Here is a 57671-nt window from a genome sequence, read left to right as displayed (position 1 = left end):
TGGCCTAATTTAGGTAAATACGCAAGCTTAATATGCGGTGGCAAACCATCTTCGATTTCTTCAATTTCCTTGGCTAAAAAGGATTCACCAATATTAGCCGTCAGAATAGTTTTGTGTACAATTGACGGTAACTTAAACCGGGATTTAATTCTTGGTAATACTTCATCGTCCATTAAATACATCATTTCGTACGGAACTCCAGGCATTGACACAAAAATCTTATCGTGCTGCTCAAACCACATGCATGGAGCGGTTCCGTTTTTATTAACGATCACTTCGCAACCATCTGGTACATCAGCTTGCTGAATGTTAATATCCAACAAAGGGCGTTTGAATTTCTCGAAAATCTGACGAACCATTTCTAAGGCTCCGGCATCGTTTCTAAAACCCATATTGAAATATTTAGCCAAAGTTTTCTTGGTAATATCATCTTTCGTCGGACCTAAACCACCGGTTATTAAAATGATATCTGCTCTGGTTTCAGCATCAGCTAATGCAGATAAAATATGTTGTTCATCATCAGAAACTGATGTAATCTGTTTAACCGAAACGCCAATTAAATTTAATTGTTTAGCCATCCAGGCCGAATTGGTATCAACAATTTGACCGATGAGAATTTCATCGCCAATGGTTATAATTTCAGCTAGCATAATTTTACTGGTATGTATTGTAGAAACCTTGTCTTTTGCTCAATTTTAAATCTTGAAGAATTGAGGCCTTAACCTTTAAGGTTACGGAATAACTCTTATAAGCACCATAAGGAACCCAATTCACACTCATATCCCAACAATGTAAGTCACGGTAAATCCCTATGTTCATTGGTGTTAGACCATTATTTTGAAAATCGTAACCCGAATTGAAAGTAAATTTCCATTTAGGTGTCAGATTAAAATCTCCGTTGAAGTTTAGCGTATTACTTGTTGTGCTTACGCCAAAATCGTTACTGTATTGAAAACTGTAAGAGAATGAGAAATTCCATGGAATATTGAAATCCACAAAAGCATTTGGATCTCTGCTGATGGCAGCCAATTGTTCTGATTGCAATGGCGACAAGCCTTTTTCCTTTGCAGTTTCGCTCAATTTATCATTGGCTTCATTTTTCTTTTTCAAGGCATCCGGATTTAAGCTGTAATCGAATGAAAATCCGATGTTAGTTAGTCGGGCTAAGCGGCCACCTCTCCTCAGGGTGAAATTATTGCTTCGCGTAAAGGTTCTTTGTCCGGTAACAGGATCTACACTTTCATCCAAATCATAAGGATCGAACGTACCATTGTAGTTAATTCCTAATTTATCTGTAAACTGAGAACGACCATTAAAACTTAAGGTAGAAAGTTTATTTCTCGGAGCCAGAAAATTATAAGAACCAGAAATACTTAAACCTTGAATAATTGGAATTTTTCGCTCTCCGGTACCAGTGGTATCTTTGCTCGATTTAACTTTTAATTCCACCGTATTATCTACACCAAAACCGATAGCGGCAGCTTTGCCAGGAAAAGAACCTTGATAAGCCATCCCCTGAAAAACAGAATAGGTTAACGGCTGTTGATAAGTATCTCTTATTTCTTTACCATTTTGATCAATTGCAGCCAAAAACGGACCTCTACCTGCTTTAGTAAAATCTGGCGAATAATTAAATGAAACGTTAGGTGTAATTACGTGGCGCATAGCCATAATGTTCCCCAGGTTTTTAAACTTCTTTTGACCATAAATTTTGGTAGACATACTGGTAGAAAGACTATAACTTCCGGCCCGTTTGAAACCGCTAAGGGTATCTATCCTTTCTGTATAAGTTCCATCATCGAAACTGGTAAATCTTTTATTGATATGTTGAAAATTCCAAACCTCGTTATAGCTACCACCCAAAGAGAAGTTTAGATATTTTAGGGCTGTAAACGACATGTTGATAGGAATGCTGTGACTGAAACCAGATCTCAACCGCTTTAAACCATCGTTTTGAAACAATAAACTATCCTTTGTATCTATGGCATTCGTTCCTTGCAAAGCATATCCAATGGTAATTTTCTGATACCATTTTTGCTCCCCCACGCGAGTTTTTGAATCGAATGGACTAAAAGTTGGCACGTTAAAAGTTGCATCGGGCAATCTAATGGATACATCCCTTGTGCGCAAGGTTTGATTACTCGTCATCGATAACGAATAATTCATATTGTTGGAAAAAGTTTTAGAATAACTAATACTACTATTGGTGGTATTGTTTGCAATCGCATTTAAATCGTAGTTCAAATTAGCAGGACTATTGGTGTAATAGCTACTGGAAGTAACGTTAACACTGGCACTAAAAGTTGTTCCAGGGTTGGCGTTTGCGTTTTGTGAGTGCGACCATCTAATGCTAAAATCCTTGTTAGGATTTTCAAAAGCTTCAGTGCCCTCTAAACCATTTTTTACACTGTTGTAGCTAATACCTATGTTTCCGCTAAATTTATATCTTTTGATGTAGTTACTGGTCAAATTGGTCTCGTAAGAACCATTTGTGTAAATACTTCCCAGCAATTTAGCGTCCCAGTAATCATTTAAACCAAGGTAGTAACCTCCATTTTGTAAAAAGAAACCACGTGTTGCATCCTCTCCAGGGCTTGGTAAAATTATGCCTGAAGTTCTTTTATTTGGTTTAGGAAAAAATGCAAATGGTAAACCTATTGGCGTAGGTACACCTTCAAAAACCATGTACATTGGTCCACTTATAATCTGCTTTTCCGTGGCAATACCTTTTGTAATCAAAATCCCGAAGTGAGGATGAGGCAAGTTGCACGTGCTGTACATTACATTTTTAATGTGCAACTCATCATCAATTTGTTTTTTACTTTGTCCGCCAGAGAAAAAGCCACCCTCCTGCTCAGAGAATACACCGTAAACTTTTGCCTTAGTAGTTTCAGAATTATAATAAAGTGAATCGGCTATTGCAGAACCATCGGTACCGGATTTAAATATCGGTTTACCAACGTATCTATTGGTTTTAGGATCCGTTCTTCCACTGGCAAAAATCAGTTTATTTTGCGAATCGTAACGGATATAATCTGCATCGAGTTCGAAGTCGCCATAATTTACCCTGGCGTTTCCATACATGTATATGATACTCTTGTTCTTGCTGAAACGAACTGAATCGGCCCGGTACTCTACTTTTTGATCCAAACCACTATTATTTGGAGATGCTTTTTTCGATGTATCTCTTTTTGATGTGTCTTGCTGGATGATTTGTTGCAATGAAAAAGAAGAAAATGCGTTAGCTTTACCAACACCATGTGTTAATAAAATGACAGAAATTAGTAAAATAGAGCTAGTAAGAAGTTTCAAATTCGTATTTGAATGTTATTTTTGCACAAATGTTTAATCAAAAACGTTCAAAATTAGTGAAAAATATACCATTGATGTATCTTAAAACCATTTTAACATTTATTATTTGTTTTGCTTTATTCAATACAATTGATAATCAAGCCTTTGCGCAAGAATATAAAATTAAAACAATCGTAATCGACGCTGGTCATGGAGGAAAGGATGGCGCCACGCATGGTGTTTATTCTAAAGAGAAAGATGTTGCTTTAAAAACAGCACTTAACTTGGGTAAAGCACTTCAAGATAGTATTAAAGATATTAAAGTAATTTACACGAGGCAAACCGATGTTTTCATTCCATTGTACGAACGCATCAACATCGCTAATAATGCAAAGGCTGATTTATTTATATCTATTCACTTGAATGATATGCCGGTAAGGGTATCGAAAGTGGTTGATTATTATAAAAAAGTTAAAGGTAGAAAAGTTCCTGTTTACCGTTCTGTCGTTTCGAAAAGTACTTCTACACGGGGCACGGAAACCTTTGTATCTGGCACAGGCCGTTTAGGAGAGCAAGATGAAGTAATCAAAAGGGAAAATGCTTCGATGTTTTTAGAGGATAATTATCAGAAAAACTATGAAGGTTTTATTGCCAATACACCTGAGAATGACATTATGCTTTCTTTGATGAAACAAACCAATAGAGAAAGAAGTTTAAAATTTGCGTCGCTTTTACAGCAAGAATATATCAATGCTGGCAGAATTAACCGGGGCGTGCAGGAAAAAAGTTTGGCAGTATTAGCACGAGCATCAATGCCTGCAGTTTTAACTGAAATTGGTTTTGTAAGTAATCCCGATGAGGAAGATTATATGAACTCTGCAGAAGGTCAAACAGAAATTGTTAATGGAATAATTAAAGCGATTAAAAACTATAAACGTATTGCCGAAACATCTTTCTAATCTACCCCATCCCTATCAAAATGAAGATCAAACTTCTAGCCTTTCTATTTTTAATATTTCCGTTCGTCCCAAGCCACTCCATTGCTCAAGGATATAAAATTAAGACAATTGTTATCGACCCTGGTCATGGAGGTAAAAAGCCCGGTGCATCTGGAAGTTTTTCTACCGAAAAAGCTATTGCATTAAAAGTTGCCCTTAAATTAGGCGCAAAGTTAAAGGCAGAATTACCAGACGTTAAAGTAATCTATACCCGAACGAAGGATGTTGATGTGGACTTATATAAACGGGCTGAAATTGCCAATGATGCCAATGCTGATCTTTTTATCTCCATTCATTGCAATTCGATGCCTCCTGGAAATAAACACATAAAAGGTGCCGAAACACTTGTTGCAGGATCGCATAGATTAAAGGAACAAGATGCTGCGATTAGAGAAAATGCCGATATCAAACTAGAGAAAAACTATAAAAGCAAATACGATGGTTACGATCCAAATAATCCGGGGACGTTCATTCTTTTATCATTACTAAAAAATACGTTTCGAGATAAAAGCATTAAATTTGCGAAACTCATTCAAACAAGTTACATCAGCAGAGATAAAAGAGCAAGCCGGGGGGTTAAAGAACAGGGAGTTTTGGTGCTTCAAAGATGTGGAATGCCAGCCGTGTTAACTGAAGTTGGGTTTATATCGAATAAAGAAGAAGAGAAATACATCAACTCTGAAAAAGGTCAGAATGAAATTGCAGATTCGATATTGGCTGCAATTAAGAGCTACAAAAAATCTGTTGAGGTAAAATAATAGTAGAATTAGTTTTTAAATGGTATAAAACCACTTATTCACCAAACAAAAATAACTGTGTAAGCATTATGTAATAACAACATATATTTGCACGATAAATTAAAGAATTACGCCTCGGACAAGTAATAATTACTAATTTTACCGCTTGTATCCGTCAAAGATAAACACTCATGAAGATTAAAAACGAAACCAAAGTAGGTATTTTAGCAGCATTTGCCATCGCTTTACTCATAATAGGATACAATTTTTTAAAAGGTAATTCCATTTTTTCTAGCGAAACTACCTTGTTTGCAAGATATACGAGAGTAGACGGTTTAACCGTTTCTAAACCTGTTTTAATTAATGGATACCAAATCGGTCGGGTTGCTAAACTGCAGCTAGAACCTGGTGGAACTATTTTGGCTACTTTGAGTATCAATAGCAAATATGATATTCCAGAAAATAGTATTGCTCGATTAGAGGGAACTGACCTTTTAGGTAGCAAGGCGATTGTAATGTCGTTAGGTAACTCAAAAAAAATGGCTGAAGATGGCTACACATTAAATGCCAACGTAGAAAAAGGCTTGATGGAACAAGTTCAACCTGTACAGAAGAAAGCAGAATTAATTATTGGAAAAATGGACTCCATTTTAAGTAGCGTGAATTCTATCTTAAATCCGAATTTCCAGAAAAATGTTGACAAAAGCTTTAATAGTATTGCAGGAACACTTGCATCATTAGAAACAACTTCTAAAAAGGTTGATGGTTTAGTAGGATCAGAAAGTGCCCGCATAGAGGCTATTTTTAAAAATGTTGAAGGTATTACTGCCAACTTAAACAATAACAATCAAAAAATTAGTGACATACTAACCAATATAAATACCGTTACAGATAAGTTTGCTGCTGCTAATTTTAAACAAACATTAGATAATGCTAATAATGCTATTGCCGACTTACAAAGCGTTATCTCTGGTATTAAAGATGGAAAAGGAAGTTTGGGATTATTATTAAATGATGATAAAATGTATCAAAACTTAAATAATGCATCTAAAAATCTGGATGAGTTGATGATAGATCTAAAAGCAAATCCTAAGCGCTACGTTCATTTCTCTGTATTTGGTGGTGGAAACAAAAAGGACAAATAGTCTATTCTATAAGTGAGAAGCCTTGCAATTTTAAGTTGCAAGGCTTTTTTCGTTGAAAATATTTAGAAAAACAATTGAAGTACAAATATTTAAGCTCGTTCCTTCTTTCCGCTAAATCTTTTAACAGAAAAAGTTAAAAGGATACCGCTGCTATAAGGTTTAAAAAATTCTTTTGGTTTACAACTGGAAGGTTCTTCCCTCAATGGCTAGCTCAGTATTTTCGAAAACAGATTGGGTTTCTTCCAATAACATCTGAAGCGTTTTATATCGCGATGAAAAATGACCAATCAGTAATTTCTCCACGCCATTAATTTTAGCCACCTCTCCTGCTTGCAACGCAGTAGTGTGGTGAGTTTCATTTGCCCTATCTAAAAGCTCGTGCATAAAGGTAGCTTCATGATATAAGGTATCACAGCCTTTAATACTAGAAAAGTAGCGTTCGTCATACCTGGTATCAGAACAGTAAGCATAAGATCTAGGCGGATCTGCAGGCGTAGTATAGTCTTCACTTTTTAAAATCTGTCCATCAGGCAATTCAACATCAACTCCTTTTTTCAAGGCAGTGTAATAAGCCATCGGAATCTCATCTGTTTTCTCTTTAATCAGCTTACGTTGTCTTGGCTTTTGCTTAAAAATAAAACCTGTTGTCGGAATGCGATGATTGAGTACAATCGTCTCCACAATCAAATCTTGATTTTCAAATATTTGCTTTGATACGTCTGCTTCGATGGGAAAAAATTCTAACGGATATCTTAAAATCGTATCTGAGTACTTAAACTGAATCTCTAGAATTTCTAAAAGTGGTTTCGGTCCGAAAATTTGCATGGACTTTGTCCGGCCGTTTAAATGCAAACTAGAAAGTAAACCGATCAAACCAAAATAATGATCGCCATGCAAATGGCTAATGAAAATATGGTCGATTCTTGCCGCTTTTAAATTGTACTTAGTGAGCTGCTGTTGTGTACCTTCACCACAATCAATTAAATAAAATTTTTCATTACAATTTAAAAGCTGCGCTGATGGATTCCTATTAAAAACAGGAGTTGCCGAACTGCTTCCAAGAATTGTAATCTCAAATTTCATATTCTATTGATATAAAAAGCCTCGTAGGTTTTTGAAAACTACGAGGCCAGTGTTGTATTTATAAGTAAGTTATTTTGCGCCTCTGAACTCTTTTTCCAATTCATCCATAAAGATGAAATCAGTAGCTTCCTCTAATGTATTAACAAACGTTACAGATTGAAATATGTTTGATAATTCTATAATTGGTGCAATTTCATCATTGATACCAGTTACGATAAATAATCCACCAGCAGATTTGCAAAGTCTGTCACCCACTAATAAGCAACTTAAATCCTGCGCATCAGTGCATTCTTTTACATGGCTCAAATCAACAATGATATTCTTAAAACCCTCTGCATTAAGTAAATATAATTCAGATTTTAAACCTGGTGAATTATCATTTGTAAACTTAGGTTCTTTTAACTTTAAGGTTACGTATTTATCGTGTTTGTCAACTGAAAATTTCATCTCTTCTAATCTTTATTTTACTAATGTATAAAAATTTAAAGCGTTTCCAAAGCCTTCGTAACATTGCTTTCTATACGACTTGAAATAGAATCAGCATCAGCTTTCACAAACTTTTCTCCAACAATATGCTCATAAAGTTCTATGTATCGTTCTGAGATTGAATTAACAATCTCGGGAGTCATTTCTGGAATAACCTGACCATCTTTACCTTGAAAGCCATTTTCGATCAACCATTTCCGCACAAACTCTTTAGAAAGTTGTTTTTGAGGTTCGTCGGCTTTTTGACGATCTTCGTAACCATCGGCATAGAAATAACGTGACGAATCTGGAGTATGAATTTCATCAATTAAGTAGATTACGCCATCAGCTTTGCCGAATTCATATTTAGTATCGACTAAAATTAATCCGCTTTTCGCCGCGATTTCTGTTCCACGCTGATATAGAGCGTAAGTATATTCTTCCAACTTTTCATAGTCAGCCAATGATACAATTCCCTTTGCAAGGATATCTTCTCTTGAAATATCTTCATCGTGACCAACAGATGCTTTAGTTGTTGGGGTGATGATTGGCTGAGGCAGTTTATCATTTTCCTTTAGGCCGTCGGGCAAAGAAACGCCACAAACAGAACGTTTTCCTGCACTGTATTCACGCCAGGCATGACCTGCCAAATACCCTCTTATTACCATTTCTACTTTAAAAGGTTCGCAAATACGGCCGATGGTTACCATTGGATCTGGAACATCTAAAACCCAGTTTGGAACGATATCCTGTGTTGCAGATAAGAATTTGGCTGCAATTTGGTTTAGAACCTGACCTTTGAATGGAATGGCTTCGGGTAAAACTACATCAAATGCAGAGATCCGGTCTGAAACGACCAGCACCATTAATTTATCAGCTATGGTGTACACATCGCGTACTTTACCTTTATAAAAATTGCTCTGATTTGGAAATTTGAAGTTTGTTTCTTTTTGTGCTTTCATGAGGCGATAAAAATAGTAAAAAAGTCTTGAAAGTCTGGAGTACGAAGTCGGAAAGTCTGGAGTCGAGAGTTAAAAATATAGTAATTAAAAAACCTGATAGCTCGGTTGGCTATCAGGTTTAAATTATTTCAATCTGTTTAATATTCTGATAAAGTCGTCTTTTAAAACCGTTGCGACAAATTCGTTTTTAACTTTAATATTAACTTTATCTTCTGATTTGAATAGTTGCAGTCTTCCTTTGAAAAGATGCTCATCCTGAGTTTCTGCAAATTCAAAAAGCTTTTTAAGCTTTTCCTTTCGACATACCCATTCTTCGTCATCTTTTGAAATGATTAGTCTGATGGTGTAAGGCAATTTCTCAAACGAAAATTTTAAATCATTTTGAAGACTAATAGTTTCCATAAAATTAAATCTAACTGAAGTTTTATTGGAAGAGAACAGATAACATCAAGCTTTTCCTCATTGTCATGCCGAATTTATTTGAGCACCTTTCATGCTATCAAGCCCCTGAACTAAATTCAGGGTGAAGACCACCTTCGCAACCTCGATCTTACTGAATATCGCCGTAGGCTTTCAATATGTCTTTAACCAATTTATGACGGACAACATCTTCACCGCTTAGGTAAATGATATCGATTCCTTTAATATCTTCAAGAATCCTTAATCCATTAAACAAGCCAGACATTTGTTTTTTTGGCAAATCGACTTGCGTAACATCACCTGTGACAATAAACTTAGCCGTCGGCCCCATACGCGTTAAAAACATTTTCAACTGCATATCTGTCGCATTTTGCGCTTCATCTAAAATCACAAAGCAATTATCTAATGTTCGGCCACGCATAAAAGCTAATGGCGCAATTTCGATGGTTCTATTTTCAATATAAAACTTTAGCTTCTCTGCCGGAATCATATCATCCAAGGCATCGTAAAGCGGACGTAAATAAGGATCGATTTTTTCTTTCAAATCTCCAGGCAAAAAACCGAGGTTCTCTCCTGCCTCAACCGCAGGTCGAGTTAAAATGATCCGCTTAATTTCTTTGTTTTTTAGCGCTCTTACAGCTAGCGCAACTGCAGTGTAAGTTTTACCTGTTCCCGCCGGACCGATTGCAAAAAGAATATCGTTTTTAGCAATACTACTTACCATTCTACGCTGATTGGCCGTTCTTGCTTTCACCAACAAGCCGTTAGTGCCGAAAACAATCACCTCGCCGCCGCCGCCAGTTGGTTGCTCTACATCTTTTTTTGCAACGCCGGCAGCTTTTGCTCCTAGAATAGATTCAACATCATTATTGGTTAATGAGCTATATTTCTCAAGGTGAGCCACCAGTTGGTTAAACTTCTCTTCGAATGCCTTAAGTTCCTGTTCATCACCGAGAACCTTAACATCGCTCCCTCTCGCTACCAATTTTAATTTAGCGAAAGCACCTTTAATCATTTCGTAATTCTCGTTATTTGCCCCCCAAAAGTGAGCAGGATTTACGGTATCCAGAGTTAATTTTAATTCGTTCAAACTGTAGTATTTTAAAAAGTTATCGGGGTATATTAATTAAAATTTGAATATTTGCAGACGCTTACGCCTCTACACAAGAATAAGCAATAATAACGAATTTTTAATGGGTATAATTACTTTAACAACAGATTTAGGTTCAAAAGATTTTTACCAGAGCGCCCTTAAAGGTAGTCTGTTAAGTCTTATGCCTAACGTTAACTTAGTTGATATTACCCATGAAGTTCCATCTTTTAATATTTCTTACGCTGCATTCGTTTTAAAAAATGCTTATCCATATTTCCCGAAGAATACGGTACACTTGATTGGAATAGATTCGGTTTACAGTGAAAACACCAAATATATTGCCGTTAAACACCGCGACCATTATTTCGTTGGCGCTGATAATGGTATTTTTTCATTGCTTTTTGATGATGTTCCGGAAGATGTTGTAGAATTAAATATTATGCAGGATTTGAAATATCTTCACTTCCCATTGGTTGATATCTTTGTGAAAGCTGCAACCCATTTGGCAAAAGGCGGGAAACTGAAGGACATTGGTTTACCTGTAGCAGAAATTGAGCAAAAGATGCTTTTACATCCTGTTATTGAGCGTGATATCATTCGTGGGAGTGTAGTTTACATCGATACTTTTTGTAACGTAATTACTAACATCACCAAAGACCTTTTTACCAGAATTCAGAAGAATCGCGATTTTACATTGTATTTTAGAAAAAGCGAAACCATCACCCAATTAAGCTGGCATTATAACGAAGTTCAGGAAGGCGAAAAGCTATGCTTGTTTGGAATTAGCAACCACTTAGAGATTGCAATAAATAAAGGCAAAGCTAGCGGTTTACTCGGTTTGCATCTAGGCGATATCGTTAGGGTTGAATTCCATCCCTAAAGAGATGAAAAATTAAAGAACAAAGCTGAAGTTAGCACGCACGCCATACCTGAACGGCCGTCATTGCGAGGAACGAAGCAATCTAAATACGTTTTCTGTAACCATTGTTGTAAGATTGCTTCGTGCCTCGCAATGACGAAAGCAAAATACCACGTTGCAAACCAATGAACCAAAAACAAAGCGTTCAAACAACTTCTACTCTTTTCACGTTTATTACCACATGAAGAAATATTTTTATTTACTCTCCATCCTATTCATAAGTTTTCAAACTTTTGCTCAACAAGATACAGCATCCTATGCGGCCCAACGCGTTAAGGTTAATTCACTACTCGCAGAAAGAAGTGCGAAATTTGGTCAATATGACGAAAGCTTAAATCAACGCACAGGAATCTTCGGCTGGCAAACCAAAAAGGATATAAAAAACTCGAATGAAATTCTACGCCAGGTTGTATTGACGGACAATAATATTTTCAAAGAGCTGAAGGTTTTAATGGATTACAAGGATCTGGAGAACCAAAAGAAGGTTGCTGTAGCCGACAATTCACAAGAAAGAATTGAAAACTATATGTTAACCATTAAGAAACTTCAAGATCAAAACGAAAAACTAAACAGCGATCTGTCCAAAAAAAATAGTGGAGGTTTATCAACCTATTTTATCATATTCTTAATTCTGATAATGGCTGGCGGATTTTACTTCTTCAATAAGAAACTACAGCGATATAAAAAGTATGAGAAAGGCAGTATTTAAAGTTTTGGTAAAGATTAATAATGCAATTTTGCCAAGTTTAATAAAAAAGGATCCGAATAACTTGACCACTTTTCAAAAAGCGATATTGGGATACCGCTATTGGGTGTTAACGAAAGCTTTAGATTGAGAAAAAACCTCGTAGGTTTTGAAAAACCTACGAGGTTTGAGTCATATTTACTTCTTAAAGTGCTCAATAATCAAAGTTGCCAATTCCGTACCAATACGTTCTTGCGCTTCGTTAGTTGATGCACCGATATGCGGTGTTAATGAAATTTTTGGATGAGTTAAAATTTCTGCTAAAGGTGTCGGTTCATTATTAAAAACATCTAAACCAGCGAAAGAAACTTTACCTGAATTTAAGGCTTCGATTAAAGCTGGCTCATCGATAGTTCCGCCACGGGAGCAATTTACGATTCCAACACCATTTTTCATTTTAGCGAACTCTTCTGCACCTAAAATTGGTTTATCAGCAAATGGGGTGTGCAAGCTTAAGAAATCACTACCAGCAATTACTTCATCTAGTGAAACTGTTTTTATTGGAATACTTACCGATTTTCCGCCCTGAAACTCCAAAGTAATTTCAGATTCTGATGGAAACAAATCGTAAGCTAAAACATTCATTCCTAAACCTAAGGCCACTTTTGCAGTTGCCCGACCAATACGGCCAAAACCTATAATTCCGATTGTTTTTCCGCTTAACTCAGTTCCTTTAGCATATGCTTTTTTAAGGTTGTTGAACTGCGTAGAACCTTCAACAGGCATTTTACGGTTGGCATCTTGTAAAAATCTTATGCCTGTGAATAAGTGAGAAAAAACCAGTTCGGCAACTGATAATGAAGATGCGGCTGGCGTATTTACCACCGCGACACCTTGACTACGGGCATATTCAACATCAATATTATCCATACCAACGCCACCTCTACCAATCAATTTGATATTTGGAACAGCATCAATTAACTCTTTTCTAACTTTCGTTGCACTACGAACCGTAATGGCATCATAGTTTTTTAAAGCTTCAGCCAATTGATCTTGAGGAATGGTTTCGGTATCAACCTGAAAACCTGCTTTCTCCAGTAGTTCTTTTCCGATTGGGTCTATCCCATCGTTTGCTAATATTTTAATCATTGTTACTTTTATGATTACACAGATTTTTAGATTACACAGATCTTAATAACAGAAATGTAGTTACCCTAGCTTATCTGCGGTATAATTTAAATCTTAATTTGATTTTGCTTGTTTTTCTTCAAATGATTGCATTGCATCAATTAAAGCGTGAACGCTGGTAATAGGAAGTGCGTTATACATCGATGCTCGGAAACCACCAACGCTTCTGTGTCCTTTGATACCAATAATCCCTTGCTCTTCTGCAAATTTCAAGAACGGTTTTTCCAGTTCAGGGTTTTCCATAATGAAACAAATATTCATTTTAGAACGATCTTCTACAGCACAAGTACCTTTAAACAAGGGGTTTCTGTCGATTTCTCTGTAGAGTGCTTCGGCTTTTTGCTTGTTCTCTTTTTCGATTTCTGCAACGCCACCTTTCGATTTTAACCAACGAAGGTTTAATAATGAAACGTACACTGAAAAAACCGGAGGCGTATTGTACATCGAACCATTATCAATATGAGATTGATAGTTTAACATCGACGGAATTTTACGATCAATTTTACCTAAAATCTCATCTTTAACAATCACAATGGTTAAACCTGCAGGACCGACATTTTTTTGTGCACCCGCATAAATTAAATCGAACTTCGATACATCAATTACGCGGCTCATAATATCCGATGACATATCACAAACGATTGGAACACTCGTTTCAGGAACATTAAATAGCTCAGTTCCGTAAATGGTATTATTAGAAGTATAGTGAAAGTAAGCACTATCAGCAGGGATTTCGAAATCTTTTGGAATAAAAGTATAGTTCGAATCTTTGGATGATGCAACAACATTCACATTACCAACAAATTTAGCTTCTTTTAGCGCCTTGGTAGCCCAAACACCAGAATCTAAATAACTTGCTGTTTGTCCATCGCCCAATAAATTCATGGGTACCATTGCAAATTGCAAACTTGCACCGCCTTGCAAAAATAAAACGGAATAACCCGATGGCACATTTAATAACTCTTTAACCAACTTATCAGCTTCAGCAACAACTGCCTCAAATTCAGTTGTTCTGTGCGAAATTTCTAAAATTGATAATCCATCGTTAAAATCTAAAACTGCCTGTGCAGCTTGTTTAAACACTTCTTGAGGTAAAATACAAGGGCCTGCGCCGAAATTATGCTTCATCTTATTATATAAATGATTATGGCGGTAAATGTAAAATTTTTAAAGCAGTTATGCCTAAAAAATCTTATCCAAAAAAATCACATTTTGTTAAAAAATCGAGCCATATAAGCTGATTTATTGCTGTTTTGGCAATTTGTAAAACGATGTTTACCCTTAATCTCAAACGAGTAGAATTTTCTTAGACATTGCGACGAAACATCCTCCTGTTGTTTAAAGGATTGTTATTACAGGAAACGTTTGATGACAACAATCAAAGGTCTTAAGTTTTACCTACCCTACACCGTTTAACACATTTAATGTTTTTTTTACTATTTTCGCTAATAACATGTTGAATATACAATCGAAACTTCCTGGTGTAAGCACTACCATTTTCTCGGTAATGTCTAAACTTGCAGCAGAGCATAATGCCATTAATTTATCACAAGGTTTTCCTGATTATACTTGCGACCCAGTACTGACAGACTTGGTTAACAAAGCTATGAAAGATGGTTTCAACCAATATGCCCCAATGCCTGGCAATAATTTACTTAAAGAAACTATTGCTGAAAAAGTCGAGACCCTATACAATATTAAATATAACCCTGATACAGAAATAACCGTTACCGCTGGCGGTACGCAAGCTATATTTACTGCGCTTGCAGCAATAATCAATCCTGGTGATGAGGTAATTATTTTTGAGCCCGCTTATGACAGCTATGCTCCTACTATTAAACTCTTGGGAGGATTAGTAAAAACTTACGAACTGGATCCACCTAATTATACTATTGATTGGGAAATGGTGAAGAAGCTGTTCACTTCGAGTACTAGAATGATTATTTTAAATTCGCCTCATAATCCAACTGGCAGCATTTTATCAGCGGATGATATGAAATCGTTGATCAAATTAATTAACGGAACGGATATTCTGATTTTGAGTGACGAGGTTTATGAACATTTAATTTATGACGGGCAGAAACATCAAAGCGTAATGCTTTTTCCGGAATTGCGTGAGCGGAGCTTCGTTATCGCGTCTTTCGGTAAACTTTTACATGCTACCGGCTGGAAATTAGGTTACTGCTTGGCGCCCGAGGTGCTTACAAAAGAATTCAGGAAAGTACACCAATTTAATGTTTTCAGCGTTAATAGCCCTATGCAACAAGCTATCGCTAACTACCTTCAAAAACCCCAACATTATTTAGGTATTGGCAAATTTTTTCAGGAAAAGAGAGATTACTTTAGAAAGCTACTGGCTTCTAGTCGATTGCAGTTACTTCCTTGCAACGGTTCCTATTTTCAATGTGTAAGTTATAGTAATATCAGCGATGAAAAGGATGTAGATTTCAGCATGAGGCTAATTAAGGAGTTTGGCGTTGCCACCATCCCTGTTTCAGCATTCTATCAAAAATCAACCGATCACAAAATTATTAGATTTTGTTTTGCAAAAGAAAATGCTACGCTTGCTTCGGCTGCAGAAAAGTTAAAAAATGTTTAATCATCCCGTAAAATAAACATATATGGATACACCTGTTTACACTCAAATAGAAAACCTGAAAGTCACTATTTTCCAGGCTTATCTATTTTGGGAAAACATCGAAAAAAACCTTCAAAACCTTGCCCTTAGATTATCAATGGGTGTTCGGGAAAAAACAGATTTAATCATTTTGCCTGAAATGTTTAATAGTGGTTTTAGCATGAACTCGGAGGCCCTGGCCGAGGAAATGGGCGGTTTTACTATGCAATGGATGCAAAAAACAGCCTATCAATATAATTGTGTGATCACGGGAAGTCTTATCATTAAAGAGAATGGAAATTACTATAATCGGTTAATTTGGATGGAACAAAACGGCGATTATAAATATTATGATAAGCGGCATTTATTTGGTTTAGGCGAAGAGGATAAAAATTTTACTGCTGGCAAGGATAAACTTATTGTCGAACTTAAAGGCTGGAAAATTAGATTAGCGGTTTGCTACGATTTGCGGTTCCCTGTTTGGTTACGCAACGTTAATGAGGAATATGATATATTACTTATTGTGGCCAGCTGGCCAGATAAACGTTCGGCGCACTGGAGGGCATTAATTCCGGCTCGAGCCATTGAAAATCAAAGTTACGTTATAGGTGTTAATCGTGTTGGTCACGATGGAAATCAGATTTATCATGGCGGGCATTCCATGGTAATCGATCCTTATGGCAGCACCGTATATTACAAACCAGAAGATGAAGACATGTATACGGTAACCATTAATTATGAGGAATTGGTAAAAATTAGAAGGCAATTTCCTTTCCTAAAGGATGCTGATCAATTTTCTATCACTTAACTATTTTACAAAAAAATAACTCGTCAAAAAAAGTCAAACATTAGTAATTAACCTCAACATGTTCAACCGTCGCAAATTTATAAAAGCATCTACCCTTTCTGCAGGTTTACTCGTTCTCGATAAAACCAGCATGGCTGATGCCATTCCGTCTCATAAAGAAAAAGCTGCTAATCTCCCTATTGTGATTTCGACATGGGATTTTGGAATTGCAGCAAATGCTGATGCCTGGAAAGTATTATCAAAAGGTGGCAAAGCATTAGACGCAGTAGAACAGGGCGTTTGGGTACCAGAGGCTGATGAAAAAAATCAATCTGTAGGTTATGGTGGCTTGCCAGATAGAGACGGCAAAGTAACGCTTGACGCTTGTATTATGGATGAAAATGGCAACTGTGGAGCGGTTTTAGCACTGGAGCATATTAAACATCCAATTTCTGTTGCTAGAAAAGTTATGGAAAAAACGCCTCATGTAATGCTTGCCGGTGATGGTGCTTTACAATTTGCTTTGGAACAAGGTTTCAAAAAAGAAAATTTACTTACCCCATCGAGCGAAAAGGCCTGGAAAGAGTGGTTAAAGACAGCGAAGTACGAGCCGGTGATGAATATCGAGAATATGCTGTACGAAAAGGCAGCTCCACAGAAATTACCAGGCAACCAGTACAATCACGATACCATTGGAATGTTGGCCATTGACAGCAAAGGCAATATTTCTGGTGCCTGTACAACAAGTGGCATGGCGTATAAATTACATGGTAGAATTGGCGATAGCCCAATTATTGGAGCTGGACTCTATGTAGATAATGAGGTTGGTGGTGCCACTTCAACAGGTGTTGGAGAAGAAGTAGTAAGAAATGTTGGTTCGTTTTTAGTGGTTGAGTTAATGCGACAGGGTTATACACCCGAAGCCGCTTGTAAAGAGGCCGTGATGCGTATTATTAAAAAGAAACCAGAGACTGCAAAAAATATTCAGGTTGGTTTCCTGGCCATAAATAAAAAAGGTGAGTACGGCGCTTACGCTATTCAGCAAGGATTTAGTTACGCGGTTTGCAACGCCGAAAAGCAAGATTTGTTAATCAAAGGAAAAAGCTATTACTAACAATTTAAAATCATCCCAAAACAAATATTATAAATCTAAAGATATATTATGGGATTACTCTCTAAAATTTTCGGCAAGAAGAATGTCGAGGAACGTAAAGGCGAACCTGATTTGGTTTATGTTGCTAACGAAGATGAGCGCATGAACTGGGCAATTGAAAAGGCCAATTTAACACTTTGGTACTTCGAAGACAGCTTAGAAAATCCAAAATCTGAACAAGCGTATTTCTCCATTAAAGTGAAGATTGTGGATGGTGATAAGGGTGAACACATCTGGTTAATTGACCCACATTTTGATGGCGAAGGAAATTTGTATGGTACGGTTGGAAATGAACCTGTTGATATGAACACGGTAAAGCTAAATCAGAAAATTGGAATTGAGCGTGATTTGATTTCAGATTGGATGATTATTGAAGGTGGAAAGCTAATCGGAGGCTACACCATTCGGGTAATTCGAGACGGTATTCCAGCAAATGAACAGCCTGCATTTGATCATAGTATCGGTTTATATATTGATGAAGGCGTTGATTACTTTAAGATTAATAGAGACACACCTGAAGGCGCAATCTTATCGCTTGAAAAAGCTTACAGTAATAAAGATATAGACGCTGCCATTGATTGTAAAGATTTTTATGAAGAAGCAAGAACTATGCTTGGTGGAATAAATATTGAACTTGACGAAGAAATCATCGAAAAAACGGCTGAGGTTTTAAAGTTGTCCTTTATCAAAAGCATCGAAGAACACGGTTTTCCGGATTTTTCGCAAATTAAAAACGCTTTTCCAGAAAGACAGAAAGTAAGTGAAACGCATTGGATCATCACAGAAATATGCTGGTATCCCGATAACGGAAAATCTTTTCAACAACTGAGTACTTATAAGTCATCCAATGGATGGAAAGTATTAGGACCAGTAAGCACCGAACCCGCTGAGGGGGAACAACAAGAAGACTAGTAAAGCTTTTTGCTTATCTAAATAAACAAATCGATACTTATTATGAACGATATAAATTCAAGTTCCAATTCAGGGGTTGATGAGTTTAAAAATGAATTTTCAAATCACCCTGTAGACATCTGGGGTCTTGAAGTTTGTGCTAACGGATACGAATCGGCATTTAACGCACAACTTGGTGGTGCAATAAGAGTAGAATTGTGTGATAACCTTGCCGGAGGTGGCACAACACCCAGTTATGCTCAAATTGCTTTGGCCAAGAGAAATCTACAAATTGAAATCTGGCCAATCATCCGACCTCGAGGGGGCGATTTTTTATATTCTGACTTCGAGTTTGACTTAATGAAAGAAGATATAAAAAATTGTAAATCATTAGGTTGCGATGGTGTTGTTATGGGGATACTTCAGGCTGATGGAAGCATTGATAAGGAAAGATGCAGTGAACTAATCGCCCTGGCTAATCCCCTTCCCGTGGCTTTCCATAGGGCTTTTGATATGTGTAACGATATGCACCAAGCACTGGAGGATTTAATTGATCTGCAAATTGTCCGTGTGCTTTCGTCGGGTGGCGCTACATCAGCGAGAGCAGGTGCAGAAACTTTGGCAAATTTAGTTAAACAAGCAAATGGCAGAATTTCAATTATGCCCGGGGCAGGAATAAACATCACTAATATTCAAGAGTTAATCCAAAGTACCGGGGCCAAACAGTTCCACGCTTCCTGCAAGAATTATGTACCTAGCAAAATGCAATTTCGCAATACAGAAACAAAAATGGGAAGCATTGCAGACGAATATCAATACGAATTAACTTCAGTGAAGAAAGTGAAAGAGCTGGTTGACGAAATCAACAGAAATTAAATGGTAGCAAGTTTTAAACCACATAAAGTTTTATTGTTTGCAGCATTGCTTTATTTAATCTCGATTGTTTTTGTGCATGAAAAGATAGAAATCAATTTAGCCGACACTTATTTTTTTATTGATTACACATTAATTGTGGCATTCATTTGTGGGCTTCTGCTGATATTCGCTGCACTTTATAAGTATCTAAAGAAATATTTTTCCATTAAACTCTTAACATGGCTACATATCATTCTATCAATAGTATTACCATTTTTTGCAATGTGGATTAGCCATTCATTCCACAAGTCATTGGCATTAATAGAAATGACTGATGCTGGATCGATGGATTACATATTGAATCATCAAAGGACGCTCCACAAACTTATACTTACGTTCATCATCATTCAAATCCTTCCTCTTATTAATGTGTTGGTTAGTTTAATCAGAATGAAATATTCTACTGCAAAAGTGTAAAGCTGTTTTACAAAATTCAATTTCAATCATTCAGTCTTCAGATATTTAGTATATTTAAATACCTAAACTAAATTAATTTGTTATGAAAAAAATCTCATCTCTATTGCTAATGGCGTTATTTTTTGCAGCATGCCAAAATAAAGACGCAAAAACTACTGAAGCTGACTCAGCAGACACTACGAAATATCCTTATACCTTTAAAAAACAACAAGGCTGGGAAATGAATAAAGACAGTAAAAATGGTGTCATTGCCCTTAGTACGATTAAATCTTTTGAAAATATGGATACTACTGCGATGGGGAAACTGCTTGCAGATAGTGTTTGGTTTAATTTGGATGGCTACAAATTTAAAGGAACAAAGGCACAATTTCTAAATCAAATCCAAGGAGAATTTGCCAAGATGAGCAGCTTCAAAATTGAGATGGAGGATATGGCATCTGTAATCAATAGAGATAAGACAGAAGAATGGGTGAGCTTATGGTATAAACAAGTAACTGCCACAAAAGATGGAAAAATCGATACCATTCAATTGTATAACGATTTCAAAATCAAAGATGGGAAGGTACAAGGTTTATCAGAATATGTGCAGCACCCGATGAAAATGTAACAAAAAAGCTCCAAAAAATTGGAGCTTTTTTTATGACTATTTATTTCCACTTCCGGGAACATAATGCAAACCGGGTGTTAAATAATGGAGTAAAATTACCCTTGAATATCTATAGTTTATTGGAGAGCATAAAAATACGCCAAATAAAATTACCCCAACATAAAACCAAAGGTTTTCGTAGATAAGTTCTAGACCTAAAACATAGGCTGCCACTCCGATAGTAATAATCTCAGCTACATTCATAGCGTAGCTCACAAACATTGCTACATAAAAAAAACCAGGCTCACGCTCAAATTTTAAGTTACAAACCGGGCAGTTGATATTTGTTTTTTGCAACTTAAACGAGTAAGCGCTTCCGGTAAATATATCACCTTGTCGGCAACGAGGGCATTTACAATTTATAAATGCTTGAAATTTAGATAACTCTGCCATACTTAATATTATTAATGTACAAATTTACATTATTATAAATATGCAAATTATGATCTACATCATGTTTCGGAATGTGGTTGCAAATCTATTTTATATCAGGACGAATAATCTTTCCCCGCTTAACTTCAATTAATCCTTTACCAGACAAAATTTTGATTTCTCTAATAACCGTTTCTACCCTCAAACCGGTCATATCGGCTAAATCTTGTCTGGTTACTTTCAAACTATCACCAACTTCAATATCGTTTAGAAGGTAATTTATGATGGTTAATAACCGGTGTTCTGCTTTTTCATTGGCCAGTTCTTCCAGCATCATTGATTTGTAAAACAACCTGTTGCTTAGCGTTTGAATAAGATTGATGCTGAAACCTGGTATCGTTTCAATTAAGTCGAAAAATTGCTTTCTTCCAACCAGAATAATCTCCGATTCTTTATTTGCAATGGTATAAGCTAAATACTTCCTATTTATGATTAGAGCAGGTTCACCAAAGTATTGTCCCGTTTTAAAAATTCCCTGAATAAATTCTTTCCCATCTTCGCTTACCGTGACCATCCTAACTTCGCCAGATTTGATAAAATAGACATAGCGTGGTAACATTCCTGGTTCATAAATAGGCGCATCTTTCGGATAAACCTTTATTGCAAAACCGTGCTCAATAAGTTGTTGAATATCCATGAAGCACTAACCCAATGTTTCTTTCATTAAATTGGTGTAAAATTGCTTTAACGTTATGCCCATGGCAGCAACCTGTTGCGGAATAAAACTGGTAGCAGTTTGCCCTGGAATAGTGTTGATTTCAATAAAATAAAAATTTCCTGTTTCGTTTTCCAAAAAATAATCGATCCGCACTACTCCCCTACAATTTAATTTTGAATAAACGCTTTTTACGATTTGATGAACTCGATCATATTCTTCATCGTTCATATATCCTGGCGTGATTTCCTGAGTTGCGCCTGGCGTATATTTGGCTTCAAAATCAAAAAATTCGTTTGCTGGAATCACTTCTGTAGTAGGTAAAACCGTGATTTCGCCTTTAGCGCTATACACGCCGATAGAAAATTCTCTACCACTCACAAATTCTTCTATTAGCACTTGTGTATCTTCAGCAAATGCTTTTTCAAGCGCCATTTCCAGATCATCAGCATGTTTCACCTTGCTCATTCCGATACTACTTCCACCACTATTTGGTTTTACAAAATAGGGCAACCTTAAGTCTTCCTTAATTTGATTGATGTTATAATTTCCATTCTTAAAAATCTGAATAGATTTTGCAGTATATAAATGATCGATGCCCTCTACAATTGCTTTTGTATAACCTTTATTCATCGTTATTGATGAAGTTAAGGCATCACAAGTGGTGTAAGGTATTCCCAACATATCGAAATATCCTTGCAGTTTTCCGTCCTCTCCCGGCGATCCGTGTATGGCAATGAATACGCCGTCAAATTTAATTTTACGACCCTCTAACATTAGAGAGAAATCATTTTTATCAATATCTATTTTAACAGAATCTGCAGGTTCGTAAAACCATCCTTTATCGTTTAACATTATTTTATAAACATCATACAAATCGGTATCGATATTTTGAGCAATAGTTGCTGCACTTTTTACAGAAACAACCCATTCGCCTGTGGTACCGCCTGTTAACAACGCAATAGTTTTCTTCATCTTTAAAATCCTTATTTGTAAATAGAATTTGATCGTAATTATATCATCAAAAATATAAATATCTTTGCGCATTGTTTAATTTTGATCCAGAGAATTGATAATTGATGGTATTATATTTGCTCAAAGCAATGAACTCGATTGTTTGCAAAATGCTTTCAAAAATTAAATTAACTACATTTGAGTTTATACGCTTAACACCAGAATTAAAGATTCATGTCTAAATTTATAGATTATTTAAAAACCAAAAGCTTTAGAAACAATATTTTAGCTGCCGTTATCACAGTGGTTGTACTACTACTTATCGCTTTTTTCAGTTTAAGGTATTACACCAAACACGGTCAGGGATTAAATGTACCAATGGTTAAGGGTTTATCATTTGATCAAGCGGTAAAAAAACTGGAAGATGTAGGTTTGAAATACGAAGTAGATTCTGTTTTTATCCTGGATCAGCCTGCCGGGATTGTAATCGACCAAGATCCTGACCCTAACACTTTTGTGAAGGACAACAGAACTATTTATTTGACTATAAACGCAGGTAAAACGCCTAACACAAAATTTCCTGATATTGCTTTTAAAACACTAAGAGAAGCACAGGCTATTATTGAAAGTTCCAGATTAAAACTTGGTGATACTACGTACAAACCTGACGTGAGTAAAGATGTAGTTTTAGAAGCTTCGTTCGGTGGCTCTGCCATTGCAGCTGGCGACATTATCCCCGTAGGATCGAGAATCAATTTGGTATTGGGAGACGGTAGAGGAAGTCAGGAAGTTGATGTACCGCAATTGGTTGGCTTAACCGTTGATGAGGCTAAGTTCAGCTTAAAAGGATCGAACCTAAGTTTGGGAGATATTATGTACGAGGGCAACATTATCGACAGTGCAAATGCAGTAATCACCAAACAAGACCCCATGCCAGCCGATTCGGTAACAAAAGTAGCTATCGGAACAAGAATTAACATTACGCTTTCGAATAAAGAACAATAAGATACAATGATCGAAGTAGAAAAAAAGAAAACGAGTACCGGTAAAAAAGCTGTTATTGCCATAGCTGTAATCATTATTTTGATTGCAGGTTATTTTGCCTTAAATTTTTATAGGCTTTACTTTGCTCCCAATGTAACCGAAAACCAAAAATATCTATACATTAAAACCGGTGAAAGTTATGACGAGCTTCTATTCGAAATCAAGAAAAGAGATATCTTGAATAGCGCCTCTTCATTTGCTACTGCTGCTGGGAAGATGAATTTACCTGCCAACTTAAAACCTGGTCGTTACCGGTTGAAAAAAGGGATGACTAACAGAACGTTAATTAATTTAATCAAAGCTGGAAATCAAGAACCTGTTAAACTGAAATTTCAAAACATTCGTAAGAAAGAGAATTTTGCCGCCTATTTAGCCAGTAATTTAGAAGCCGATTCCCTCAGCTTTATAAACGTTTTGGATTCTGCCGCATTGATCAGCAAATACGGTTTCAATAAGGATAATATCTATACCATGTTCATCCCGAATACTTATGAGATGTACTGGAATATTAAGCCTACCGATTTTTTGGAACGCATGCATAATGAATACGATAAATTCTGGACCGCAGAGCGTAAACAAAAAGCTGCAAGTTTGAACCTAAGTCCTGCGCAAGTTTACACGTTGGCTTCGATTGTAGATGCAGAAGCACTTTATGATAAAGAAATGCCCATCATTGCTGGTTTATATCTCAACCGTTTAAATAAAGGGATTTTATTGCAGGCCGACCCTACTGTAATTTTTGCGAATGATGATTTCACGGTGAAACGCGTTACAGGAAAATTATTACAGGTGCAATCATTATATAATACTTATAAATATGCAGGTTTACCTCCGGGGCCAATTATGATGCCTAGTATTAATGCCATTGATGCCGTTTTAAATCGTAACGAGAACAATTACATTTATATGTGTGCAAAGGAAGATTTTTCTGGCTACCATAACTTTGCAGAAACTAAAGCAGAGCATCAAATTAATGCAAAAAAATATCGTGATGCCTTAAATAAAAGAAATATCTTCAGGTAATGTTTGTACATGAAACAAAAGTAAAAGTACGTTATGCCGAAACGGATCAAATGGGAGTTGTTCATCATGCCAACTATGCTTTGTATTATGAATTAGCAAGAACAGAGTGTTTTGAAGCGTGTTCTGGCATCACCTACGAATCAATGGAGGCGGAAGGTGTAATGCTTCCTTTGTTAGAGCTCCAATCTAAGTTTTTGAAACCTGCTTTATACAATCAGTTGCTTACCGTTAAATGTATTGTAAAAGATTTGCCAACAGTACGTTTAAACGTAGAGTACGAAATCTATAATGAAAAGGAAGAATTAATCAACATTGGAAAAACTGTACTTGTTTTTGTTGACAAACAAACCAGAAGACCTTGCCACCCACCCCAAAATTTTATGGATGGTGTGAAACAGTATTTTTAGAAAAGACAAATGGAATGGTTACATCGGCAATTGCTACATCTTAAAATCTATTCTAATTTTATCGAATGGACCAAAGGATGTGTATTGCCTGGGTTTAGCCCACTGCCACTCTACACCGTTGCAACATTTTTTTTTAGGGAAATTAGTAAAGATACGTTGGTGAACAAAGCTTCATCTTTGGCTTACAGTTTCATGCTAGCCATATTCCCTGGAATAATTTTCCTTTTTACGTTAATCCCTTTCATTCCAATTAATGGTTTCCAAGACCAATTGCTAAGTTTAATTGAGCTGGTTTTACCTCACAATGCTTACGATGCTTTTGAGTCAACACTAAAAGATATTGTCAAAAATCAAAATACAGGTTTGTTGTCTCTCGGATTTCTATCGGCTATATTTTTTGCTACCAATGGTGTTAAAAACTTAATGAAGGCCTTTAATAAATCCTCGCTCATTATAGAAACCCGAGGCTGGTTGAAGCAAAGATTAATAGCGTTTGTTTTAACCACAGTAATATGTTTGTCTATTATTATTTGTATCAGTGCAATGGCAATAGGCGAATTGGCATTAAAATACATTAAAGGAGAATTACACATCAAAGAAAGCCTGGCAGTTTTTGCCATTCAATTTACACGATGGGCATTATTGGCCGTTTTATATTTCATCACCATTTCAATTTTGTATAGATATGGACCTTCGCACACGAAAAAGTGGAAGTTATTTAGTGCCGGCTCGTGGCTGGCAACTATTTTAGCTTTTTTAACCATTTGGGGATTCTCCTACTACATTAATCATTTTGCATCGTACAACAAAGTTTACGGATCTATCGGAACCCTCATCGTGGTGATGATCTGGTTATATCTAAACTCTCTCATTTTATTAATCGGTTTTGAGTTAAATGCCAGCGTTGATGTAAGTAAACGCAGTGTTAAAATAATAAGACCTACTTTCAATTTGTTCAAAAAATCTGATCCAATCGAAGGAAATATCCAAAAAAAATAAATTTTTCTACCTCTGCGTTAAGCAATTATCAATTTAATATAAAAAAAATGCATTCTTAATTTGCAGATTTAACCGGAGTTTGTACTTTTGCCTCCGGAAAGCTGGCAGAGTGGTCGAATGCGGCAGTCTTGAAAACTGTTGACTGTAACAGGTCCGGGGGTTCGAATCCCTCGCTTTCCGCAGATTTAATATCAAAATTTCAAAAGCCCGCAAATCATAAGATAGCGGGCTTTTTTGTTTCTCAAAGTACTCGAGATATTTATAAAGTCGAATGTTAGGAAAAGGACTACTAAACAAATTAATTTCTTGTTAGAGGCTCTTCTACAGCAGTCTTTTTTGACAACAATCCATCAATTTCATCATTAAATGCTTTGACAAAATCAGTGTAGTATTTTCCCGTTGCTGGTCCACTATAACCTGTATGGATCTGAGCAACATTTCCATTTTTATCGATGATGATCATCGTTGGAAAAGAAAGGAAATTACTTAGTCCAGGAAGTGATTCTGCAACCTGTTTTTTATCCGGTTTGCCTGCGATCACCTGATCATATTCAATGCCGAACTTATCGCGAAATCTTCCCAATGCTTTTTTTACATAAGCCGAATCCAGTTGCCGCTCATAATGAATCCCAATAACTTCAACGCCACGACTGCGATTTTCCTTGTACCATGGAGCGATAAATGCTGCCTCATCTACACAATTAGGGCACCAGGTTCCGGTAATCGTCAGGATCACAACCTTATTTTTAAATTTCTCATCCTTCAACGAGATCTTCTTTCCATTAACATCCGGAAGAGAAAAGTCAAGCGTTTTATACCCATCTTTTAAAAAAGTTAATTTGGTCGCATCCGGGAGGGCCGCATTTTGATTTTGAGTTCCGGTGAAGGGCGTATTCCCCCTGGCACTCACTACTTCTCCCACAATTTTACCGTCTTTTGAAAATGTGCCTTTGTAGTAAGCAGGGCTCGAACCGATGAAACCGGAAAGATAAAAATGGTTTCCATCAACACTGCCTTCAAGATAGCGGGAATCGCCGGTAATGCGGAGAAATGTACCTGTAATTTTATTTCCGGCCTGCTTAAAAAGTCCTACCGCATTTTCACTTTTGCCATTCTGTAACTGAAAAACAATATCGTATTTTCCAGAAAAATCTGCATCTGGTGCCTGGCCGCTGGTTGCAAACCGATATTGCTTTGCTTTACTGGCATACACAGGCAGTGGTTTTCCAGATCCATCCTGTCTCTTCAATACGCCGACAAGTGAATCTTTCTGGATTTTAAAAGCAAGAACATTGTCGAACTGATCCAGGTTAATCAACAATGAATCTCCTTTCCTTTTTACAACTCCCCCGTCGAAGCGCTCATCGGCATTTAAAAAGCTGAGAAAGGGTTGATCACCGTTTCTATTTTTAATTTCAAAATTAAATGGTACTTCAACACCGGGTTTGAGATTAAAGACACCTCTCCAGATTCCATCTGCCCGAAAAGATTTCGGAGATTCGACACTATTGCTTTTGATTTCATTTTTTGATTGCGCTGATGAATTATGTAGGAAAAGTCCTGCTACAACTATTAAAATATATTTTATTTTCATGGGATGCTGATCAATTAATAGCGCAAATGTAGGCATGATTAGCCTTAAGAAAAAAATATTTCAATAAAATCTATAGAATTACTAGACAATATGATTTTTCTATTATCTTTGCGCCAGTTATTTTAAAATACTTATCAAGAAAGGTGGAGGGAATGGCCCTGCGAAACCTTAGCAACCACCCTTAGGTATGGTGCTAATTCCATCCCGGAAAGTCCGGGATAGTTAAGTCAGTTGAAGGCCAAATCATTGTTAATGAATATGAGAGCACTCCTGATTTATAGGAGTGCTTTTTTTTATAAGCGGATTGCTACAATTGATAAGTGTTGATCTATCAGAAAAATAAATTAAATGGAAAAAACTAACGAGCAAAAATCAATTTACGCATGCATTTCAAACCGAAGTAAAAGAGACCGAATGCGAACGGGTATTTGTATAGACTAAAGTTAGCAAATACCACAAAAACTTAATTTTCATTATCAGTGTGTTAAAAAATTCGTCAAAAGCGGAGTGGAAGAGCTTTGCCAAAATTTCGCGACATCATCCCTTAATTAATCATCAACAATATCTATTATGTTCAACAAGATTAAGCTTCCGGCAATATTATTTCTGCTATTGCTTTCCCCATTCGTACGTGCACAAAACATCTCCATATCAGGCACGGTTAAAAGTTCATCAGGAGAAACTCTGCCCGGCGTTTCCATTTTTGTAAAAGGTACCAAACAGGCAGTAACAAGTAATGCTGCCGGCAGTTTTACCATTACGGTAACTGGCAAAAGCACATTGGTATTTTCTTATATCGGCTTCGCTACTAAAGAAGTGGAAGTATCTGGTGATACACAGGTGCTCAACGTGGTTTTAAATGATGCGGATAACGCTTTAGATGAAGTTGTGGTTACCGCTCTGGGCATATCGAGACAAAAAAAATCGTTGGGTTATGCCGTACAGGAGCTCAAAGGTGAGAGCTTGACTGAAGCGAGGGAAAGCAACCTGGTAAATGCGCTGGCAGGTAAGGTTGCCGGCGTGAGGGTAACCAATAGCCAGGGCGATATGGGTTCTTCCCGCATAGTGATTAGAGGAGAAACTTCTATTTCTGGCAATAACCAGCCGCTTTTTGTTGTGGATGGTATACCCGTGGATAATTCGCAACTCAATTCCGCTGGCGCAAGAGATTACGCAAATACAATTTCCGATATCAATCCAAATGATATAGAATCGATCAGTGTGCTTAAAGGCCCGAACGCAGCAGCGTTGTACGGCTCAAGGGCAGCGGCCGGAGTAGTTATTATCAAAACAAAATCCGGAAAATCGAAAAAGGGTTTGGGGGTCAGTTTTAACTCCAATGGGGTTATTGAAAGTTTACTTACACTGCCAAAGTACCAGGATGTTTTTGGTCAGGGATCAGAAGGCAAGTTTAGCTACGTAGATGGCAAGGGTGCCGGAACGAATGACGGTGTGGATGAAAGCTGGGGCCCGAGAATGGATGGCAGGCTGATTCCCCAGTTTTTTTCAAAAGGAGTAGCCGTTCCATTTGTAGCCAATCCAGATAATGTTCGTGATTTTTTTGAAACTGGCTATTCTCTTTCCAATGGCATTGCCGTTGAAGATGCCGGAGAGAAATTTGATTACCGCTTATCCTACAACAATCTAAAACAGGTTGGTGTGGTGCCTAACTCCGGGCAGGACAAGAATTCGTTTGCCCTAAACACAACTTTGAGGATTACGCCAAAGCTAACTCTAACAGCGAATGCAAATTACAGTAAACTTGGTTCTGACAACTTACCAGGAACAGGCGGTTCCAGGTCGACCAGTACCATGCTTCAGTTTACCTGGTTTGGCAGACAGGTAGACATTAATCAATTGAAAAACTACCGGGATGAAAACGGAAACACTTTCAACTGGAACAACAGTTACTACAGTAATCCGTACTGGGTGGCCTATGAAAATACAGTATCCCAAAACCGGAACAGGATTATCGGAAACATTGGCCTAAATTATAAAATTACTGACGGTCTTAACTTTAACTTCCGTTCGGGAACAGACTATTATAATGATCGTCGTAAGATCAAGATTGCATATGGTACCAATGGAACTCCCTTTGGCTCCTATACCGAAAGTGCTTTTACCGTGAACGAAAGCAATACCGATGCAACCTTGAACTACACTAAACAGCTTAATGATGATTTCAGCGTGGAAGCTTTGTTGGGAACGAATATACGTTCGAGATATATCGAACAAAATGATCAGAGTGCACCGAGGCTTGCTGTCGCTGGCTTATACACTTTGAACAATTCCAGAGATCCACTTACCTCTTCTAATAATTATAGTAAATTGAAATCTTACAGTGGTTACGCATCGGCGCAGATTGGATTTAGGAATTACCTTTTTGCAAATGTGACGGCCCGTAACGACTGGTCATCGACATTGCCGGCCCAGAACAGATCTTATTTCTACCCTTCCTTTAACGGAAGCCTTGTGCTGACAGAAGCTTTTGATATCAAGAACGAGGTGCTCGATTATGCCAAAATCCGTGGAGGTTGGTCGAAAGTAGGTAAGGATGCCGATCCATATCGCCTGATTAACACTTATTCTTTCAGTGCCCCTTTTGGGAGCAATCCTCAACTCAGCCCTTCGGCCACAGATTTGAATCCTGATCTGAAACCTGAAACCACGACCTCATCTGAATTAGGAGCAGAAGCTGTGTTGTTCAACAAGCGCCTTCGTTTTGATGTAAGTTTATACAATACCAATAGCTACGACCAGATTTTAAGTGTGGATGTTAGTCAGAGTACCGGATTCAGGTCCAAATTGTTAAATGCAGGAAAAATCAACAATAAAGGCGTGGAAGTACAATTGGCGGTTACTCCTATCAGAAAGCAGCTGACCTGGGATATTGATGTAAATTATGCCGCGAACAGAAGTAAGGTTATCGAGCTGGATCAAGCGGGGCTGTTGCAAAACTATGTCGTGGCAACAAACTCTGCTCAAGTCATCGCAGCTGTCGGCCAACCTTATGGAACGCTGTTTGGTAACGCTTTTTTAAGAGATGGCAGTGGAAATATCATCGTCAATGCAACAGGAGCTCCACAGGCTGATCCTACCAAAAGGGTTCTGGGTAAATATACACCAGATTGGATAGGCGGCATATCCAATACCTTCACCTATAAGGGTATTAGTTTGGGCGTGTTGATTGATGCCAGCTTTGGCGGCTCAATTTACAACGGCACCTATGCAACAGGAACCTATACAGGCGTGCTGGCCTCTACCCTGCCAGGCAGAGCGGCAGAATTGGGCGGAATTTCCTATTATTATCCGGGAAATGTGAAAGCAAATGGAACAGTAAGACTGGCTGACGGTGCTACGGCGCCCGCCGGTGTAACGGTTTACGATGACGGGATGATTTTCGATGGGGTAACGGCTGATGGGAAACGCAATGAGAAAATACTTTCTGCACAAACCTATTACAAGTCGTTTCGCACCATTGATGAGGCCAATATATTTGATGCTTCCTACGTCAAACTCCGCGAAATTAAACTGAGCTATAACCTACCCTCGAAATGGATACGTCCTTTAAGTCTGCAAGGCGTCTCGGTATCACTTGTAGGAAGAAACCTGGCGATACTGCACCGTAATGTAGCCGATATCGATCCGGAGGTAGCCTTTAACACTGGTAATGGCCAGGGGCTTGAGAGCCTTTCTAACCCAACAACCCGCAGCTATGGCATTAACCTGAACATTAAATTTTAATCCTATCCACATGAAAAATAAATTTATATATATCACTGCTTTCGTTTCAATTTTAGCAGCCTCCTGCGGCAAGGAACTCGACGAAGTAAACATCAATCCGAACGCTACTGAAAATGCACAGCCTGATTATGTGCTTACTGCTGCGATAAAAAACACTACCGATGCCTATTGGGGAACAACTAACAACATGAATTCGAGTCTTCTTTTTGCGCAACACTGGGCAAAGGTCCAGTATACCGAAGAAGATCGCTTTATTTATTCGAACAGTAGTTTTATCTCTTTATGGTCTACCTTGTACTCGCAAAGTATCACCGGTTTTAACAAGATCATTGAAATCGGAAATACCACCGCCAATCCAAATTACCGGGGTGTGGCTTTAACTTTAAGGTCCTGGTCATTCCTGTTGCTTACAGATGCCTATGGGGATATTCCCTACAGCCAGGCAGGAAAATTAGACGAATTCATTACGCCAGCTTATGACAAACAAAAAGACGTATATTTTGGCCTCTTGGAAGATCTGAAAAATGCTAAAAATGCTCTTGATCCCGCAGGGAAAGCCATTACAGGTGACATTATCTATGGTGGAAATATTGGTAAATGGAAAAAGTTCGCTAACGCTTTACGGTTAAGAATCGCTTTGAGAATTGCAGACAGAGAACCTGCAAAGGCAAAGCAGGTATTGGATGAAATTAAGGCTGATGGCGATCAATATATCAGTGACAATACGGATATTGCCCAACTGATTTATCAGATCTCCCCACAACAGAACCCGGTGAGTGCACAATTTGATACCCGTGATGATTACCGGATTAGCAAAACAATAGTTGATAAGCTGTCTTCGCTAAATGACCCACGGCTGCCAGTTTATGCAAGCAGAACACAAACCGCTACCCCTGAAGAATATGTTGGTTTGCCCAATGGATTAACCAATTCAGAAGCCAGTAACCTGGGCTTTGCCAAAACATCCAAGCCAGGAACTTATTTTCTTGCGCCGCAATCCCCTGCCGTAATTTTCAGCTATGCAGAATTACTTTTCGATAGAGCCGAGGCTGCTGCAAGAGGCTTAACTACAGAAAATGCTGCAGATCTTTATAAGCAAGGCATCATAGCTTCGCTGAAACAATTTAGTGTATCGGATGCTGCAGCCAATGCTTATCTGGCGCAGGCATCAGTTCAATATGATGCTGCTAGTTATAAAAAATCAATCGGTGAGCAAAAATGGCTTGCGCTTTTTGGTCAGGGTTTGGAAGCCTGGGCCGAGCGTCGCCGATTGGATTACCCGCAACTTACCGCTTCGGTGAATACCGTACTAAATGGCCAGATTCCGGTACGTTTTATTTATCCGGGTACGGAGCAATCTCTAAACGGACAAAGCTATAAAAATGCGGTGGCCAGCCAGGGTGCTGACCTGCTGACAACCAAATTATGGTTTGATATCAATTAGTTCTGGCTTTTTCCCAGACTGAAAAAGTATCTTGCCCTGGAAACCCACATGTTTCCAGGGCATTTTTGTAACAAAATATTTGACCGAGCCTGAGGTTAGAGCGCCTGCTCATATTTCTCCTTTTGCTGTATCTTCAACTCTCGTTTATCAAAAGGATTCGGAGCAAAGCGCTGATCCTGCAAGCGGTCATATTCCTTCACATAATCCGGATGTTCGGTGCCCATTACCCTATCCCAGAACCTGAAATACAGTCCATAGTTCCCCTTAAATTTACTGTGGTGCAGGTTATGGTGAACTGAAGTATTCAAAACTTCAAACGCCAGGGTGAAGCGAAACCATTTAGGCATGATTTCGTAGCCGAGATGGCCGTACACATTAATGATGAAACCTGTCACAGTAAACAGCAATATTGTTAAGGGGTGCATCGGCAGCAGCATCACAATCAGCACCAGAACAAAGCCTTCGGTAAAGGCTTCCAGTATATGGAAACTATAGGAAGTCCATGGTGACGGATTGGTACTTTTATGATGGACCAGATGGGCAAGTTTGAACAGTTTTTTATGATGTAGCAGGCGGTGCATCCAATAAAAATAAGTATCGTGGATTATCAGGCTCAAAACCAGGGCAACACCGATATACCATACCGGGAAATCATCGATCTGACTATAAATTCTGGTGTACTGCTTAAGTGGGGTGAAAATTAACACCACTGCGATGATTGAAAACACAAACGTACTCTGCATGGAATGCCATACCTCACGGATGAAGTCTTTTTTTGTTGCCGACTTTTGCTGAATTTTAAACTTATTCAGTTTAGCAGGCATCAAGAGATAAAAGAGCATGAAAGGAACTCCGGCAAGTACAAAATACCGGATGGCTGAAATACTAAAAATACCAACGGCGGATTCTATTATCTTTTCCATATCTATATTATTTTTGTCTCTCAAAAGTATAGAACAGATAGATTTTGCGCCGTTAACAAAAGATAATTTAGCAGCTTAACAAAAGATAATTTATGTCATTGCTTGCCTTTTGTATACATTCTTTTTCGAATACGGCTTAGAGAAACCGGAGTAATACCGAGCATCGATGCAATGTATTTATCTGGTACTCTGTTTACCAAGTCAAAACGCTCAGCAAGAAGTTCCCGGTAGCGCTCTTCTGGCGATTGCGTAACAAACGATTCCAGCATTTTTAAGGATTCCGCCAGCATTTTCATCAGGAAAAAATTACGGAGCGGTTCGTACTCCGGGTGTGTCTTCAAAATTTCCTCTAAAACGTCATAGTCAATCTGTAATAACTTTACAGGTTCAAGAGCACGGTAGATAAATCTTGAAGGTTGGCGGTTAATAATGGTATCGTGTGAGGCAATAAACTTGCCTTCGCCACGCAGAAGAAGAGTAGCTTCATCACCATTTTCCTTAATGATGTATACTCGAATGATGCCTTGTTCTATAAAAGCCAGTCTGCGGCTATTTTCGCCTTCGCGGATATAGGCTTCATTTGTTTCCAGCGACACAGCAGTGGTCATGGCAAATAAAGGCCCGGTATCCGCAGGCATAATCCCGGCTAAATCAAACAATAATTCCTGTAAGGTATCAATTGATGTTCTCATATAAATAATAGTGGTAATGAGCAATGGCTAAAAATAAAAATATAATAACAGCCTAGCAAAAGCTATCGCACGCTCCCGTCTTATTTTTGCAATCACTCAGATATCCTCAATAAACCTGAACAGCATACAAACTTAAATCCAGGAAAACAAAAATCAGGATGGAAGACATAACATCAGACATTTTTAATCTCAGTTACCGGAGAAATACGTTGCTTTATACGCATTTGTCAATACCCTACTTCACCTGGTTGTTAGCAGAAAACATTCTGTACTTAGCCCCGTTTTTCTTACGATGAAAGATGCCGGAAAACGATACAGCTGTGTAATTATTGATGATGAATTTAGTTCGATAGAGATAATAAAAGAATATATCTCCCAGATACCAAAACTTGAGCTCCTTAAATTTTATCTTGACCCAGTTTCGGGTTTGAAAGCCCTACAAGACGGACTCAAAGCCGATATCTTATTCCTTGATATCAATATGGAGATATCAGGATTGGATATTGCAAAAATGGTTCGTAATCAGGTAAAATCGATTATTATTACCAGCGGTCATGTTGAAAATGCCCTCTCCGCATTTGAAGTAAATGCAGATGCTTTTTTAGTGAAACCTATTGGCTTTAAAAGATTCCTTAACACGGTAAATCAGCAGATCGTAAAGAATGTTTCTGATTTAATCAACAGATGATGGTCGGCTTTCGCCTGGCTTAAGAAATCTAACTATAAAACTCTTCTCGAAAGAAGTTATTGAAACAAATGTTAAACCTTATAAATCATTCAACGGTAATTTACCCTATTCAATTTATCAGTATATAATTACTCCTGATTTCGTTTTCTTCTAAAATAATTTATTTTCTGTTGGAATAAGTATATCTTGAAACATCGGTGTCTTTATTAAAAAGTGCCTAGTAAAACATACGACAACAAGAGATTGCCTGTTAATGTCAGAGAAAGAACTTAAGATTTTATCGCTATTTGAAAACATTGAGCAAGGTAGCAAAGCTGCTTTCGATGAGCTTTTCATGCTGTATCACCATAAGCTACTGTGTTTGGCAAAACAATATATTAAAAATAAGGAAGGCGCTGAAGAAATCACATCTGAACTCTTTGTGAAACTATGGCTCAAACGGCACAATCTCTCTCAGGTGATCAATCCAGAAGTATATTTGTTCATTTCAATAAAGAATGGCTGTCTCAATCTGATTAGATCCGAAAAAAAGAGAAATTCTATCTTCAGCCTCTCTTCTTCTGCAGAAGAACCCATAAATCAAGAAAATTCGGGTATGGCTGATCAGGAGTTATACAAACTCCTCGATGACGCAGTGGCTGGGCTCCCAGAACAGCGAAGAATTATTTTTATTCTTATCAAAGAAGATGGATTAAAGACCAAGGCTGTAGCAGAAATTATGGGCATTTCGGTGAGGACGGTTGAAAACCAGCTATACAAAGCTGTCAAATCTTTGGCGGATACGCTGAGTCTATATTTAGGTTATCACCCTCAAAACAGGAAAAAGCGTAGCGTGGCTTCTCAATGGCTTCTTTCCTTTTTTTTCTAACCGTAGTGAGTAGTTTTCAAATTGAAACTGTCTTTAATGTAAAAGCATGGAGTGATGAACAGACAAAAATTCATTAAATTATTTTCCCAAAAAATTTCGGGTGAAATTAATGCCGAGAACAAAGATCTTTTAAACGTCGCAATCAGCGAAAATGAACATTATAAAGTATTGGCAGATGATTTGGAAAACTATCTGCGTAATCAACCTACAACCGTCAGTCCGGATCGTCAGCAGCAGTTAAACCAAATCTGGGCCACTATTGGGGCAAATGAAAATGAACAGTTCATGGGTAAATACAGCTATTCCAAACCAAATAAAATTGTCCGCTCGGCAATATGGATTAGATCAGCTGCCGCCATAATTATCATATTCTTCGCAGGCATATTGCTTTACCGACTTCTAAACAGGCAACAACCTACTGAATTTGAGCAGCTAACCACTCAAGAAGTGAAGACTTTTAAAATGCTGGACGATGGCACCAAAGTTTGGTTAAACAAACATTCAACCTTACGTTACAATAAGGGCTTTGGTGCAGGTGCAAGAGAAATAATAATAGAAGGAGAAGCCTATTTTGATGTAGTCAAAAACAACCAGATTCCGCTATATGTTCATGCTGGAAATATTGATATCGAGGTAAAAGGCACCGCTTTCAATGTCAAAGCTGAAAAAAATAGTAAAGATATTGAGGTAGCACTACTAAGAGGACTCATTGAAATTAGTGACAGACTAAACAAAAACAACCGCTTATTATTACGCCCTAATCAAAAAATTATTTACAACACACAACTAAAGGATAAAGAGAATAAGCTGCGATTGAAATTGGTAAATCCAGCTCTGCTTTTGACTGAAACCAGATGGATTGCTGACACCCTTGTGTTCAGAAAAGAAAAGCTTAAGGATTTGGCTCTTAAAATTGAGAAAAAGTACGATGTAAAAATAGATATCCAAAGCGAAACATTAAAGGAAAAGAGGTTTAGCGGAATATTTATAAACGAAACGATCGAACAGGCAATAGCTTCCCTTAAATTGTCATACCCACTGAACTATACAATCAACAAAAGGTTGGTTGTAATTAAGGAGCAGGAATGAGAAAGGCGATAATGCTCCTTGCACTAATGTGGATAGTGGGTTCCGATATTTCGGCTCAGGAAAGAAAATTAACCTTGACGTTACGGCAACAACCGCTTAAAGAATTGTTTAAACAAATCGAAAAACATTGCGATTATGGTTTTATATACAGTGATGAAGTTGTCCAGGATACGATGCTGGTATCAATCAAGGTAAAAGACATGGCTGTTTCCAACGTGCTTGGAACGGCTCTTAAAGCCCATCGATTGGTCTTTAATTTAATCTCCAAAAAACTGATTGCAGTTGGTTATCAAAATTACCCGCTTAAAAACCGCGAGGTTTCCAGGTCGGCATTCTCCGGAACAATAACAGATAGAAATGGCGTAGGCATCCCCTTTGTATCCTTAACCCTACTGCGATCATCAGATATTATTGAAAAAACAGTAAGTGATGATAACGGTCGTTACCAGCTCAGCTCCCCTCTTTTACCCGAACATGGCTATCGGCTACTGGCAACCTTTGTCGGTTATAAGCCACTCGAAATTTCCTTTACCCTTGTAGATATTTCTCATTTACAGAAGCTGGTGATGTTTGAAGACGCACAAACCTTGCAAACCGTAACAGTGGTCAATACCAAACCACTCATCGAAAGAAAAACCGACCGTTACATCGTTAATGTGGAGAACGGTTCACTAGCACAAGGATTATCAGCTTTCGAGGTACTACAAAAATCTCCTGGAATTTGGGTAAATCAGGATGGCAGCATCAGGATTAAGGGAAATCAATCTGTGATGGTGATGATTAACGACGTTGTTCAGCGGATGTCGCAAGATGACTTAGCAGAATACCTAAAATCACTAAGGTCCGAAGATATCAGTAAAATTGAGGTAATATATAACCCGCCTGCAGAATTCGAAGCCGCAGGAACAGGTGGGATCGTTCATATTGTGCTCAAAAAATCCCGGAAAGATGGTCTTAACGGATCCATGAATGCGAGGTATCAAAAACAGGGAAAGCAGGGATTGATCACTAGTGGAAGCTCGTTGGCTTACAAGCTAAAAAGGCTTTATTTAGCCGGTAATGGCTCATACACCAATGATAAAAATTCTTCTTATGGTGAAGAAACCTTTTACTACCCTCATGCGAGCACCTTTAGCAATACAACGGTTCGCAGCAACAAAATTTCGAGATATCAATATCGTTTCAATGCGGTTTACGACATTGCGTCAAATCAATCACTAGCAATACAGAATACAGGTTCAAAGAACCAACCATCGCAACTATTTTTAACAGATATCATCTATCGAAATATCACCACCAGAACAGGTTATGCCCGTGCAGATTGGGATAGAAAAATTAAATTTAATAGCACCACGCTTAACTATACATGGAAGATCGACAGTCTTGGCTCCTCATTAAAGATGATTGGAGATTATTCTGAAAATGCTAAAAAGGAGCAAAATCAGCTTTTAACAACTTATAGCTCCCCGTTAAGCAACATGCAATCCAGAACCTTGACACCGAGCAGTACAGAAATTTATGCCGGCCAAATTGATTACACCAAAAACTGGAAAAATAAACTTGAATTGAAGAGTGGAATAAAGTATAGTGCTATCCACAGAGATAATGAAAGCATAAGCGAAAACCTAATTCAAGGCCTGTGGATAAATAATCCGCTAATCAGTAATCAGTTTCTGTATAAAGAACAGTTGGCCATGGTGTATACAACGCTTGAAAAAACTATCGGCCCAAACAGCCTTAAAATTGGATTAAGAGCTGAGCAAACCCATTCCAACGGACTTTCAGTTACATCGGCCGATGCTTTCAAAAGAACATATTTTAGCCTATTTCCATCGGTTTACTTAATGAGAACGCTCAATGAAGATAAAGGTTCATCGCTGTTCTTCAACTACTCAAAAAGGCTTCAACGACCATCTTTTAATGATCTTAATCCTTATCGGTTGCAAGTTCACGATTATATGATTTTAACGGGAAATCCTGACCTACTGCCACAATATTCGCATAATTTTCAGGCAGGTTATAATTTCCTGAGCCATTACAATTTCGATGTTTATTTCTCGTCAACCTCTAATCTGATTGCCTTGCTGGCTAATACAATCGCTAATAATGTTGTCGAGTACAAATCATTTAACTTTAGAAAAGGTACAGAATACGGCTTCAACTTAAATGCTTCACCGCAAATCTCGAAGGCCTGGAAGAGCAACTACAGCCTTTCCCTTTACCAGGCTTCAGCTTCTACAAATAACCTGGGCAATACAAAGACTACGCTGGCCGCAAAATCTATGCAGACCATAAGTTTCAAAAAATTACCGAGCCTGGATATCATTTCAGAATATAAATCCCCATCGCTTTCCGGTAACACGAGGCTGGGGCATCTGTTCTACGTTGATATGATGCTTTCACAAAAAATAATTAAAGAAAAAGGAGTGTTGCGAATTTATCTTTCCGACGCATTTAATACCGTCCGAGAAAAGGAATTTTCGTTTAATAACGGCACCATAATCGATTTTTATCAAAAGCGACAAACCCGGAATATTAGTCTATCCTTCAGCTATAATTTCAGCCTCGGTAATAAGTTCAATCAAAACAACATTGAGCAAAGCAATAAAGAGGAAAACAGAAGGATGGGTAATTAACTACTTTAAGAGTATTGGCTATGACTGCTAAAAAATATCGTTATTTCATTATCACGCTTGCGTTATTCATCGTTGCGAGTTTATCAGCGAATGCCCAACAGGTTACAGTAAAACTTGATAAAAAACCTATTATAGAGCTATTTAAGCAGATACAGATTCAAACCGGATACTCCATTATTTACAGTAACGAAATCGTTTCCGATTCTACGTTGATATCAATAGAGGCAAATAAACTAAACGTAAATCAATTACTGGATAGCGTCCTTGCCTTTAAAAACCTATTTTCTCAAACACTTTCAGCATCATTGATTGTGATTCGAAGCAGAGAGATGGAGCTTGAAAAATCGAGTCCTAATCAAGTGATCATTTCCGGAAAAGTGATGAATAGCGATGACCATGGAGTTCCATTTGTAACAGTTTCACTTTTAGAAAGCGGAGTGTTGGTAGGTGGAACCATTGCAGACGAGCATGGAAATTTTAAATTCTCCTATCCATTGAGAAAAAATAATGGTTTCACTTTGAAGCTGACTTCCCTTGGATACGACAACCTGATTCTAAAATTGCCAGTGGATAAATATCCTATCGGGCTACAAGATTTTGGAAAGATCACCCTCGAATCCCAATCTAAAAATCTACAATCGGTACAGGTTAATGGAAATCAAAGGGTAATTGAAATGAATGACGGAAATATTGTCTTCAACGTCTCCAAAAGCATCAGCGCACAGGGCACAAATGCACTTGAACTGTTAGCCCGGGCACCAGGTGTCAGCGTTGCCAGTGATAATTCCATCTCGTTGAATGGTAAATCGGGGGCATCGATTTTAATTGATGGAAAGATGACTTATTTATCTAACGGAGAAGTTGCAGAACTACTTAAGACGATGTCATCCTCCAATATCAGATCAATTGAAATCATCAACAGTCCCGGAGCCAAATACGATGCTGCAGGTACGGCTGGAATTATCAATGTAAAGACTTTGAAACCGACTGTAAATGGCTTGAACATGAGCATCACCTCAGGACTAAATTATGGCGTTTATTTGAGAAACAATCAGGATCTTTCCATCAACTATAGAAAAAACAGATTCAATTTTTATGGTTCCTACAGTCATTTTTTCGGCTATTATTCTTATCTCTACGGAGGAGACCGAATTCAGGAGGGTAGATTCTATAATAGCTTCACAGATGACGTTGACAAAAGAAATAAAATCGGATCGAGAATTGGTGCAGATTTTATGATTAATAAAAAAAGTACTGTAGGCATATTACTAAATGGTAATTTCCTTTTTGGTGGAGGAATAACAGATACCAAAACCGAAATTGGCCTGGAGTCGACGAAGATAGTGGAGCAAACGCTTACTGCAGTGAACGACTATTATGCGCAAGGTACCCAACGATATAATTTTAACGCGAATTATAAATTTGAAGATACGTTAGGTAGAATCCTGAATATTGACGTGGACTATGGGAATTTTACCAAACGAGCAGGAAATCTTCAATCTAACAAGTATACGTTGAATGATCAAACTGTACTCAATGATAACCTTTATCGCTCATTAAATGGTATTGATATTAGTTTAGGTGCGGTTAAAGTCGATTACACGACAAATCTTTGGAAAGGAAAACTGGAGACTGGGGTGAAATATTCAAGCGTATCCTCTTCAAACAACTCCCGGTTTCTGGAAATCCAGCCGGCAGGTGAAGTGCTGGATCCCTCAAGATCGAACAAATTCTCTTTCGAGGAGAACATTAGCAGTGGTTATGTTAACTATAAGAAACCATTTGGAAAATGGCAACTCCAGGGCGGTTTGAGGGTTGAAAATTCGCGTTCGACAGGTATGCTCGAAGCAGTTTCCGAAATTTCAGGCAATCAGCAAACTATCAACCGAAACTACACGAACTTCTTCCCTTTCTTTTCTGCCAGTTTAACGGCCTCCCCGTCACATAGCTTTTCTTTTAGTTATTCCAAAAGGATAGATCGGCCAGCTTACCAAAATCTAAATCCCTTTATTTATTTGTTGGATGAACTTTCTTTCTGGCAAGGAAATCCATTCCTGAAACCTCAGATCAGCCATCGAGGACTAATACAATATGTACACAAAAGCACCATCATCGGCTTAGGTTATACGTATACCAATGATTTTAGCATGGAGGTAACGGATACCATCGGTTCATCGAAAATTGTTATGATTCCCCGAAACCTGGGCAATCAACAGCATGTTGCATTAACACTGACCCAATCGCTAAAGCCTGTGGCTTGGTGGGATATCACCTTTAATGGAACGCTTTTCCGTCTTAATAACAACATTGATTTCGGGAATAGCCGAACCCTTGATCTTAAACAAACAGCTGCGAGATTAAGTCTCCAGCAGACATTCCGATTGCCCAAGGGTTTTGTTGGCGAACTGATGGGATTTTACAACTCTAAACGCCTTTTTGGGGCAAATCAGTTCTTTGAACCCAATAGTCAGGTAGACATAGGATTACAGCGAAGCTTTTGGCGAAAGAATGGAACTTTAAGAGTTGTTTATAGTGATATTTTCAAAGGAAGCAAGGCAAACTCCTTTCAAAGCATAGGGGATTTTACCATCCGAAACTATAGCTATTTTGAAACCAGACAACTAAAACTGAGCTTCAGTTACAAGTTTTCTACCGGAAACTCAAAAGGTCCAAGAACCCGAACTTCTGCTTTAGAGAATGAAAGTGGCCGAATCAAATAACATTTAGAAAGTATTTTCGGCTATTTACTCAGATGGATTTAGATCTCACTCTTGCTCAAACATCTTGAATAAACCCTAGATCTCTTCACAGAAAATAGCCGACTGAACGCAGATGAGAACAATTATTTCCTCATCAAAAAATCCAACACAATTTTGTTGAAAGCTGACGGATTTTCCTTGGGAGCGAAATGGGTTGCACCCTGTAGCAGCTGTACTTCTGCTCCGGGTATTCCCTCTGCAATAGATCGGGTATGCTCCTCTAAAATAATATCTTTCTCACCCGCAAGTACCAGTGTTTTGGCGGTTATCTTTTTAAGCGACTTTTGATCAATCTGCGGCTCCTTTAATAACATCTCAAGGAGCAGCATGGTATTCTTATCATCAGGATTGTTTTTCGCCTTTAGCTTATTCAGATCACTTTTAGTTTGCTTCAAAATTTTCGGACTAACAGCGGATTCTTCAGGATTAAGGTTAGCGCCCATCACTACCAATCTTTTAACGTAATCAGGATTTTTAATGGCAAGAGTAAGACCGGTATTTCCGCCATCACTCCAACCTAAAATACTCACATTTTTGAGATATAGACTATCTAAAAGCGTTTTCATATCTTCCGCAAATAGATCATACGAAAGGGATTCAGACCTATTTCCTGAACTTTTTCCCTGTGCCCTAGTATCTACTGCGATTACCTGAAAGTGCTTAGCAAACTCCCCTATCTGCAATTTGAAATCACTAATCGATCCACCGTTACCATGTAGCAACAGCAAAGGCTCGCCTGATCCATAAGTTTCATAGTAAATTTTTGAGCCCGCAACATCGATGTATTTACCTTTGAGCTTATCACGTCCATAAGGATAAATGATCTTTGCATTTCTGGAGTTTATATGCAGATGATGAAGAACATTTCGATCGCTATCCAGTGCCAGTTCTATTTTTACCCCTTGTTTTTCCTTTAAAGTTTCAGTGCCCCTAAAGCCTTTAAGTGGCAGTGACGATTCTTCGAAATCAGCATTAGGGATAACCACTTTTTTCCACGAACCAGCAACCGTTTCCACTTCGAAGCTAAAATTATCGTAATAAAAATCCCCATTTCCATGGGTATTCACATATAACCATACCTTTTGTGCACTTGACGCTACTGTTCCGGCGATCTCATAGTGATGCCAGGCAGAATCTTTATTAGTAGCAGGTTTCGATTGCCTTGTTCCGGGAACAAAATCATAATCTCCTTTTCCAACCTGAAGAAAAAAGAATCCCGCCAGGCCAATACTGTCGGATGGTATATTCTTGATATCCACTCCTGCCTTGAAGCGCTTTCCTATAAAAGATTTAATTGGAATTTCCCGTACAATCCCAAGATCATTACTGGTAGTAAGTTGTCCAAAGCAAGGCAAAGCGGAGGCAAAAAAGAAAATTATAGCGCAAAACCGAATGGTGTTATACCTCATATAGCAGAATAAAACAATGTTACTAAAGTCAATCTCGGCGCTAAATTAGAATTTCAAATTAATTTTATCTATCAAAAACACTAAGCATAAATTATTAAAATACCCAAATTCATTTTACGTCTCTATTATGACAGCCGCACCCCCACCATTTCTGCTCGATTTAATCGGGATGCTTGTGTATGATTTTACCGCTTAAACATTCTTTTTATAATCCATTGCCTGATGAATTCCGTTAGCTCCATTCCAAAAAAAATCTAGCTGATAAGTTTCTTTTTTGATAAAAAACTTTATTTAAGGAATCAATTTTTTATCACGCAAACTTTCGAACAGATTGAAAAATGTTTCCTCTGTATCCTGATATTCCATAAACCCGAAATTCCTGCTTTTTGACATGCTGGTCATCACCTCTATTGGCCTGCCCAGATCCAGATCAGTATGCCAGGCTGAGGCTAAACGATCCAGGTTCGTTTCTTTTAAATGATATTTACTGGCGATATCCGCCCATATTGAAGAAGCATTACTCATCTGATCTTCCAATGGATTTATATCCCCATTGAAGCCAACACTAGCAATTTCAAAGTAATCGGCAATTTTCTTCCAAAGCCGGTTCCAGCGAAACACATCTCCATTTACCACATTGTACGCCTGATTTTTTGCAGCATCTGTGGTCGAAGCCCAAATTAAATGAGCAGCTAGAATTCTTGCATCCGTTACGTCAGATATTCCTTCCCACTGCGCCCTGGAACCTGGCCAAACAAAAGCATTTCCAGTTTCCTTACAGATAGTGGCATAAGCTGCCAATGTGGTTCCCATATTCATGGCGTTACCAACAGCATGGCCAATTACCGTATGCGGCCGATGTATGCTCCAGGTATAACCATCTCTCGCTGCTCCGGCATAAACTTCATCTTCCTGAGCATAATAAAAATTTTCCAAATCCAGGCGGGGATGTTCCTCTCGCAGAGGTGTTTCAGGAAGAAAACCTTCTTTTGCGTAAGCCTCAAATGGTCCAAGGTAATGTTTCAACCCGGTTACCAGTGCTACATGTTCTACTGTTTTTTTTGGCGAAAGGACGCTCAGCAGGTTTCGCACCATTAATCCGTTTACCCGAACATTTTCCGCTTCTGTATCATTGCGCATCCATGTGGTAATAAAAACATGCGTTGGCGAAATATTGGTAAGTCCGGTTTCTAAACTTTTTAAATCAAGCAGGTCTGCCGCAACAGGTATAAGTTTTTCATTCTCCGTATTTGGGTTTCGGGAAAGACCGTATGTTTCCCACCCCTGTTCAATCAGTTTTTCCGCCAGATTTCCTCCCGTGATGCCACTTGCTCCAACCACTAATGCTATCCTTTTCATATTTTTCTTTTTATTTGTGCAAAGTTATAGTCGAGATATTGAAATACACTTGATATTTGTCAAGAGGGCAAATCCATATCTTCAAATAACAGTTAGTACTGATATTCCAAACCAATAAAGTTCATGAACAGTTTTGAAATCCTCTTCAGTCACATTGATCGAAAAATATCGCTTTCTCCTGAAGAAAAGCATATGGTTTTCGAGCATTTTATACCAAAACAATTAGCGAAGAAGCAATACCTGTTAAGTGAGGGTGAAGTGTGTAGGAATATGGCATTTGTGTGCAGCGGCTTGCTGAAAACTTTCAATGTTGATGAAAAAGGAATCGAACGTGTAAGTATTTTCGGTTGGGAAGGCTGGTGGCTATCTGATTTCAGTAGTTTTTTAACAGGAATAAAATCTGTATCCTTCATTGATGCCCTGGAAGATGCTGAGTTGCTTTTGATTTCCAAAGAAAACTATGAAGCGCTTACCCTTCAAGTGCCCAAAATGGACAGGTTTTTCAGAATTTTATATCAGAATAGTATTGTGACTAAAGAACGTAGACTTCGAAATTCCATAACCTACTCTGCCAGTGAACGGTATAGTGAATTTATTGAAACCAATCCGGAGGTAATCGACCGAATCCCACAACACTTAATCGCGTCCTATCTTGGAATAGCGCCTGAAACCTTAAGCAGGATAAAGCGTAAAATAGCAGCAGGATAATAAAGGTATAGAGGCTTAGCATAAATATCGTTAAGGTAGGTATTCCGTTTAGGGTTTCGTGATTTTCCCCGGGTTTAATTCAAATTTTTTCGAATTTTTTTGTGTCTACTGGAATACTATGTTCGCTAGGAAGTCCAAAATTAATAAATAGCTATTCGATGGGAACGTAGCGGATACGGACTAACCTGATCGCGTCCGGCCTGTTTAAAAGAGATAAGTTTTGAAGCAACTTTTGGCATATGGCAATCAATACAGTTAGCAGTTAACATCCCTTTCGATAGCGTATTTTTGCTGTGTGCTACTGACTGATGACAGCCCATGCATTTCTGCGAATAAGCACTGAGATTTCCTTTGAGATTTTCATGCGTTTGATGGCAGGATTGGCAGGTCATCGCCGATGATTTAACGTAACAGGCACTGCTCTGAAGCATGGTACTCTGGTTTCCATGCACATCCAATTCAGCACCACCAAAACCTCTAAAATCCTGAACATAGAAATCATCGAGATTATCTCCAGTTTTAAATGAAAAAACGGATTTTTGGCTCATTAAAGTATTTCCTGAATGACATACGCCACAAGCATCCATTTTCTGTTTTCTTGTTAGTGACTTAAAAACGGCAATAAACTTCGCTGATTTTTCATCTGGATTTTCGGTATGGAAAACCACATGTGCTTTTGCCGGACCATGGCAGCGTTCACAATCAACACCATAGATAATTGATCCTCTCTCCATTTCTTCCTCCTGGGAAAATGCGGAATTTTGAGTCAGTTTTTTTTCAACGTACGATCCATGACATTCAAAACAACGGCTGGTAATGCCGCGTTCATAGTAATAATTGTTGCCTGGAAAGCCGGGACTGATGGCCCAATTTTGGATTGCACTAAAATACGACAAGGGCAGCTCATACAACTTTTTCCCCTTCCAATAACCATAGGTATAAGCCTTTTCCCCAGAGCCGAACACAATATCAAACCGCTCTGAATGATCCTGTTTTCCATCCAGATAAGCGGTTTGAAAAATGCCGTTTTTCCTTTGTTCAATCATTACCTTTCGCTGCCCGTCGTAATGAAAAGTGTTGGAATCCTTATCAAATATCGCGAGTAACTCGGCATTTACTACAGGCCTTGAGGTTGAGCCATGAGCACTGTGCGCATAGCTCGTGGAAAGATCCTGATGGCATTTCATGCAGGCCTTAGCCCCCGCATAATCTTCGCCCCTTTGATCTTTTGGCAAAGCGTCATCTGTATTCATGCACCTGGAAAGCCCTATTACAATAAAAAATAGGGCAGATAAAATTAAGGAGATGCGAATAGAAGCTTTCAAAGGGATATTATAATTGGTTATTTGATGAACTGAATATAGCTAAAATTATAGCCACCTTCATCTGCTACGATCCTGATTTTGTGCGTTCCCTTTTTAAGCGGTACATCCTTAATCTCAAACGGAACAAATTTCTTGTCACTACCTGTTTCTGGTACAGCAACAGCTTTGACAATCACCTTCCCATCCACGATAATGGTCATCCTTCCATTCCCATGAGCGGCAGCAGTATTCATTTTAAGCTTAAAATTATCACTTTTCGGAACATTGACCGTATACTGCAACCATTCCCCTTTTTCAATGTTGTTTACATAATAACGTTCGTATTCCGTAGAATCTTTGGCAATATCTACACCATCATTCCGGTAAATTCTACCCCTGTTTCCTGCAGAGCGCTTTTTAGTCGAAACATGATAATCGGCCGTATCAAGATCAAAATAAGCAATATTGTTCCTGCCCAAATCATAATCAACGGCATATATGATCGAACCATTTTTGATCAGGTGATTTTTGAAAGGCTTAGTTTCATTACTGGAAGGTTGACGAAGCATGGCATCAATAACATCCCTATGGATAATGTTTTGTTCCAGTCGGCTATAAATTGCGAGTTCCATCAGGCCGCTATACACGTTACTCTCTTTGGGCTTATTCCCGCCTTTATTAAGGTATTTTACCAGGGCATCATAATTAGGATTAGATCGGATCTCCAAAGGATTATTCACGCCAATTTTTTTCAAAGGCCACCACGACCAGCCAATATTATTGCTTTCCAGAAGTGAGATGGCGTCCCTGAACCAAACATTTGAATTTTCTCCGGTTTCCCCTAGCCATATTGGCGCATTTTGTTCATCCCTGGCTTTAATCATATGTGCAATGGAAGCCTGATCGTTGTAATTCCAATATTTATGGAAACTGATTGCCATGTTTTTATCCCATAGGGGAAAAATTCCATTGTAATTATTGCCCCAACCATTGCCCTCCACAATAATCATATGTTGCTGATCCACATCACGAATAGCAGTGGTGATCTCCATCATTAATTTTCTTAAGGGCGCATTAAGCTTCTCCTGGGTGCCGTTTGGGTCGGCCGAAGGATTTTGAAATCCATAGTTTGGCTCGTTTAAAATATCATAAGCACCAACAAACGGTTCATCCTTATATCTTTCAGCAATTTTCCTCCACAAAGCAATCGTTTTCAATTGGTTAGCCTCGCCATCCCACAAGTTAGGTTTAGCAGGATCGCGATCTGCGATATTCAGATCATTACCCTGACCACCAGGAGCGGCATGTAAATCCAAAATGAGATACATATTATTAGCCTTGCACCACGAAAGCAGACTATCAGTCAACTGAAACCCTTTTTGCAGCCAGGTATTCTCGCCGGCCAAAGGTTCTTTGTCCGCTGGCAACGTATAAAGGTTATAATGCATAGGCAAGCGAACAGAATTGAAGCCCCAGCGTTTCATAGAATCTACATCAATTTTGCGAACGTGATTGGCCAGCCAGGCATCATAAAACTCCTGTGTTTGTACCGGACTCATAAGCGCTTCTATGCGTTCGCGTATTCTGTATTGCTGGCCTTCCTTTTCAATTTTGAGCATATAACCTTCCTGCAACATCCAGCCACCAAGTCCCATACCACGCAACAGCACGTTTTCGCCCTTAGCATTGACAATCTTTTTTCCGTCTGCCCTCAAAAAACCCTGACTAAAGCCATTTAAACTTAAGCCAGATATTAAAATAACGAAGAGAGCTGAATATAAACGAGACATATTTTTTAATTAATGAGTTACCAAATATAAGTTGCCACTGCACCCTTCTGCAAACTGGCACTAAGGTTTTTCTGGTGATGAGTGATATTAAATTTAATAAGTTCCTTGCCAGTATTGGCCACGATTAGAACCGTTTTACCATCGGCAGTCTTAAAGGCAACGTTTGGTAAATCTACTATTTCGTTAGAGGCGATTCTTACCGCCCCCGGCCGCACAAATTTTGAGGCATGGGCAATAGAATAGTAGGCCAGGTTTTTCGTAAAGCGATCGCCATTGATGGTAATTGCACCCTGACACATGGAGCAGCCGCCGCGGTCGGTAAAAGGTTTATTATCCGGATCGGCCGCAAGGTTCCATTCAATTACATTTTTACTCCAGTTTCTCATCGCACCGATAATCAGTCTCCTGACAGGATTTATAATATTGATTGTTTTGCTATCAGGCGGTTCAACCACCATCTGCTCGGAAAAATAGATGTTTTTATCAGGGTGGGCTTGGTGAACATCGCTCAATGCTTCTATCTTGCCACCATAAAGATGAAATGCCGAGCCGTCGATGTATTGACTGGCCCCCGGATCATCTAAAATACTGATAGGATAATCCGGACGATCTGCATTATGATCATAGATGATGATTTTCGTTTTTAAATTAGCGGCCTTAAATGCCGGTCCCAAATTGTTTTTAATGAAAATCGCCTGATCTGGAGCCGCCATCAACAAACTGGGATTATTTCCTGGATGCAGTGGCTCATTCTGTACTGTAATGGCGTCAATAGCGATGCCCTCTTTTTTCATTTCCTGGATATAACGAACAAAATAGCGGGCGTACACATCATAATATTCCGGCTTCAGCATTCCTCCACGTGCATCGTAACTGGTTTTCATCCAGAGCGGCGGCGACCAGGGCGATGCCATAATTTTTATTTTTGGATTGATGGCCAAAATCTCCCGCATCACCGGAATAATGTCCTTTTTATCTTCAGAAAGATCAAAGTGCTGAAGCGAAAGATCGGTCTGCCCCTCGGGCAAATCATTATATGAAAATACTTTCTCGTTCAGATCAGAAGCGCCAATACTCAGCCGGAGGTAACTTATACCGATGGAATTTCCCCCGGTGGCAAAAAGTTCCTGCAATAGTGCTGCCCTCGCAGGTGGCGACATCTTGATGATGTGCTGTGCACTTCCGCCAGTCAAAGCGAAGCCAAAACCATCTACAGACTGGAATTTCTGCCGATCGTCAATGGTGATCGTTGGTGCGTTATTTTTTGAAGCAATAGAAGGCTGAAGATCAGCCTGCCGGGTAAACAGCACTGATCGATCAGCCACCGTCAGCCATTGTTGCACAACCTGGGCATTCACAAAGCCGTTCAGAAGCAAAAAAAATACTAAAAAAATTAAAGGTTTTCGTCTCGTCATATCGGATCATAGATTAAAAAACAGGAAAGAGGATCGCCCCCTCTCCTGCTAACAATTAAACAATAGTACTAACCAACTTATTTTGTACCCCCGTACTCTTTATTCTGCTCCAGTTTGGTATTGGCCAATTCTGCCTGCGGAATTGGAAAGATCTCATTTCTTCCAGACTTGAAGCCTTTATAAGCCAACAAACTTGCCGCCTTACCCCAACGCACCAGATCGAGAAAACGATGGCCTTCGCCTGCCAGTTCAGCTCTTCTTTCTCTGATGATGTTATCAAGCGTTACGGCAACAGGGTTTAATCCTACCCTGGCACGAACCGCATTAAGCAGTTGGTACGCCCTGCTCCCGGTTCCTACTGCTGCGTTACTGGCTAGCAATGCCTCGGCTTCGAGAAGATAGGTATCTGCAAGACGAATTTCATAAGCATTCTGTGGGAAATTAAGCTCAGTTTGTCCGGTAGGCGCTTTATCGGCTACTCTTCCAATTGTTTTTTCGAGAAAATAACCGGTGTTTTGATAGCCAGCTTCGTAGGTGGCGATTCCATTTCTCTGCAAACTGTCTAAATTGGCTACAGTAGCTTTATTTCTCGGATCAAAATGAATAAAATCAAAAAATTCTTTGGTGAAAAGCAGAAAACTGTATCCCGAATAATAATCCGGAGCGCCAGTACCTGGTTTATAACCACGTGGTCCGGTGATGATGTTGAGCAAATTCCCTTCAGAAGCACCCGCATCATTCCAACCTCCATTAGAGGAATTAGAGTGAACAATTTCCAGGATGGATTCGGCATTGAATTTATTGGCCACCTTAAACAGGTCACCATAATTGCTTAACAACCTATATCCATAAACCGAATTGGCCTGTCCAGGTGTAGTTCCGTTCACAAGGGCAAGTTGCTCGGCCGCCTGTGCATTTTTTCCCTGCCATAAATAAACTTTACCCAAAATAGCTTGTGCTGCACCTTTTGTAATGCGGCCTCCATCTGTTCTAGCCACCACGGTATTAGGAAGTCCCGGAATTGCCTCCGTGAGATCTTTTTCAATAAGTGCATAAACCTCAGCCGGGGCAGCCTGTGTTACATTATAAATTTCCTTTGGATCAACCGCCGCGGTGAGTAAAGGAATGTTCTTGAAAAAACGAACCAGATCAAAATAAAAGATGGCCCTTAAAGTTTTAGCTTCGGAGATATAATTGGCCTTAGTGGTTGCATCCATGCTGATATCTCCCACTTTTGATAGAAAAACATTTGCCCGAAATATGCCGGCGTAGCCTTTATTCCAAAGATATCCCTGAGGGCCTACGGTGGCACTAAGGGTAAAATTATTTACTACTTGCAGATCATTGATGTCTGAAGGACCTCCACCACCGGCGATCTGATCATCAGAAGCAGCATCCATAATCGCAATTTTATCATATAAACCACCTGCCTGAAAACCAAAACGGTCATAAATGGCAATAAGTGCGGCTTTTGCCTCTTGCGGGGTTTTATAATAGTTATCCAGCAGAATACGTTCCTGCGGATTGATTTCGAGATATTTTTTACAGCCAGCCACTGTCGCTAAACCTGCGGCAATGATGATGGCATAAGTCAATTTATTTTTCATTTTCATTTCCTTAAAAATTAGCGTTGATACCAAATACAAAAGAGCGGGCCTGAGGATATAGACCTCTGTCGATACTAAAAGCATTTCCACTGTTATTCGAGCCTAGTTCCGGATCGTAGCCCGTATATTTTGTGGCGGTAAAAAGGTTTTCAGATAAAACATAGACTCTGAATTTTTGCAAGCCTACTTTACTGACTATGGATTTAGGCAAAGTATATCCGATCTGAAAAGTCCTCAGCCTGAAATAATCTCCTTTTTCGAGATACAGGGAAGAAAATTTGGTCAGGTTTTTATTTGGATCTGCATCTGTTAACCTTGGTTGGGTTGCTGACGGATTAGTTGGTGTCCAACGATCCAGCCTTGAAGTCTGATAATTCGCGTTTGGTATATCCAGGCGTCTAAGTCCCTGAAAGATCATGTTGCCAGCCACGCCGCTACCGAAAGCGATCAGGTCCCAGTTTCTGAATCCCAGGTTCAGCGTGATTCCATAGGTGAATTTTGGGAGACCATTTCCGATAAAGTCTCTATCGTTCACATCAATCGCTTCATCATTATTTAAATTTGCAAATTTTACGTCACCCGGTTTTGCCAAAGGTTGTAACACTGTTCCATTTGGACCACGGTAAGCATTAATTTCTGCCTGGCTCTGGAAAATTCCCTGATTTACATAGCCAAAAAACTCATTGTACGAATGACCGATCTGTGTACGGGTAATGTTTCCCAGTGTTTGGAAAGTGGCCTGAGAATCATCAATAAAGTTGATACCAGGACTCAATTTATCAATTCGATTTTTTAAGAACGATCCGTTGCCACTGATGCCGAAGTTGATCTCGCCGAACTTCTTGCGATAGCCAAGCTCGAACTCAAATCCAGAATTGGACATATCTGCAATGTTGGCTGCCGGACTTCCGCTTCCGATGTAGCCCGGTACAGGTGGATTCTGAAGAATACCTACTGTTTTCTTTTTATACCAATCCAAAACCAGATTAACATTTTCGAACAATGTAGCATCGATACCTATGTTGGTCTGGCGGGTTTCCTCCCACTTTAAATCTGGATTCGCGGAAGCCGCAGGACTGTAACCGATATTCACGATGTTCTCATTACCGAAAGTATAGTTTCTGCCACTTCCCACTAAAGGCACATAAGCGAAATCTCCAATTCCATCATTACCGGTTACTCCGTAACTGGCACGAAGTTTTAAAAGTTAACCACCTTGTTTTGAGGAAAAAAGTCTTCCTTGGTTGGCACCCAACCAATCTGTCCTGAAGGGAAATAACCGTATTTATTATTGGCACCGAAGCGTGATGAACCATCTCTTCTGATCAATGCCGAAAACAGATATTTTTCCTTATAATCATAAGTCAACCGGGAGAAAAGCGAGAATACTTTATGATCAGTGCCCTCACTGCCGTCTGAAGTTCTGTTTGTAGCAACAGGTTTGAATCTCATTGAGGCAGAATAAAAATCCTGGGCGGGAACATCGAAAAAGGTCGTACTTACACTTCTGCTGAACCCGTCGCTATAGGAACCCTGACCAACTAGTAAGCTTAGATTTTGATTGCCAAAAGAGCGGGTGTAAGACAACGTATTTTCCAGGTTATAGGTAATTACGTAATTGATGTTACGTGAAAACTGCGTTCTGGTATTAGTTGTAGAAGAGTTTAAGTAATAAATGGGATTGAATCCATCGCTGCCATAAAAAGCCAGTTTTGAACCCAAAGTGGAACGAAAACGAAGTCCTTTAATCGGTTCCGCTTCCAGGAAAGCATTTCCCACAATGTTATGGTCCCACGAGTAATTACCGATTCTTCTTCGAATATCTCCAAGTGGATTGGTAATCTCCTGCGCCACTCTTGTGGAAATACCATAAGGATTTCCAAACTGATCGCGAAATACCGGTTGGGTACTGTAGGGAGCAGCTCCGGCAACAGCCGGATCAGTGATGATGGCTGGAGTGATCGGATCTAAATTGATTGCAGAACTCAATGGGCCACCGAACTCACTATTGGTATTCCCCACAGAATTAGTAATGGCATGACTGTAACCAAGATTTTCTCCAATAGTCAACCATTTATAGGGTTTATGTGTAGAATTGATCCTGATATTTGCCCTGTTGAATTTTGAGACATCCTTTGCTACAATCCCATCAATCTTGAAATAACCTGCTGAAAGATAAAAGGTAGATTTCTCACCGCCCCCACTGATGGAGAATTCGTGGTTTTGTCTGCCTGCATTATCATTAAATACCGTGGATTGCCAATCGGTACCTTCGCCAAATGCCGCTGGATTGGCGAAAGGCAAAGTAAATGTTCCTGAAACATAATCATTGGTATATGCTTCATTTCTTAGAGTCGCATATTCCGTGGCGTTTAGGAGGTCGAGTTTCTTTGCCGCCTTGGCCTGTCCGTAATAGCCATTGTAGCTCATTTCAATCTTACCCTGTTTTCCTTTTTTGGTAGTCACGATGATCACACCTGAAGCAGCTCTGGCGCCATAGATAGCTGCAGAAGCCGCATCTTTAAGCACCTCAATCGACTCGATATCAGCTTGGTTAAGATAACCAATACCACCGTTGTCCACCACAACCCCGTCAATTACCCACAATGGATCATTTTTACCTCCAAAGGAAGTAAATCCACGGAGCCGAACAGTTGATGCCGAGCCAGGCTGGCCAGATTGTGCAGCAATAGTCAAACCGGAAGTACGACCCTGAAGTGCCTGCTCAATCCTGGTGGTTGTTGGTTGATTCTCCAAATCCGCAGCACGAACACTTGAGATCGCACCAGTTACCACACTTTTCTTTTGCACGCCGTAACCGATCACGACAACGTCAGTCAGATCCTGGGAATTGGTTGTTAATGATACATTAACCTTCCCTCCCGAAGGTATAGTAACCGTTTGAGTGTTCATCCCGATTAGGCTGATCGTAAGCGTTCCACCAACAGGCGCCTGAATAGTGAACACACCATTAGGATCGGTAGATGCTGCCCTGGAAGATCCATTAAGCTTAATTGTTACGCCCGGTAATGGGCTACCGTCCTTTTGGTCGGTGATCTTTCCTGTAACGGCAATATCCTGAGCATAAAGTACAAAGGGAAATGCCAAGAGACAGTAAATGAAGAATACGAATGTAAATCTTCTTCTCATAGAAAATCAATTTTAAATTAATATTTGGTTAGTTATATACAACCGGATTTGGTTGCCGGATGATGGAATCAAATCTAAAGCGGTAAATGAAAATCGCACAATTCAGCACTACTACAGCAACCATACAAAGACTTACTTTATTGACAAAAAAATATAAACCGCCCCTACATTGACCCTACACGCACAATACAAAAAACTGATAAACAGACACTTGAAAAAACATACTCTGAGTTCTATGTTATACAAGTAAAGTCCTGCTTTAAGATGTTCAGCGGATGGATAAATAGGTATAAAAGAATAAATACCGGGCAGGAAAATCCATGCCCAGAACTGTTGCAGTTACGCTTACGATGAGGTAAAGCTTCATGCTGTGAGGCGCCAGTTTACTGAATTTTATTTACCACCAGGTCATCGAAATAGATGTAACTGGTTTGACTGCTTCCCCATACGGCAACATCCTTTCCACCACGGAAATTATGGAAGGAAAGGCGCTTGATCAGTCTTTGCGCATCATTGGTCGTCCACCGAATGGCCTGATCGAGGACAGCGGTTCCGTTGATTCGCACCTGTACCCAACCGTTTGTACTAGATCCTGTATTGGCCTTCACGTAGAGGTGTACATTATAACTCTGACCTTTTACCAGGCTTCCGCTCGAGGGATAACTTTTTCCAAAGGTATCTCCACAAGGGCCCGCCATATCCCTATGGTACACATACGGTTGAAAATAAACCCTGCTCCCGTTATTGTACCACATCAGTCGCAGACTTCCTCCATTGCCATCGGTAGCAATATCACAACCAGTGTTGCCCTCGCCGATCAGAAACCCAAAGCCCACTTTACCTCCACGGCTCCAGTCGAACTGAGAATGAAAACGGACTTTAAAATCAGCGTCATATGCTGATCCATCGGATATATCTGCACCGGCAATCAAGCCATTGGAGACTGCATTAGGGGCCAGCGTAGCCCTGGCCCAGCCACTTGAAATGTAGGCACGATCCTGATTCCAGCCAGAAAGTGTTGCCCCACCAAAATCCGCACTTGCGGCACTGGAACTATACGGACCATCGGCTCGACTGAACTGTGTATTAATATTACTGGGATAGGCCTGGGCGGCAGCTGTGGCCATGGTTTTCTCCAAACTAACTTTCTCTTCAGTAGCGGTAGAGAACTGATTTTGACTTTGTTCCTCCTTAGAACAGCCAGAGAAAATGCTTAAAAATAATGGCATGGCAATGCCCGCCAATAATAAATTGATTTTTGAATTCATAAGAATTTGGTTAGAAATGAACTGATTTGTTAAGCTGCTCAGACAATCTCCTTGAGGCTGTACTGAGGGAAATAATAGGACTGTCTGTTTTCTAAATGATGGATAGTTGCTTTTCTTAAATTTACCAACCAGACAGATAAAGAATACAACAGCATAACTAAAATACTACAAAAAGCTATTTTTCTTAACGTTTCAATCGTTTGAAATAATAGCATTAACAACCTGTTAATAAAGCCATTTCTAATGAATATCCTATTCATTAGAAGCTTATCCTTCAGTATAGAAATTAATTTGACGAACCAATCGGCCAGCAGCGCAAAATGAAAGGGATAGCATCAAATCAGGCGTAATTCTAACTTGGATGATACAAACTAAAGTTGATTTTAAAGAGGCGATTTAGATCATTTTGTTTTGGAAATTTCATTTAAAAACTCGTAGAGATTAGTTTCAGGCTTAAGCTGCAACTTTTTTCTAAGTCTGTACCGGCCCACTTCCACCGCTTTGATGGTAACATTCATCAGCTGGGCCATTTCTTTTGTAGAAAGGTTCATCGATAAATAAGCACAGAATTTTAAGTCATTTTGACTAAGTTCAGGATATCTGGATTTTAGCTTATTGAAAAAGTCGGTATTCACATGGCTGAAATGCACACTTAAATGATCGAGTTCCTGATCCTTTCGCTCTACGTCTTTGATCAACCGGATGAGATGCCGAAAGCTGGTGCTACTATCAGTAATATCATGGTTTTTAACTACTGCAGAGATAACTTCCTTGATTTTGGCCAAAACTTTTCCACGTTGCAGCAAGTGCATGGTCATGGTAGAAAGCTCCTTATTCTTGTAATTCACTTCGGCTTCCAATTTCTCATTCTGCAGTCTGATAATTTCTTTCTCATTTCGATCAAGCTCAAGCTGATGCAGATAACTCATGCGATGCTGGGCCTTCTGATGTTTTGCTTTCTGCCATTTGATCAACACTTTAATCGCAAGCGCAGTTAACAAGATGTATATTATTTTCATCCACCAGGTATCGTACCAGACATGCTTAACCTCAAAAACATAACTCAAAACCTTCGATTCGTTATTGATATGAGACCTTGCCTTGACATTGAAAGTATAGCACCCGGCCGGGAGGTTGGTATAGTCTTTTTCGCTCTTATCGCTCCAGACTGACCAATGATCATCGAAACCAACCAACTGATAGCTGAAAGTTAAATTCTTATCCTGTTCAAAAAGTGTAGATGAAAACTCAAAATGGATTGAGTTTAACTCATTGTTAAAGCTTGGAATATGAGAGAC

48 protein-coding genes, 1 tRNA gene, 1 pseudogene and 1 riboswitch (2 of these 51 cut by a window edge) are annotated in these 57671 nt (G+C 38.8%); of the genes and pseudogenes, 25 read left to right on the top strand and 25 right to left on the bottom strand.

Annotated elements, in window-relative coordinates:
- Both ACZZZK_RS00495 and ACZZZK_RS00490 read right to left on the bottom strand, forming a co-directional pair.
- Positions 1-650: the 5' portion of a competence/damage-inducible protein A gene (locus tag ACZZZK_RS00495; RefSeq protein WP_463482343.1), read on the bottom strand. Its footprint begins 604 nt before the window's first position; 650 of the gene's 1254 nt are visible here — the first part of the coding sequence; its start codon is at positions 648-650; its stop codon lies beyond the left edge, outside the window.
- A gap of 4 nt (positions 651-654) precedes the next feature.
- Positions 655-3312: a putative LPS assembly protein LptD gene (locus ACZZZK_RS00490; protein ID WP_463482342.1), complete on the bottom strand. Its 2658-nt coding sequence runs from the start codon at positions 3310-3312 to the stop codon at positions 655-657.
- 74 nt (positions 3313-3386) lie between these two features.
- Between ACZZZK_RS00490 and ACZZZK_RS00485 the strand changes: the two genes are divergently transcribed.
- From ACZZZK_RS00485 to ACZZZK_RS00475, 3 genes are all read left to right on the top strand, one after another.
- Positions 3387-4250, top strand: a complete 864-nt coding sequence (locus ACZZZK_RS00485; protein WP_463486268.1) for an N-acetylmuramoyl-L-alanine amidase family protein — start codon at positions 3387-3389, stop codon at positions 4248-4250.
- A gap of 20 nt (positions 4251-4270) precedes the next feature.
- Positions 4271-5047, top strand: coding sequence for an N-acetylmuramoyl-L-alanine amidase family protein (locus tag ACZZZK_RS00480; RefSeq protein WP_463482341.1), 777 nt, complete (start codon positions 4271-4273; stop codon positions 5045-5047).
- A gap of 170 nt (positions 5048-5217) precedes the next feature.
- On the top strand, positions 5218-6171 hold the full coding sequence (locus ACZZZK_RS00475) for an MlaD family protein (protein WP_056848898.1): 954 nt from the start codon (positions 5218-5220) through the stop codon (positions 6169-6171).
- Positions 6172-6348: 177 nt separating this feature from the next.
- Here ACZZZK_RS00475 and ACZZZK_RS00470 read toward each other — a convergent pair whose 3' ends face one another.
- From ACZZZK_RS00470 to ACZZZK_RS00450, 5 genes are all read right to left on the bottom strand, one after another.
- On the bottom strand, positions 6349-7254 hold the full coding sequence (locus tag ACZZZK_RS00470; RefSeq protein WP_463482340.1) for a ribonuclease Z: 906 nt from the start codon (positions 7252-7254) through the stop codon (positions 6349-6351).
- Positions 7255-7323: 69 nt separating this feature from the next.
- Positions 7324-7701, bottom strand: a complete 378-nt coding sequence (locus ACZZZK_RS00465) for an STAS domain-containing protein (RefSeq protein ID WP_056848896.1) — start codon at positions 7699-7701, stop codon at positions 7324-7326.
- Between the two features lie 35 nt (positions 7702-7736).
- On the bottom strand, positions 7737-8681 hold the full coding sequence (locus tag ACZZZK_RS00460) for a phosphoribosylaminoimidazolesuccinocarboxamide synthase (RefSeq protein WP_463482339.1): 945 nt from the start codon (positions 8679-8681) through the stop codon (positions 7737-7739).
- A gap of 123 nt (positions 8682-8804) precedes the next feature.
- Positions 8805-9083, bottom strand: coding sequence for a hypothetical protein (locus tag ACZZZK_RS00455; protein WP_463482338.1), 279 nt, complete (start codon positions 9081-9083; stop codon positions 8805-8807).
- Positions 9084-9231: 148 nt separating this feature from the next.
- Positions 9232-10191 carry a PhoH family protein gene (locus ACZZZK_RS00450; protein ID WP_265798733.1) on the bottom strand — a complete coding sequence of 320 codons (960 nt, stop codon included), beginning with the start codon at positions 10189-10191 and terminating at the stop codon, positions 9232-9234.
- A gap of 103 nt (positions 10192-10294) precedes the next feature.
- On the opposite strand from ACZZZK_RS00450, the gene ACZZZK_RS00445 reads away from it, so the two are divergent.
- Together ACZZZK_RS00445 and ACZZZK_RS00440 are read left to right on the top strand one after the other, a co-directional pair.
- Entirely contained in the window at positions 10295-11074 is a 780-nt protein-coding gene (locus ACZZZK_RS00445; protein ID WP_056848893.1) for an SAM hydrolase/SAM-dependent halogenase family protein, read from the top strand.
- A gap of 220 nt (positions 11075-11294) precedes the next feature.
- Positions 11295-11822 carry a hypothetical protein gene (locus tag ACZZZK_RS00440; protein ID WP_463482337.1) on the top strand — a complete coding sequence of 176 codons (528 nt, stop codon included), beginning with the start codon at positions 11295-11297 and terminating at the stop codon, positions 11820-11822.
- A 174-nt stretch (positions 11823-11996) separates the two neighbouring features.
- Here ACZZZK_RS00440 and ACZZZK_RS00435 read toward each other — a convergent pair whose 3' ends face one another.
- Complete coding sequence (locus ACZZZK_RS00435; protein WP_463482336.1) at positions 11997-12947, bottom strand: D-2-hydroxyacid dehydrogenase; 951 nt, start codon at positions 12945-12947, stop codon at positions 11997-11999.
- 93 nt (positions 12948-13040) lie between these two features.
- Complete coding sequence (gene serC / locus ACZZZK_RS00430) at positions 13041-14114, bottom strand: 3-phosphoserine/phosphohydroxythreonine transaminase (RefSeq protein WP_463482335.1); 1074 nt, start codon at positions 14112-14114, stop codon at positions 13041-13043.
- A 325-nt stretch (positions 14115-14439) separates the two neighbouring features.
- Here serC and ACZZZK_RS00425 point away from each other — a divergent pair, with 325 nt between their 5' ends.
- The 7 genes from ACZZZK_RS00425 (at position 14440) to ACZZZK_RS00395 (ending at position 20373) form a co-directional block, all read left to right on the top strand.
- Positions 14440-15585 (top strand): methionine aminotransferase, encoded by a 1146-nt coding sequence (locus ACZZZK_RS00425; protein ID WP_463482334.1) that lies wholly within the window; start codon positions 14440-14442, stop codon positions 15583-15585.
- 22 nt (positions 15586-15607) lie between these two features.
- Positions 15608-16411, top strand: a complete 804-nt coding sequence (locus tag ACZZZK_RS00420) for a nitrilase family protein (protein WP_265798728.1) — start codon at positions 15608-15610, stop codon at positions 16409-16411.
- Between the two features lie 58 nt (positions 16412-16469).
- On the top strand, positions 16470-17504 hold the full coding sequence (locus tag ACZZZK_RS00415) for a N(4)-(beta-N-acetylglucosaminyl)-L-asparaginase (RefSeq protein WP_463482333.1): 1035 nt from the start codon (positions 16470-16472) through the stop codon (positions 17502-17504).
- Between the two features lie 48 nt (positions 17505-17552).
- On the top strand, positions 17553-18455 hold the full coding sequence (locus ACZZZK_RS00410) for a YegJ family protein (protein WP_463482332.1): 903 nt from the start codon (positions 17553-17555) through the stop codon (positions 18453-18455).
- A 42-nt stretch (positions 18456-18497) separates the two neighbouring features.
- Positions 18498-19310: a copper homeostasis protein CutC gene (locus ACZZZK_RS00405; protein WP_463482331.1), complete on the top strand. Its 813-nt coding sequence runs from the start codon at positions 18498-18500 to the stop codon at positions 19308-19310.
- The gene (locus tag ACZZZK_RS00400; protein ID WP_463482330.1) at positions 19311-19766 is read left to right on the top strand and encodes a hypothetical protein; all 456 of its coding nucleotides are present in this window, start codon (positions 19311-19313) and stop codon (positions 19764-19766) included.
- Between the two features lie 82 nt (positions 19767-19848).
- Complete coding sequence (locus ACZZZK_RS00395; protein WP_463482329.1) at positions 19849-20373, top strand: nuclear transport factor 2-like protein; 525 nt, start codon at positions 19849-19851, stop codon at positions 20371-20373.
- Between the two features lie 36 nt (positions 20374-20409).
- On the opposite strand, the gene ACZZZK_RS00390 is transcribed toward ACZZZK_RS00395, so the two are convergent.
- From ACZZZK_RS00390 to ACZZZK_RS00380, 3 genes are all read right to left on the bottom strand, one after another.
- Positions 20410-20805, bottom strand: coding sequence for a DUF983 domain-containing protein (locus ACZZZK_RS00390; RefSeq protein WP_463482328.1), 396 nt, complete (start codon positions 20803-20805; stop codon positions 20410-20412).
- An 85-nt stretch (positions 20806-20890) separates the two neighbouring features.
- Positions 20891-21481, bottom strand: a complete 591-nt coding sequence (locus ACZZZK_RS00385; RefSeq protein ID WP_463482327.1) for a Crp/Fnr family transcriptional regulator — start codon at positions 21479-21481, stop codon at positions 20891-20893.
- Positions 21482-21487: 6 nt separating this feature from the next.
- Positions 21488-22474, bottom strand: a complete 987-nt coding sequence (locus tag ACZZZK_RS00380) for a D-alanine--D-alanine ligase (protein ID WP_463482326.1) — start codon at positions 22472-22474, stop codon at positions 21488-21490.
- 213 nt (positions 22475-22687) lie between these two features.
- Between ACZZZK_RS00380 and ACZZZK_RS00375 the strand changes: the two genes are divergently transcribed.
- From ACZZZK_RS00375 to ACZZZK_RS00355, 5 genes are all read left to right on the top strand, one after another.
- Positions 22688-23458, top strand: a complete 771-nt coding sequence (locus ACZZZK_RS00375; RefSeq protein ID WP_463482325.1) for a PASTA domain-containing protein — start codon at positions 22688-22690, stop codon at positions 23456-23458.
- 6 nt (positions 23459-23464) lie between these two features.
- Entirely contained in the window at positions 23465-24520 is a 1056-nt protein-coding gene (gene mltG / locus ACZZZK_RS00370; protein ID WP_463482324.1) for an endolytic transglycosylase MltG, read from the top strand.
- Positions 24520-24927, top strand: coding sequence for an acyl-CoA thioesterase (locus tag ACZZZK_RS00365; RefSeq protein ID WP_056848881.1), 408 nt, complete (start codon positions 24520-24522; stop codon positions 24925-24927). Before mltG ends, ACZZZK_RS00365 begins: the two co-directional genes overlap by 1 nt.
- Before the next feature lie 9 nt (positions 24928-24936).
- Positions 24937-25926 carry a YihY/virulence factor BrkB family protein gene (locus ACZZZK_RS00360; protein ID WP_463482323.1) on the top strand — a complete coding sequence of 330 codons (990 nt, stop codon included), beginning with the start codon at positions 24937-24939 and terminating at the stop codon, positions 25924-25926.
- Positions 25927-26021: 95 nt separating this feature from the next.
- Positions 26022-26106 (top strand) — tRNA-Ser (locus ACZZZK_RS00355).
- A gap of 118 nt (positions 26107-26224) precedes the next feature.
- On the opposite strand, the gene ACZZZK_RS00350 is transcribed toward ACZZZK_RS00355, so the two are convergent.
- Positions 26225-27520, bottom strand: coding sequence for a peroxiredoxin family protein (locus ACZZZK_RS00350; protein ID WP_463482322.1), 1296 nt, complete (start codon positions 27518-27520; stop codon positions 26225-26227).
- Positions 27521-27648: 128 nt separating this feature from the next.
- Positions 27649-27749, top strand: a riboswitch (SAM riboswitch).
- 341 nt (positions 27750-28090) lie between these two features.
- Here ACZZZK_RS00350 and ACZZZK_RS00345 point away from each other — a divergent pair.
- Both ACZZZK_RS00345 and ACZZZK_RS00340 read left to right on the top strand, forming a co-directional pair.
- A complete protein-coding gene (locus ACZZZK_RS00345; RefSeq protein ID WP_463482321.1) occupies positions 28091-31264 on the top strand; it encodes a SusC/RagA family TonB-linked outer membrane protein in 3174 nt (1057 codons plus the stop codon).
- Between the two features lie 10 nt (positions 31265-31274).
- Entirely contained in the window at positions 31275-32708 is a 1434-nt protein-coding gene (locus ACZZZK_RS00340) for a SusD/RagB family nutrient-binding outer membrane lipoprotein (protein WP_463482320.1), read from the top strand.
- A gap of 95 nt (positions 32709-32803) precedes the next feature.
- On the opposite strand, the gene ACZZZK_RS00335 is transcribed toward ACZZZK_RS00340, so the two are convergent.
- Together ACZZZK_RS00335 and ACZZZK_RS00330 are read right to left on the bottom strand one after the other, a co-directional pair.
- The gene (locus ACZZZK_RS00335) at positions 32804-33631 is read right to left on the bottom strand and encodes a sterol desaturase family protein (RefSeq protein ID WP_463482319.1); all 828 of its coding nucleotides are present in this window, start codon (positions 33629-33631) and stop codon (positions 32804-32806) included.
- Positions 33632-33726: 95 nt separating this feature from the next.
- Entirely contained in the window at positions 33727-34323 is a 597-nt protein-coding gene (locus tag ACZZZK_RS00330) for a Crp/Fnr family transcriptional regulator (RefSeq protein WP_463482318.1), read from the bottom strand.
- Positions 34324-34615: 292 nt separating this feature from the next.
- Here ACZZZK_RS00330 and ACZZZK_RS00325 point away from each other — a divergent pair, with 292 nt between their 5' ends.
- From ACZZZK_RS00325 to ACZZZK_RS00305, 5 genes are all read left to right on the top strand, one after another.
- Positions 34616-35011 (top strand): LytR/AlgR family response regulator transcription factor, encoded by a 396-nt coding sequence (locus ACZZZK_RS00325; protein WP_463482317.1) that lies wholly within the window; start codon positions 34616-34618, stop codon positions 35009-35011.
- 253 nt (positions 35012-35264) lie between these two features.
- Positions 35265-35879: an RNA polymerase sigma-70 factor gene (locus tag ACZZZK_RS00320; RefSeq protein ID WP_463482316.1), complete on the top strand. Its 615-nt coding sequence runs from the start codon at positions 35265-35267 to the stop codon at positions 35877-35879.
- Positions 35880-35933: 54 nt separating this feature from the next.
- Complete coding sequence (locus tag ACZZZK_RS00315; protein ID WP_463482315.1) at positions 35934-36968, top strand: FecR family protein; 1035 nt, start codon at positions 35934-35936, stop codon at positions 36966-36968.
- Positions 36965-39604: an outer membrane beta-barrel protein gene (locus ACZZZK_RS00310; protein WP_463482314.1), complete on the top strand. Its 2640-nt coding sequence runs from the start codon at positions 36965-36967 to the stop codon at positions 39602-39604. The genes ACZZZK_RS00315 and ACZZZK_RS00310 overlap by 4 nt, the downstream gene beginning before the upstream one ends.
- A 20-nt stretch (positions 39605-39624) precedes the next feature.
- Positions 39625-42324 (top strand): TonB-dependent receptor, encoded by a 2700-nt coding sequence (locus tag ACZZZK_RS00305; protein WP_463482313.1) that lies wholly within the window; start codon positions 39625-39627, stop codon positions 42322-42324.
- A gap of 122 nt (positions 42325-42446) precedes the next feature.
- Here the strand turns inward: ACZZZK_RS00305 and ACZZZK_RS00300 are convergent, their stop codons facing one another.
- Positions 42447-43772, bottom strand: coding sequence for an alpha/beta fold hydrolase (locus tag ACZZZK_RS00300; RefSeq protein WP_463482312.1), 1326 nt, complete (start codon positions 43770-43772; stop codon positions 42447-42449).
- A 291-nt stretch (positions 43773-44063) separates the two neighbouring features.
- Positions 44064-45131, bottom strand: coding sequence for an SDR family oxidoreductase (locus tag ACZZZK_RS00295; protein WP_463482311.1), 1068 nt, complete (start codon positions 45129-45131; stop codon positions 44064-44066).
- A 123-nt stretch (positions 45132-45254) separates the two neighbouring features.
- On the opposite strand from ACZZZK_RS00295, the gene ACZZZK_RS00290 reads away from it, so the two are divergent.
- Positions 45255-45839, top strand: a complete 585-nt coding sequence (locus tag ACZZZK_RS00290; RefSeq protein ID WP_463482310.1) for a Crp/Fnr family transcriptional regulator — start codon at positions 45255-45257, stop codon at positions 45837-45839.
- 140 nt (positions 45840-45979) lie between these two features.
- On the opposite strand, the gene ACZZZK_RS00285 is transcribed toward ACZZZK_RS00290, so the two are convergent.
- The 8 genes and pseudogenes from ACZZZK_RS00285 to ACZZZK_RS00250 form a co-directional block, all read right to left on the bottom strand.
- Positions 45980-47092, bottom strand: coding sequence for a cytochrome c3 family protein (locus ACZZZK_RS00285; protein WP_463482309.1), 1113 nt, complete (start codon positions 47090-47092; stop codon positions 45980-45982).
- Between the two features lie 89 nt (positions 47093-47181).
- The gene (locus tag ACZZZK_RS00280) at positions 47182-48933 is read right to left on the bottom strand and encodes a cellulase family glycosylhydrolase (protein ID WP_463482308.1); all 1752 of its coding nucleotides are present in this window, start codon (positions 48931-48933) and stop codon (positions 47182-47184) included.
- Positions 48934-48950: 17 nt separating this feature from the next.
- Positions 48951-50348 carry a glycoside hydrolase family 30 protein gene (locus ACZZZK_RS00275; RefSeq protein WP_463482307.1) on the bottom strand — a complete coding sequence of 466 codons (1398 nt, stop codon included), beginning with the start codon at positions 50346-50348 and terminating at the stop codon, positions 48951-48953.
- Positions 50349-50425: 77 nt separating this feature from the next.
- On the bottom strand, positions 50426-51961 hold the full coding sequence (locus tag ACZZZK_RS00270) for a RagB/SusD family nutrient uptake outer membrane protein (protein ID WP_463482306.1): 1536 nt from the start codon (positions 51959-51961) through the stop codon (positions 50426-50428).
- A gap of 4 nt (positions 51962-51965) precedes the next feature.
- A pseudogene (locus ACZZZK_RS00265) lies at positions 51966-53144 on the bottom strand (TonB-dependent receptor domain-containing protein); the annotation flags it as partial.
- 11 nt (positions 53145-53155) lie between these two features.
- Positions 53156-55105, bottom strand: a complete 1950-nt coding sequence (locus ACZZZK_RS00260; protein WP_463482305.1) for a SusC/RagA family TonB-linked outer membrane protein — start codon at positions 55103-55105, stop codon at positions 53156-53158.
- Positions 55106-55488: 383 nt separating this feature from the next.
- Complete coding sequence (locus tag ACZZZK_RS00255) at positions 55489-56373, bottom strand: polysaccharide lyase (RefSeq protein ID WP_463482304.1); 885 nt, start codon at positions 56371-56373, stop codon at positions 55489-55491.
- Positions 56374-56774: 401 nt separating this feature from the next.
- Positions 56775-57671, bottom strand: the 3' portion of a protein-coding gene (locus ACZZZK_RS00250) for a triple tyrosine motif-containing protein (RefSeq protein WP_463482303.1). The gene runs 2016 nt beyond the window's last position; the window shows 897 of its 2913 coding nt (coding positions 2017-2913); its start codon lies off the right edge, out of view; it ends in the stop codon at positions 56775-56777.

This window comes from Pedobacter sp. AC163, from assembly GCF_979258665.1.
Note: the sequence above shows the minus strand (reverse complement) of the source record. Positions and strands in the feature narration are given on the sequence as shown.

Excerpts from the sequence above, each read along its gene's own strand:
- ACZZZK_RS00485 (WP_463486268.1), top strand. The coding sequence starts at position 3,387 with ATGTATCTTAAAACCATTTTAACATTTATTATTTGTTTTGCTTTATTC.
- ACZZZK_RS00480 (WP_463482341.1), top strand. The coding sequence starts at position 4,271 with ATGAAGATCAAACTTCTAGCCTTTCTATTTTTAATATTTCCGTTCGTC.
- ACZZZK_RS00475 (WP_056848898.1), top strand. The coding sequence starts at position 5,218 with ATGAAGATTAAAAACGAAACCAAAGTAGGTATTTTAGCAGCATTTGCC.
- ACZZZK_RS00470 (WP_463482340.1), bottom strand. The coding sequence starts at position 7,254 with ATGAAATTTGAGATTACAATTCTTGGAAGCAGTTCGGCAACTCCTGTT.
- ACZZZK_RS00465 (WP_056848896.1), bottom strand. The coding sequence starts at position 7,701 with ATGAAATTTTCAGTTGACAAACACGATAAATACGTAACCTTAAAGTTA.
- ACZZZK_RS00460 (WP_463482339.1), bottom strand. The coding sequence starts at position 8,681 with ATGAAAGCACAAAAAGAAACAAACTTCAAATTTCCAAATCAGAGCAAT.
- ACZZZK_RS00455 (WP_463482338.1), bottom strand. The coding sequence starts at position 9,083 with ATGGAAACTATTAGTCTTCAAAATGATTTAAAATTTTCGTTTGAGAAA.
- ACZZZK_RS00445 (WP_056848893.1), top strand. The coding sequence starts at position 10,295 with ATGGGTATAATTACTTTAACAACAGATTTAGGTTCAAAAGATTTTTAC.
- ACZZZK_RS00440 (WP_463482337.1), top strand. The coding sequence starts at position 11,295 with ATGAAGAAATATTTTTATTTACTCTCCATCCTATTCATAAGTTTTCAA.
- ACZZZK_RS00435 (WP_463482336.1), bottom strand. The coding sequence starts at position 12,947 with ATGATTAAAATATTAGCAAACGATGGGATAGACCCAATCGGAAAAGAA.
- serC (WP_463482335.1), bottom strand. The coding sequence starts at position 14,114 with ATGAAGCATAATTTCGGCGCAGGCCCTTGTATTTTACCTCAAGAAGTG.
- ACZZZK_RS00425 (WP_463482334.1), top strand. The coding sequence starts at position 14,440 with ATGTTGAATATACAATCGAAACTTCCTGGTGTAAGCACTACCATTTTC.
- ACZZZK_RS00420 (WP_265798728.1), top strand. The coding sequence starts at position 15,608 with ATGGATACACCTGTTTACACTCAAATAGAAAACCTGAAAGTCACTATT.
- ACZZZK_RS00415 (WP_463482333.1), top strand. The coding sequence starts at position 16,470 with ATGTTCAACCGTCGCAAATTTATAAAAGCATCTACCCTTTCTGCAGGT.
- ACZZZK_RS00410 (WP_463482332.1), top strand. The coding sequence starts at position 17,553 with ATGGGATTACTCTCTAAAATTTTCGGCAAGAAGAATGTCGAGGAACGT.
- ACZZZK_RS00405 (WP_463482331.1), top strand. The coding sequence starts at position 18,498 with ATGAACGATATAAATTCAAGTTCCAATTCAGGGGTTGATGAGTTTAAA.
- ACZZZK_RS00400 (WP_463482330.1), top strand. The coding sequence starts at position 19,311 with ATGGTAGCAAGTTTTAAACCACATAAAGTTTTATTGTTTGCAGCATTG.
- ACZZZK_RS00395 (WP_463482329.1), top strand. The coding sequence starts at position 19,849 with ATGAAAAAAATCTCATCTCTATTGCTAATGGCGTTATTTTTTGCAGCA.
- ACZZZK_RS00390 (WP_463482328.1), bottom strand. The coding sequence starts at position 20,805 with ATGGCAGAGTTATCTAAATTTCAAGCATTTATAAATTGTAAATGCCCT.
- ACZZZK_RS00385 (WP_463482327.1), bottom strand. The coding sequence starts at position 21,481 with ATGGATATTCAACAACTTATTGAGCACGGTTTTGCAATAAAGGTTTAT.
- ACZZZK_RS00380 (WP_463482326.1), bottom strand. The coding sequence starts at position 22,474 with ATGAAGAAAACTATTGCGTTGTTAACAGGCGGTACCACAGGCGAATGG.
- ACZZZK_RS00375 (WP_463482325.1), top strand. The coding sequence starts at position 22,688 with ATGTCTAAATTTATAGATTATTTAAAAACCAAAAGCTTTAGAAACAAT.
- mltG (WP_463482324.1), top strand. The coding sequence starts at position 23,465 with ATGATCGAAGTAGAAAAAAAGAAAACGAGTACCGGTAAAAAAGCTGTT.
- ACZZZK_RS00365 (WP_056848881.1), top strand. The coding sequence starts at position 24,520 with ATGTTTGTACATGAAACAAAAGTAAAAGTACGTTATGCCGAAACGGAT.
- ACZZZK_RS00360 (WP_463482323.1), top strand. The coding sequence starts at position 24,937 with ATGGAATGGTTACATCGGCAATTGCTACATCTTAAAATCTATTCTAAT.
- ACZZZK_RS00350 (WP_463482322.1), bottom strand. The coding sequence starts at position 27,520 with ATGAAAATAAAATATATTTTAATAGTTGTAGCAGGACTTTTCCTACAT.
- ACZZZK_RS00345 (WP_463482321.1), top strand. The coding sequence starts at position 28,091 with ATGTTCAACAAGATTAAGCTTCCGGCAATATTATTTCTGCTATTGCTT.
- ACZZZK_RS00340 (WP_463482320.1), top strand. The coding sequence starts at position 31,275 with ATGAAAAATAAATTTATATATATCACTGCTTTCGTTTCAATTTTAGCA.
- ACZZZK_RS00335 (WP_463482319.1), bottom strand. The coding sequence starts at position 33,631 with ATGGAAAAGATAATAGAATCCGCCGTTGGTATTTTTAGTATTTCAGCC.
- ACZZZK_RS00330 (WP_463482318.1), bottom strand. The coding sequence starts at position 34,323 with ATGAGAACATCAATTGATACCTTACAGGAATTATTGTTTGATTTAGCC.
- ACZZZK_RS00325 (WP_463482317.1), top strand. The coding sequence starts at position 34,616 with ATGAAAGATGCCGGAAAACGATACAGCTGTGTAATTATTGATGATGAA.
- ACZZZK_RS00320 (WP_463482316.1), top strand. The coding sequence starts at position 35,265 with ATGTCAGAGAAAGAACTTAAGATTTTATCGCTATTTGAAAACATTGAG.
- ACZZZK_RS00315 (WP_463482315.1), top strand. The coding sequence starts at position 35,934 with ATGAACAGACAAAAATTCATTAAATTATTTTCCCAAAAAATTTCGGGT.
- ACZZZK_RS00310 (WP_463482314.1), top strand. The coding sequence starts at position 36,965 with ATGAGAAAGGCGATAATGCTCCTTGCACTAATGTGGATAGTGGGTTCC.
- ACZZZK_RS00305 (WP_463482313.1), top strand. The coding sequence starts at position 39,625 with ATGACTGCTAAAAAATATCGTTATTTCATTATCACGCTTGCGTTATTC.
- ACZZZK_RS00300 (WP_463482312.1), bottom strand. The coding sequence starts at position 43,772 with ATGAGGTATAACACCATTCGGTTTTGCGCTATAATTTTCTTTTTTGCC.
- ACZZZK_RS00295 (WP_463482311.1), bottom strand. The coding sequence starts at position 45,131 with ATGAAAAGGATAGCATTAGTGGTTGGAGCAAGTGGCATCACGGGAGGA.
- ACZZZK_RS00290 (WP_463482310.1), top strand. The coding sequence starts at position 45,255 with ATGAACAGTTTTGAAATCCTCTTCAGTCACATTGATCGAAAAATATCG.
- ACZZZK_RS00285 (WP_463482309.1), bottom strand. The coding sequence starts at position 47,092 with ATGAATACAGATGACGCTTTGCCAAAAGATCAAAGGGGCGAAGATTAT.
- ACZZZK_RS00280 (WP_463482308.1), bottom strand. The coding sequence starts at position 48,933 with ATGTCTCGTTTATATTCAGCTCTCTTCGTTATTTTAATATCTGGCTTA.
- ACZZZK_RS00275 (WP_463482307.1), bottom strand. The coding sequence starts at position 50,348 with ATGACGAGACGAAAACCTTTAATTTTTTTAGTATTTTTTTTGCTTCTG.
- ACZZZK_RS00270 (WP_463482306.1), bottom strand. The coding sequence starts at position 51,961 with ATGAAAATGAAAAATAAATTGACTTATGCCATCATCATTGCCGCAGGT.
- ACZZZK_RS00260 (WP_463482305.1), bottom strand. The coding sequence starts at position 55,105 with ATGAGAAGAAGATTTACATTCGTATTCTTCATTTACTGTCTCTTGGCA.
- ACZZZK_RS00255 (WP_463482304.1), bottom strand. The coding sequence starts at position 56,373 with ATGAATTCAAAAATCAATTTATTATTGGCGGGCATTGCCATGCCATTA.